The 55,588-nt window shown below is 70.0% G+C and carries 57 protein-coding genes and 2 pseudogenes (1 of these 59 cut by a window edge); 21 read left to right on the top strand and 38 right to left on the bottom strand.

Annotated features, from left to right (window positions below):
* Window positions 1–162: 162 nt before the first annotated feature.
* From ACFV9M_RS34820 to ACFV9M_RS34855, 8 genes are all read left to right on the top strand, one after another.
* The gene (locus ACFV9M_RS34820; RefSeq protein WP_385072197.1) at window positions 163–867 is read left to right on the top strand and encodes an ATP-binding protein; all 705 of its coding nucleotides are present in this window, start codon (window positions 163–165) and stop codon (window positions 865–867) included.
* Window positions 868–984: 117 nt separating this feature from the next.
* Entirely contained in the window at window positions 985–1,551 is a 567-nt protein-coding gene (locus ACFV9M_RS34825; RefSeq protein ID WP_385072199.1) for a WhiB family transcriptional regulator, read from the top strand.
* On the top strand, window positions 1,548–2,615 hold the full coding sequence (locus tag ACFV9M_RS34830; protein WP_385072201.1) for a DUF2637 domain-containing protein: 1,068 nt from the start codon (window positions 1,548–1,550) through the stop codon (window positions 2,613–2,615). Before ACFV9M_RS34825 ends, ACFV9M_RS34830 begins: the two co-directional genes overlap by 4 nt.
* Before the next feature lie 103 nt (window positions 2,616–2,718).
* Complete coding sequence (locus ACFV9M_RS34835) at window positions 2,719–2,943, top strand: hypothetical protein (protein WP_385072204.1); 225 nt, start codon at window positions 2,719–2,721, stop codon at window positions 2,941–2,943.
* A gap of 203 nt (window positions 2,944–3,146) precedes the next feature.
* Complete coding sequence (locus tag ACFV9M_RS34840) at window positions 3,147–3,605, top strand: plasmid mobilization protein (protein WP_330348757.1); 459 nt, start codon at window positions 3,147–3,149, stop codon at window positions 3,603–3,605.
* Window positions 3,605–5,374, top strand: coding sequence for a relaxase/mobilization nuclease domain-containing protein (locus ACFV9M_RS34845; RefSeq protein WP_385072208.1), 1,770 nt, complete (start codon window positions 3,605–3,607; stop codon window positions 5,372–5,374). The genes ACFV9M_RS34840 and ACFV9M_RS34845 overlap by 1 nt, the downstream gene beginning before the upstream one ends.
* A gap of 114 nt (window positions 5,375–5,488) precedes the next feature.
* A complete protein-coding gene (locus tag ACFV9M_RS34850; RefSeq protein WP_385072211.1) occupies window positions 5,489–5,884 on the top strand; it encodes a hypothetical protein in 396 nt (131 codons plus the stop codon).
* Window positions 5,885–5,993: 109 nt separating this feature from the next.
* The gene (locus ACFV9M_RS34855; protein WP_385072214.1) at window positions 5,994–7,235 is read left to right on the top strand and encodes a DUF6236 family protein; all 1,242 of its coding nucleotides are present in this window, start codon (window positions 5,994–5,996) and stop codon (window positions 7,233–7,235) included.
* Window positions 7,236–7,241: 6 nt separating this feature from the next.
* Here ACFV9M_RS34855 and ACFV9M_RS34860 read toward each other — a convergent pair whose 3' ends face one another.
* The 4 genes from ACFV9M_RS34860 to ACFV9M_RS34875 all read right to left on the bottom strand — a co-directional run bounded on the left by ACFV9M_RS34860 (window position 7,242) and on the right by ACFV9M_RS34875 (window position 8,915).
* Window positions 7,242–7,475: a hypothetical protein gene (locus tag ACFV9M_RS34860; protein ID WP_099964086.1), complete on the bottom strand. Its 234-nt coding sequence runs from the start codon at window positions 7,473–7,475 to the stop codon at window positions 7,242–7,244.
* A 368-nt stretch (window positions 7,476–7,843) separates the two neighbouring features.
* On the bottom strand, window positions 7,844–8,173 hold the full coding sequence (locus tag ACFV9M_RS34865) for an esterase (RefSeq protein ID WP_385072217.1): 330 nt from the start codon (window positions 8,171–8,173) through the stop codon (window positions 7,844–7,846).
* 91 nt (window positions 8,174–8,264) lie between these two features.
* Window positions 8,265–8,477 carry a hypothetical protein gene (locus ACFV9M_RS34870; RefSeq protein WP_385072220.1) on the bottom strand — a complete coding sequence of 71 codons (213 nt, stop codon included), beginning with the start codon at window positions 8,475–8,477 and terminating at the stop codon, window positions 8,265–8,267.
* A 96-nt stretch (window positions 8,478–8,573) separates the two neighbouring features.
* On the bottom strand, window positions 8,574–8,915 hold the full coding sequence (locus ACFV9M_RS34875) for a DUF317 domain-containing protein (protein WP_385072222.1): 342 nt from the start codon (window positions 8,913–8,915) through the stop codon (window positions 8,574–8,576).
* 102 nt (window positions 8,916–9,017) lie between these two features.
* On the opposite strand from ACFV9M_RS34875, the gene ACFV9M_RS34880 reads away from it, so the two are divergent.
* Window positions 9,018–9,401, top strand: coding sequence for a hypothetical protein (locus ACFV9M_RS34880; RefSeq protein ID WP_385072225.1), 384 nt, complete (start codon window positions 9,018–9,020; stop codon window positions 9,399–9,401).
* A 4-nt stretch (window positions 9,402–9,405) separates the two neighbouring features.
* Here the strand turns inward: ACFV9M_RS34880 and ACFV9M_RS34885 are convergent, their stop codons facing one another.
* From ACFV9M_RS34885 to ACFV9M_RS34995, 23 genes and pseudogenes are all read right to left on the bottom strand, one after another.
* The gene (locus ACFV9M_RS34885; RefSeq protein ID WP_306503090.1) at window positions 9,406–9,894 is read right to left on the bottom strand and encodes a hypothetical protein; all 489 of its coding nucleotides are present in this window, start codon (window positions 9,892–9,894) and stop codon (window positions 9,406–9,408) included.
* Window positions 9,895–9,965: 71 nt separating this feature from the next.
* Window positions 9,966–10,910 carry a DUF317 domain-containing protein gene (locus ACFV9M_RS34890; RefSeq protein WP_385072228.1) on the bottom strand — a complete coding sequence of 315 codons (945 nt, stop codon included), beginning with the start codon at window positions 10,908–10,910 and terminating at the stop codon, window positions 9,966–9,968.
* A gap of 120 nt (window positions 10,911–11,030) precedes the next feature.
* Window positions 11,031–11,867, bottom strand: a complete 837-nt coding sequence (locus ACFV9M_RS34895) for a winged helix-turn-helix transcriptional regulator (protein ID WP_385072230.1) — start codon at window positions 11,865–11,867, stop codon at window positions 11,031–11,033.
* 49 nt (window positions 11,868–11,916) lie between these two features.
* The gene (locus ACFV9M_RS34900; RefSeq protein ID WP_385072232.1) at window positions 11,917–12,462 is read right to left on the bottom strand and encodes a hypothetical protein; all 546 of its coding nucleotides are present in this window, start codon (window positions 12,460–12,462) and stop codon (window positions 11,917–11,919) included.
* A gap of 21 nt (window positions 12,463–12,483) precedes the next feature.
* Complete coding sequence (locus ACFV9M_RS34905; protein ID WP_385072235.1) at window positions 12,484–12,633, bottom strand: hypothetical protein; 150 nt, start codon at window positions 12,631–12,633, stop codon at window positions 12,484–12,486.
* On the bottom strand, window positions 12,630–13,298 hold the full coding sequence (locus ACFV9M_RS34910) for a hypothetical protein (RefSeq protein ID WP_385072238.1): 669 nt from the start codon (window positions 13,296–13,298) through the stop codon (window positions 12,630–12,632). The genes ACFV9M_RS34905 and ACFV9M_RS34910 overlap by 4 nt, the downstream gene beginning before the upstream one ends.
* Complete coding sequence (locus ACFV9M_RS34915) at window positions 13,295–13,783, bottom strand: hypothetical protein (protein WP_385072241.1); 489 nt, start codon at window positions 13,781–13,783, stop codon at window positions 13,295–13,297. The genes ACFV9M_RS34910 and ACFV9M_RS34915 overlap by 4 nt, the downstream gene beginning before the upstream one ends.
* Window positions 13,780–14,547, bottom strand: a complete 768-nt coding sequence (locus ACFV9M_RS34920; RefSeq protein ID WP_385072244.1) for a glycosyl hydrolase — start codon at window positions 14,545–14,547, stop codon at window positions 13,780–13,782. The genes ACFV9M_RS34915 and ACFV9M_RS34920 overlap by 4 nt, the downstream gene beginning before the upstream one ends.
* Entirely contained in the window at window positions 14,544–15,140 is a 597-nt protein-coding gene (locus ACFV9M_RS34925) for a DUF4913 domain-containing protein (RefSeq protein WP_385072247.1), read from the bottom strand. Before ACFV9M_RS34925 ends, ACFV9M_RS34920 begins: the two co-directional genes overlap by 4 nt.
* Window positions 15,141–15,293: 153 nt before the next feature.
* Window positions 15,294–15,602 carry a hypothetical protein gene (locus ACFV9M_RS34930; protein WP_385072251.1) on the bottom strand — a complete coding sequence of 103 codons (309 nt, stop codon included), beginning with the start codon at window positions 15,600–15,602 and terminating at the stop codon, window positions 15,294–15,296.
* A gap of 303 nt (window positions 15,603–15,905) precedes the next feature.
* A pseudogene (locus ACFV9M_RS34935) lies at window positions 15,906–16,193 on the bottom strand (DNA cytosine methyltransferase); the annotation flags it as partial.
* A gap of 115 nt (window positions 16,194–16,308) precedes the next feature.
* Window positions 16,309–16,491: pseudogene (locus ACFV9M_RS34940) on the bottom strand (DNA methyltransferase); the annotation flags it as partial.
* A 1-nt stretch (window position 16,492) separates the two neighbouring features.
* On the bottom strand, window positions 16,493–17,077 hold the full coding sequence (locus ACFV9M_RS34945) for a hypothetical protein (RefSeq protein ID WP_385072254.1): 585 nt from the start codon (window positions 17,075–17,077) through the stop codon (window positions 16,493–16,495).
* 70 nt (window positions 17,078–17,147) lie between these two features.
* Window positions 17,148–18,317 (bottom strand): DnaB-like helicase N-terminal domain-containing protein, encoded by a 1,170-nt coding sequence (locus tag ACFV9M_RS34950; RefSeq protein ID WP_385072257.1) that lies wholly within the window; start codon window positions 18,315–18,317, stop codon window positions 17,148–17,150.
* On the bottom strand, window positions 18,314–18,559 hold the full coding sequence (locus ACFV9M_RS34955; RefSeq protein ID WP_385072260.1) for a hypothetical protein: 246 nt from the start codon (window positions 18,557–18,559) through the stop codon (window positions 18,314–18,316). Before ACFV9M_RS34955 ends, ACFV9M_RS34950 begins: the two co-directional genes overlap by 4 nt.
* A gap of 259 nt (window positions 18,560–18,818) precedes the next feature.
* Window positions 18,819–19,835 (bottom strand): hypothetical protein, encoded by a 1,017-nt coding sequence (locus ACFV9M_RS34960; protein ID WP_385072262.1) that lies wholly within the window; start codon window positions 19,833–19,835, stop codon window positions 18,819–18,821.
* Window positions 19,832–21,616 carry a type IV secretory system conjugative DNA transfer family protein gene (locus ACFV9M_RS34965; protein ID WP_385072265.1) on the bottom strand — a complete coding sequence of 595 codons (1,785 nt, stop codon included), beginning with the start codon at window positions 21,614–21,616 and terminating at the stop codon, window positions 19,832–19,834. The genes ACFV9M_RS34960 and ACFV9M_RS34965 overlap by 4 nt, the downstream gene beginning before the upstream one ends.
* A 116-nt stretch (window positions 21,617–21,732) precedes the next feature.
* Window positions 21,733–22,410: a hypothetical protein gene (locus tag ACFV9M_RS34970; RefSeq protein ID WP_385072268.1), complete on the bottom strand. Its 678-nt coding sequence runs from the start codon at window positions 22,408–22,410 to the stop codon at window positions 21,733–21,735.
* Window positions 22,411–22,579: 169 nt separating this feature from the next.
* Window positions 22,580–23,857: a hypothetical protein gene (locus ACFV9M_RS34975; RefSeq protein ID WP_385072271.1), complete on the bottom strand. Its 1,278-nt coding sequence runs from the start codon at window positions 23,855–23,857 to the stop codon at window positions 22,580–22,582.
* A 203-nt stretch (window positions 23,858–24,060) separates the two neighbouring features.
* Window positions 24,061–24,558, bottom strand: a complete 498-nt coding sequence (locus ACFV9M_RS34980) for a hypothetical protein (protein WP_385072274.1) — start codon at window positions 24,556–24,558, stop codon at window positions 24,061–24,063.
* Window positions 24,559–24,584: 26 nt separating this feature from the next.
* Entirely contained in the window at window positions 24,585–25,358 is a 774-nt protein-coding gene (locus ACFV9M_RS34985; RefSeq protein WP_385072277.1) for a hypothetical protein, read from the bottom strand.
* Between the two features lie 97 nt (window positions 25,359–25,455).
* The gene (locus ACFV9M_RS34990) at window positions 25,456–26,601 is read right to left on the bottom strand and encodes a hypothetical protein (RefSeq protein ID WP_385072279.1); all 1,146 of its coding nucleotides are present in this window, start codon (window positions 26,599–26,601) and stop codon (window positions 25,456–25,458) included.
* Window positions 26,602–26,745: 144 nt separating this feature from the next.
* A complete protein-coding gene (locus ACFV9M_RS34995; RefSeq protein ID WP_385072281.1) occupies window positions 26,746–27,444 on the bottom strand; it encodes a hypothetical protein in 699 nt (232 codons plus the stop codon).
* A 377-nt stretch (window positions 27,445–27,821) separates the two neighbouring features.
* Between ACFV9M_RS34995 and ACFV9M_RS35000 the strand changes: the two genes are divergently transcribed.
* From ACFV9M_RS35000 to ACFV9M_RS35010, 3 genes are read left to right on the top strand one after another with little or no spacing between them, the layout of a single operon-like run.
* Window positions 27,822–28,670 (top strand): hypothetical protein, encoded by an 849-nt coding sequence (locus ACFV9M_RS35000; protein ID WP_385072284.1) that lies wholly within the window; start codon window positions 27,822–27,824, stop codon window positions 28,668–28,670.
* A gap of 53 nt (window positions 28,671–28,723) precedes the next feature.
* Window positions 28,724–28,960 (top strand): hypothetical protein, encoded by a 237-nt coding sequence (locus ACFV9M_RS35005; protein WP_385102632.1) that lies wholly within the window; start codon window positions 28,724–28,726, stop codon window positions 28,958–28,960.
* Between the two features lie 35 nt (window positions 28,961–28,995).
* A complete protein-coding gene (locus ACFV9M_RS35010; protein WP_133910628.1) occupies window positions 28,996–29,619 on the top strand; it encodes a hypothetical protein in 624 nt (207 codons plus the stop codon).
* Window positions 29,620–30,089: 470 nt separating this feature from the next.
* Here ACFV9M_RS35010 and ACFV9M_RS35015 read toward each other — a convergent pair whose 3' ends face one another.
* The 7 genes from ACFV9M_RS35015 to ACFV9M_RS35045 form a co-directional block, all read right to left on the bottom strand.
* Window positions 30,090–31,661 (bottom strand): ATP-binding protein, encoded by a 1,572-nt coding sequence (locus tag ACFV9M_RS35015; protein ID WP_385072287.1) that lies wholly within the window; start codon window positions 31,659–31,661, stop codon window positions 30,090–30,092.
* A gap of 30 nt (window positions 31,662–31,691) precedes the next feature.
* Window positions 31,692–32,144 (bottom strand): DUF6238 family protein, encoded by a 453-nt coding sequence (locus ACFV9M_RS35020; protein WP_099964064.1) that lies wholly within the window; start codon window positions 32,142–32,144, stop codon window positions 31,692–31,694.
* Between the two features lie 34 nt (window positions 32,145–32,178).
* Entirely contained in the window at window positions 32,179–33,651 is a 1,473-nt protein-coding gene (locus ACFV9M_RS35025) for an SCO6880 family protein (RefSeq protein ID WP_385072290.1), read from the bottom strand.
* Window positions 33,652–33,791: 140 nt separating this feature from the next.
* Complete coding sequence (locus ACFV9M_RS35030) at window positions 33,792–35,183, bottom strand: ATP-binding protein (protein ID WP_385072293.1); 1,392 nt, start codon at window positions 35,181–35,183, stop codon at window positions 33,792–33,794.
* Window positions 35,184–35,210: 27 nt separating this feature from the next.
* Window positions 35,211–35,900 (bottom strand): hypothetical protein, encoded by a 690-nt coding sequence (locus tag ACFV9M_RS35035; protein WP_385072296.1) that lies wholly within the window; start codon window positions 35,898–35,900, stop codon window positions 35,211–35,213.
* Complete coding sequence (locus ACFV9M_RS35040; RefSeq protein WP_046913952.1) at window positions 35,900–36,208, bottom strand: DUF6112 family protein; 309 nt, start codon at window positions 36,206–36,208, stop codon at window positions 35,900–35,902. The genes ACFV9M_RS35035 and ACFV9M_RS35040 overlap by 1 nt, the downstream gene beginning before the upstream one ends.
* A gap of 86 nt (window positions 36,209–36,294) precedes the next feature.
* On the bottom strand, window positions 36,295–37,440 hold the full coding sequence (locus ACFV9M_RS35045) for a C40 family peptidase (protein WP_385072299.1): 1,146 nt from the start codon (window positions 37,438–37,440) through the stop codon (window positions 36,295–36,297).
* A gap of 580 nt (window positions 37,441–38,020) precedes the next feature.
* Here ACFV9M_RS35045 and ACFV9M_RS35050 point away from each other — a divergent pair.
* A complete protein-coding gene (locus tag ACFV9M_RS35050) occupies window positions 38,021–38,767 on the top strand; it encodes a DNA-methyltransferase (RefSeq protein ID WP_385072301.1) in 747 nt (248 codons plus the stop codon).
* 96 nt (window positions 38,768–38,863) lie between these two features.
* On the opposite strand, the gene ACFV9M_RS35055 is transcribed toward ACFV9M_RS35050, so the two are convergent.
* Together ACFV9M_RS35055 and ACFV9M_RS35060 are read right to left on the bottom strand one after the other, a co-directional pair.
* Window positions 38,864–39,787 carry a DUF5655 domain-containing protein gene (locus tag ACFV9M_RS35055; protein ID WP_385072303.1) on the bottom strand — a complete coding sequence of 308 codons (924 nt, stop codon included), beginning with the start codon at window positions 39,785–39,787 and terminating at the stop codon, window positions 38,864–38,866.
* Window positions 39,788–39,863: 76 nt separating this feature from the next.
* The gene (locus ACFV9M_RS35060) at window positions 39,864–42,320 is read right to left on the bottom strand and encodes a WD40 repeat domain-containing protein (RefSeq protein ID WP_385072306.1); all 2,457 of its coding nucleotides are present in this window, start codon (window positions 42,318–42,320) and stop codon (window positions 39,864–39,866) included.
* A gap of 200 nt (window positions 42,321–42,520) precedes the next feature.
* Between ACFV9M_RS35060 and ACFV9M_RS35065 the strand changes: the two genes are divergently transcribed.
* From ACFV9M_RS35065 to ACFV9M_RS35075, 3 genes are all read left to right on the top strand, one after another.
* Window positions 42,521–42,781, top strand: coding sequence for a hypothetical protein (locus tag ACFV9M_RS35065; RefSeq protein WP_385102635.1), 261 nt, complete (start codon window positions 42,521–42,523; stop codon window positions 42,779–42,781).
* 598 nt (window positions 42,782–43,379) lie between these two features.
* Entirely contained in the window at window positions 43,380–44,681 is a 1,302-nt protein-coding gene (locus tag ACFV9M_RS35070; RefSeq protein WP_385072309.1) for a DNA cytosine methyltransferase, read from the top strand.
* A 161-nt stretch (window positions 44,682–44,842) separates the two neighbouring features.
* Window positions 44,843–45,484 carry a very short patch repair endonuclease gene (locus ACFV9M_RS35075; RefSeq protein WP_385072313.1) on the top strand — a complete coding sequence of 214 codons (642 nt, stop codon included), beginning with the start codon at window positions 44,843–44,845 and terminating at the stop codon, window positions 45,482–45,484.
* On the opposite strand, the gene ACFV9M_RS35080 is transcribed toward ACFV9M_RS35075, so the two are convergent.
* On the bottom strand, window positions 45,461–45,649 hold the full coding sequence (locus ACFV9M_RS35080; RefSeq protein WP_383495640.1) for a hypothetical protein: 189 nt from the start codon (window positions 45,647–45,649) through the stop codon (window positions 45,461–45,463). The genes ACFV9M_RS35075 and ACFV9M_RS35080 overlap by 24 nt on opposite strands.
* A 241-nt stretch (window positions 45,650–45,890) precedes the next feature.
* Here ACFV9M_RS35080 and ACFV9M_RS35085 point away from each other — a divergent pair, with 241 nt between their 5' ends.
* From ACFV9M_RS35085 to ACFV9M_RS35095, 3 genes are read left to right on the top strand one after another with little or no spacing between them, the layout of a single operon-like run.
* Entirely contained in the window at window positions 45,891–48,227 is a 2,337-nt protein-coding gene (locus ACFV9M_RS35085; protein WP_385072315.1) for an ATP-binding protein, read from the top strand.
* A gap of 10 nt (window positions 48,228–48,237) precedes the next feature.
* Window positions 48,238–49,896 (top strand): DEAD/DEAH box helicase family protein, encoded by a 1,659-nt coding sequence (locus ACFV9M_RS35090; protein ID WP_385072318.1) that lies wholly within the window; start codon window positions 48,238–48,240, stop codon window positions 49,894–49,896.
* 5 nt (window positions 49,897–49,901) lie between these two features.
* Window positions 49,902–50,564, top strand: coding sequence for a hypothetical protein (locus ACFV9M_RS35095; RefSeq protein WP_385072321.1), 663 nt, complete (start codon window positions 49,902–49,904; stop codon window positions 50,562–50,564).
* 11 nt (window positions 50,565–50,575) lie between these two features.
* On the opposite strand, the gene ACFV9M_RS35100 is transcribed toward ACFV9M_RS35095, so the two are convergent.
* Window positions 50,576–52,777 carry a tetratricopeptide repeat protein gene (locus tag ACFV9M_RS35100; RefSeq protein WP_385072324.1) on the bottom strand — a complete coding sequence of 734 codons (2,202 nt, stop codon included), beginning with the start codon at window positions 52,775–52,777 and terminating at the stop codon, window positions 50,576–50,578.
* Window positions 52,778–53,196: 419 nt separating this feature from the next.
* On the opposite strand from ACFV9M_RS35100, the gene ACFV9M_RS35105 reads away from it, so the two are divergent.
* Together ACFV9M_RS35105 and ACFV9M_RS35110 are read left to right on the top strand one after the other, a co-directional pair.
* Window positions 53,197–53,379, top strand: coding sequence for a hypothetical protein (locus tag ACFV9M_RS35105; protein WP_385072326.1), 183 nt, complete (start codon window positions 53,197–53,199; stop codon window positions 53,377–53,379).
* Window positions 53,380–53,884: 505 nt separating this feature from the next.
* On the top strand, window positions 53,885–55,588 hold the 5' portion of the coding sequence (locus tag ACFV9M_RS35110; RefSeq protein ID WP_385072329.1) for a helicase-related protein. Its footprint extends 1,620 nt past the window's final position; 1,704 of the gene's 3,324 nt are visible here — the first part of the coding sequence; it begins with the start codon at window positions 53,885–53,887; the stop codon falls past the right edge of the window.

Here is a 55,588-nt window from a genome sequence, read left to right on the forward strand (position 1 = left end):
GAGCTACCTCGCCGGACTCCACCTCCGCGCCTCCATGATCTGGATCAAGGACCTCACTCGAACCGCTCAATGATCACGACTCAATACAGGCCCTAACGTGCCCGCTCACCAGGCGTGGACCAACCCGGTCGACGCTGCCGCCGCCTACGCCGAGGAGCTGTGATGCGCACCCGTACCCGCGACCCGCAGACTCTCGGCGGCGCAGGCACCCTGGACCGGATGGCCCGGATCCTGGCCGCCCGCAACATCGACCCGGCAGCCGTCGCCGCCCTGGTCGACGAGCCCGAGTCCTTCTCCCCGCTGGACGCTCTGCTGGCCGCGATGCCCCCGCGCTACCAGGGCGCGGTCGCCGACCATCCGCAGGTCCTGGACTGGGTCCGGGACGTCGCCCAGCAGGCCGTCGCGCCCAGCCTGGGAGCCCGGCGGCAGGTCGCCACCGGCCCGAGTCTGCTGATGGCCGGGGTGGTCGGCGCGGGCAAGACACACCAGGCGTACGGGGCGGTCCGACAGCTGGTGCGGGCCGGGGTGGGCGTGCGGTGGCGCGCGACCACGGCCGCTGACCTGTACGCCGACCTGCGCCCTCGCCCCGGGGTGGACAGCGAGCGGGAGCTGGCGGCCGTCAGCCGGTGCCCGCTGCTGATCATCGACGACCTCGGCGCGGCCAAGGCGTCCGAGTGGGTCGAGGAAGTGACGTACCGGCTGATCAACCGCCGGTACAACCACATGCTCCCGACGCTGATCACCACCAACCTGGCGATCAAGGACCTCCGGGCCTACCTCGGCGACCGCGTCACCTCCCGACTCGCGCAGATGACCACCCGGGTCGAGTTCGAGCCGGTCGACCGCAGACGCCACCGCCCCGCCTGACCCGCCGCCGGCCGTACCGCCGGGCCGCGCCTCCAGCGCGCCGCCCCATGCACCTCCCGACCCAGCGCACCCCTCCGCCGACGCCCCTGCGCGCGGAGAGCGATCGGAGCAACCCGCATGACCACCACGACGATCAGCCCTGCCCGCCACCGGTCGCTCGGTGACCACACCTGGCAGGACCAGGCCGTCTGCCAGAGCACCGAGTACAACCCGGTGGACCCCGACACGTTCTTCCCCGAGCCCGACGAGACCGCCAAGATCGCCGCAGCGAAGTCGCTGTGCGGCCAGTGCCCGGTCCGCCGCACCTGCCTGGACGCCGCCCTGGAAGGCGGCGACACCCACGGCATACGGGGCGGGATGACCGAGGAGGAGCGCGAGCCGCTGCACGAGAACCTCGCCGGCCGCCTCGACTACAGCCGGGTCAACGCCACTGTCGCCGGGCGCGACGTCCACCTCACCAAGGCCGAGCGCCGCGCGGTCGTCCGTGCCGCCTACCGCCACGGCCTCACCGAACAGCGCCTGGCCTGGCTCCTGAAGATCAGCGAGGAGCACGCCCAGAAGCTCTACCGCGAGACCCGCCGAGCCCTGCGCAACCGAGACCTGGAGCAGACCACGCAGAACACTCCACCCCCTGAGACCGACGGCAAGCAGCTGGGCCGCGACGACTTCGGGACGGCGGCGTGACCATCGCGAGCGCGCCGAGCACGGCGCATGTCACCAGGTGGGACCGCGCGGTCGTCATCGCCCTCGGTGGTGCGGGATGCGCCCTGTCGTACGACGCCCTGCAGCAGATGGCCGTCGCCATCCACGTCCGGGGTCTGCTGACCTACCTCTTCCCTCTGGTGATCGACGGGTTCATCGCGTACGGCATCCGTGCTCTGCTGGTCCTGCGCGACGCACCGCTGCGCGCCCGGCTCTACGTCTGGACGCTCTTCGGCACGGCCACCGCCGCCAGCATCTGGGCCAACGCGTTGCACGCGGTCAGGCTGAACGAAGAGAACACATCGGCCACCGGGCTGCGGCTCGGAGACACGGTGGTCGCGGTGCTGTCCACCATCGCCCCGCTGGCCCTGGCCGGAGCGGTGCACCTGTACATCCTCATCGCCCGGGGGGCGGTCAAGGCCAGCGACCGAAGTGACCGCGATGACCTCGCTCAGGCCGGTCACCCCGGTCAGCCCGAGCGTCTCCCGGTCACTCGGACTGACCGGGCCGGCCGCCAGCAGCCGCCGCCCGGTCAGGTCAGCGCCGGACAGCCGGCCACCGCCCTGACCGACCGGCCCCGTCCGTCCCTGGACAAGCAGACCCCGGCTGCCCCGACACTGGCCGGGGACAGCGCCCCGGCGGACAGCGGCAGCCCGATCAGCAGCCAGCGTGACAAGGAGCCCAAGGCTGCTGACCTGGGTGGACAGTCGGACACCACCCCGGCGGTCAGTGACCGACAGACCGTCACCGAGCCGGTCAACGGTCACCCGGACAACCTCCCGTCGGCGACTGACCGGCCGGTCACTCCGCCACCGGTCACTGACGGCACCCCCCGGGCAACCGGTGGCCGGCGGCCTGACCCGGACACCGAGGAGCTGCTGGAGATCGCCCGGTCGGCGGTCAGGGCCGAGGACAAGCTGACCCGCAAGGTGGTCGCCCAGGCGATCCGCGGTCAGCAGATCCCGCTCTCCAGCGACACGCTGACCGCCCTGATGGTCCAGCTGCGTCAGCAGCACGGCCAGTCGGTCACCACCCCCCGGAACTGACCGCACACCCCATGGGGCGGTGACCGAGCCGGACACCTCGGCCGGTCACCCGCCCCGGACAGCCCGTCCCACGACGTCCTCCCGTGAACCGGAGAGCATCGCCATGCGCACGAAACCCGCGACACCCGCCGAGGTGGACACCTGGCTGACTGTCCTGCACCAGCGCGGCCACCTCCACCGCGCCGAATCCGGTCCCGACAACACCTGGACCGTGCAACGGTGCCGACACAGCCGCCTCTGGACCCTGCACCACCCGGTCCTGGCCATGGACTGGATCGAGGACATCGTCCGCGACATCCACCAGCAGGACGCCGAGACTGGCCGGTGACCGCCAACGACCCGGCGGCCACCACGTCCGGACCGCAGCGTGACCCCAACTCGGCTCCAGGCGGAGCAAGTTGTCGCATACGACGGTCCTACGGCCCGTCGTACGCACTTGCCCCCGCCCAGGGGAGCGGGGGAAGTCCGGCTGGTCCCCGAGCGAGGGCGCACGGTGACCAGCCGGACTCCCGGCACCAGGGGGCGCCGGTCGTGGGAGGAGAAGCAGACGACCGCGCCCCGCGCGAGCAGCAGAGCCCGAGCCAACCCGCGTTCCCCGACCGCAAGCCGCGCCGACGCACCCGCAACCCGAGCCAGCGCACCCACAAGACGACCACCCGCCTGTCCGACACCGAGAAGAGCGAGATCACTGCCGCCGCCAAGCAGCGCGCCGTCACCGTCGCCCGTTTCCTCGCCGCCGCCGGCCTCGCCGTCGCCCGCGGTTCGACCACCGTGCACACCAACGAACAGCTCGACGCCGCCATCGACGAACTGGCCGCCCTGCGCACCGCCATCTCCCGTGTCGGCAACAACATCAACCAGATCGCCTTCGTCTACAACGCCGGAGGACAGCCCCTCCCCGGCGAACTCGACCGCGCCCTGACGACCGTGAACCGCGTCCTGACCCGCGTGGACGACGCGGCAGACACCCTGGTGAAGAAGCGCCTCTGATGGTCCCCAAGATCCGACGCGGCTCGCGCACCCATGGCCTGCTCGTCTACCTGTACGGCCCCGGCAAGCGCGACGAGCACACCGACCCCCACCTCGTCGGCAGTTGGGACGGCTTCGCCCCCGACCCCGGTCGCGACACCAGCCCCGACCCCGACCCCAAGGTCACCCTCGCCCGGCTCGCCGCCGCCCTGGACCTGCGGGTCAAGCAGGCTGGCGACAAGGCGCCGACCCAGCACGTCTGGCACTGCTCGGTCCGCACCGACCCCGGCGACCGGACCCTGACCGACGACGAGTGGAACACCGTCGCCCGCCGCCTGGTCCACGCCGTCAACCTCGCCCCCGAAGGCGATCCCGACGGCTGCCGCTGGGTCGCGGTGCGCCACGCCGACGACCACATCCACATCCTCGCCACCATGGTCCGAGGCGACCTGCGCCGCCCGAGGATGAACTACGACTTCAAGAAGGCCCAGGCCGAATGCCGTTGCATCGAACAGGAGATGGGCCTGCGGCGGCTCAAGCCCGGCGACGGCACCGGAGCCAAGACGCCCACCAGCGCCGAGCGCTTCAAAGCCGAGCGGACCGGCCGACCCGAGACACCGCGCGAGACACTACGCGAAGCCGTCCGCCAGGCCGTCGCCGGAGCAGCCAGCGAAGCCGAGTTCTTCACCCGCCTTCGCGAGGCGGGCCTGCGCGTCAAGCTCCGGCACGCCCCCTCCGGCGACGTCCTCGGCTACACGGTCGCGCTGCCCGGAGACCGCAACCGTGATCGCGAGCCGGTCTGGTTCGCGGGCTCGACCCTAGCCCCCGACCTCTCCTATCCCAGGATCCAGCGCCGCCTTGCCGACGGAACCCCCGAGACGGGCCCGCTGCTGGAAGCCGACAGCGTCCGCTTGGACTGGTCGCCGTCCGCACGGGGGCGACGCACCGCGACCGGGATCGCCGAGCGCGCCGCAGTTCTCCTGGACAGCGACGACGACGAAGCCGCAGCCCAACTCGTCGGAGTCGGCGAACTCCTGGACGCCGTCGCCCAGACCTCCCCGGCCGCCACCCGCGCCGAACTCGGCGCCGCCGCCCGCTCCTTCGAACGCGCCACCCGCAGCCACGTCCGAGCCGAACGCGCCGACACCCGGGCGATCCGCTCGGCGGCCCGGGGCATCATCCAGGCCGGCGGCGCGCTCGGACGAGGAGAAGACGGCGGCACCACCGCCATGCTCGTCTCCACCCTCGTCCTCGTGGCGCTAGCCGCAGCACGCTGGCACTCCGCACGCGGTCACGCCCAGCAGGCCGAAGCCTCCCGACAGGCCGCCGAGCACCTTCGCGCCGCCTACCGCCATGCCGCCGCCGCACCCATGCAGGCCCTGCGCGACCAGGGCCGAGCCTTGCCCGAAGCCCAGCGCCGCACCTACGAGACCACCATCCGCGCCGCCCTGCCCGAGAACCGCACCCGACCCCGCACGAGCACGAAGAACGACGCCCTGGCCGCCACCCTGGCCCAGGCCGAGCAGGCAGGCCACGACCCGAAGGCCCTCCTGCAGGAGGCCATCGCCATGCGCGAACTCGACACGGCCGAGGACGTGAACGACGTCCTGGTCTGGCGACTGCGCCGCCTCGCCCAGCTCCCCGCCCACCCGGGCGAAGCCACTCGACGCCCGCAGGCCGGCACCGGTCGCGCCACGCCTCCCGCCAACCCGGCCAGCGTCCGGACCGCGCCCCCGGCCTCGCCGAGGCCCGCCGCACCGGACCCGCACAGCCGCCCGCCGCGTCGCTGACCAGCAGTCCGGCAAGCCCGCCACCATCCTGCCGGACTGCGCGAAACACCTGGACAACCCGCTCCACCGGCTGTTACGGATGAAGAGAAGGCCCTCGACCGGGAGACGACGCTCGTGCTCAGAACGACCGACAACCACGTAGAGACGGCCCCCGTCCTGCCCGCCGCCCCCGCCGGAAGTGATCCCCTGCTGCAACTCCAGTACGAGACGCAGCCGCCCAGCGGACCCGGAACGACGCGATGCCTCAGCCACCCGCCGGTGCTGTCCCTGCGCGGCATCGCCGTGCTGTGCTCGGCCTGCCGGGCCCGGCGCGACTGGCTGCTCATCAACCACGGCCGCAATGTCTGGGTCCGCTGCCGCTGCGGCAACCAGTGGCTCGAGCCCGAGATCAGCCGCGCCGACTTCGACGCCATGATCGCCATCCCGGACGGGACGACGTACCCCAGCGTCGGACAGGGCCTGATCGCACTCGGCTTCGACGGCGCGTTCGCCGGCACCTACCTGGAGTAGGGCAGCGCGGTTCCGCTCCCTGAACCAGCAGCGAACACTGCTTGCGTAGCATGCTGTCGGCCCCCGGACGCATCCGGTGAGGCCGACATGACGCGGTGAAAGGGCAGCAGTGCAGCGGATCGGCCTCTACTACCCGTACGTGCACTTCCGCAAGGAGCAGTGGATCAAGGCCGCCGCCCTCTACTGGCCGGGTCTGGCCCGAGTCGTACCACGCGGATTTCGTGTCAACGACCCGGACCTGGTCAAATCCCTGCGCGACGGGCTGGACAACTTCCTCACCGACGTGGACCCCAGGGAGGCGGCAGCCGCTGTCGCCCCAGCGTTCCTGAAGGCGGTCGAGGACCACGGCACCGAACTGAGGCAGCGCTTTCTGGCAACGGCCGACACCCGACCCTTCCACACGCAACAGGGGAACCGGCCCGCGCTGTTGATGGGACAGCGCATCATCAACGCCGAGCCGACCTCGCCTGACGACCAGCGAACGCTCCCGCGCGACGAACGCCCCCTCGCCGGCCTCTACCCGAACGAGGTAGACCCAGGGCTCGCCGACGCCCTACGCGGTGCCGGTCTCGCCGTGCCGGCCATGCGGTCGCGCATCGCCAGATCCTCGGACGTGACGTGGCTGGCCATGGACCCGGTCCTGGCCTGGATCTACAAGTGCGTGCTCACCGAGGAGCTGGCCCGCCGTACGCGCTACGCGCCGATCACCGACCAGGTCGAGGCCCACAGTGCCACCGACGGCTGGGACAGCGACCGGATCGCTGCCGCCATGTTGGGTGAGCCGCCCCGACCGGCAAGCTCCGACGAGACAACACGACTCGGGCTGATGGCCGTGCAGTGCGTCCTCCCGGACGGCCTGCGCTCGGTGCCGGTGGCGAAGATCATCCAACTGCGGAACGACTACAAGGCAGAATTCAGTGCCTTCAGGCAAGCAGTCGACAAGGCTGCGGCAGACCTGCGGGAGCAGGTGGGCGGCATCGAAGACCGCGCAGCCTTCGAACACCACCTCCGGATGACATTCGCCGAGAGCATCGCCCAGCCACTTGAGGACCTGCGGAAGGCTATGAGCGGCCTCAACCTCAAAACCTTCTACAGCGCGCTGAACTACAAGTTCGAAGTGCCCGCCCTCGCCGCGGCGGCGAGCGGCTGGGCAGGCAACGTGCCGATCGCCGGAGGAAGTCTCGCGATCGCCGCCGCGACCCTGCGCCAGGCCACGGCGGAGGCCCGCGACGCTCAGCTCGCTGGCTCTCCGGTCAGCTACCTGCTCAGGGTGGAACGGAACCTGAAGCCGACCACACTGGTGCGGCGGGTGGCGCGAACGCTTGGCCGAGCTGTCGGCTCCGGAATCTAGCCGCGCTCAACCGCGGTTGCTGTGCTTGGGCAGCTCGCCCCGGAAGTCGCAGCCGGGGCACTCGTCTTCGCCCTGGACATGGCCCTCGTACCAGCCGTGGACGGCTGCGTGGAGGATCGCCTCCTCTACCGAGGCTTCGCCGCTGCGGACCGAGGCGATGGCGTTGCCGACAATCAGCCGGAGCACGGCGCTGTCTGGCGAGGGGAACGGCGGGGACGGCATCGGCGAGTCGGTCGTCATGGCCGCAGACTATGGGTGGGACCGACTGCCGGTCAGCCGGATGCCGTGCCGTCGGGTCGGGCGGTGCCGTGCAGGTCGCTGTGGCCCCCCGGTTGACCGGCTGCCAGTCCCGGAAGATGGCGTGCCTCCGGCGCAGCCGGTCCGGCACGCTGTTGACGTCGGGCTCCGGCAGACTGCACCGGCTCTTGCGGCTGCGGGCTGCCCGGACGCGGATGCCCAGGTGGGCGGCACCTCCGGATACCCCAGGCCGTTGGTCGTTGGCCGTCCTGTCTACTCGCTCGCCGGTGATGAGCGTACGCACCATCCGGACGGGTGTACGGCGGAGGCCGCCCCTGCTGTGGGCGGGGGCGGCCTTCTGCGGGTGGCGGTCAGACCTCGGCGAGGCGGTTGGAGAGGTCCAGGGCGCTGGTGGCGACGGCGAGGGCGGCGCACAGGCCGGTCACCTCGTGGATGGTGGGGCGGACCAGGCGTGGCCAGTCGTCGGGGGCGGCGGGCCAGGAGGCGAGGAGGACCTCGGTGGTGGCCAGGCCTAGGTGGGCGGTGACGTCCCAGCCCGCGCGGGAGGCGGGCTCCCAGTGCAGACGGATACGGCCGAGCGGGAGTTCATGGGTGTCCGCCGGGATCCAGGAGACGTCGAGCGGTCCCTCCGGGAGGGCGGAGACGCGCTGGACCAGTGCGCCGCTCGCTCCCGGCGGCATGGGCCGCACGGCGAGGGCGTGCAGAGGGTGGGCGGTGGAAGGGCGGTGTCGCGGTGAGATCGGGGCCTCCTGGACAGGTTCGTACGGCGGGTCAGGCCCAGGCGAGGGCGTTGCGGACCGATGCCGGGAGGTAGCCCTCTTGGCCGTTTTCGGCGATGAACGCCATGCCGTCGCCCACGACGACGTCGGTGCCGAGGTAGTGGGCGAAGGGCCAGTCGGGGTTGACGGCCAGGCGAATTGGCAGGTCGGGGTCGAGGTCCTGAAGTTGGCGGAGCAGGTGGCCGACGGTCAGGTGCTGGGGCAACGGGGAGCCTCCGGGATCGAGGGTGAATCGGTGTGGTGATAGAGCGTCAGGGGCGTCGAAGCAGAGTTGGTCGCGCATGACCGGCTGCTGGGCGGTTCAGCGGCTTGCGATGAGCGTGGCGAGGAACCCGGCCACGGCCTCGGAGGGGGTGTCGACGCCGAACTCCTGGATCCAGGGCTTGGCGTCGGAGGGGTGGACCCGGACCTGCCAGACGATGCCGCTCTTCCAGGCGGTGGTGTCCTCGGGGAGCCAGCTGACGTAGACGCGGCCGTCCGGGCTGGTGCAGTGCACGTTGGCTTCCGGGGTGTCGACTATCGCCCAGCCGAGCCCGCCGAGCAGTTCGAGTACCGGGCTCGCGCAGTGGTCGCTGGAGAGCCAGGCGCGTTCCTCCACGGCGGGGCGGACGACGGCTGGCAGGAGGGTGCTGGAAGCGTTCACGAGTGGGCGTCCCTTCGTTGACCTGCGGGTTTTCCCGAGGTCCGTACGTTGACATGCGGTGTGCCGAAGTACGTAGTCGTTTCCGGGAAGGTGAGGTCTGCCGTGGGCGAACTGGCCGCCGAGGGGGGAGGAGGCCTGCGGGCCGGGGAATGGATCGGCGCGACCGGTTGTCGTAACCGGGTTGCGGCGCAGGGCCGTACAGAGCAGAAGGGGCAGGCCGTGGCGGGGTCGAGCACACACTGGGACGGTGCCGGGCTGGAGCGCAAGATCCGTGGTGCCGGGCGGCCGTGGACGGTGGGCGACATAGCGATGGTGGCCGACGGGCAGTGGGCCGTGGGCATCCAGGCCCGGAGGCTGCGTGGCGGGGAAGCCGTGGTGGAGCGTCGGATCGCGGACGGGCGGCGCGTCGAGCTGACGTTGGTGGAGCTGGCCCGCGCGATGGACTCCTGGTTCGGCGCGGCCCATCGCGACGAAGACTCCCGCTGACCGGTTACCGTCCGGGCCCGGTCGTGGCCACCGTGGGGCGGACAGCGGCCGACGGGGCGGGCTGGTCCGGTGGTTGGCCCAGGGTACGCGGCGCGTGCGCGGAGCGGGCGACAGCGGCCTGGGCCAGGCTGAGCGACGGTGCCCGGTCCGTGGTCACGGCGGCTTCGCGGGCCTCGATCACGTGGCTGATCGCCTGCAGGGCTATGCGGCTTTCGGCCTGCGCGACGCGCAGGTCCACCGCCGAGCTGGTGATCCGCTCCAGGTCGTGGAAGGCCGGCACATGATCGGGCCGGGTGAGGGCGTGCAGGCGGTCCTGGTGGACGGCGACCGCGTTGTTCGAGACGACGAGGCTCGAACGGATATGCATTGCCGAGCGCAGGAGCGGATCCTCGACGGGGCGGCGAACCGCGAGGGTTTCCAGCGCCTCGATGGGGCGGCCCCAGGCTTTCTCGATCATCGCGTCGGCCTGGTCGAGTGCGGTGGCGTCGGGCATGGCGGAACTCCCGGTATTCGGAGGTGCTGCTTCGGTCAGAGGCGACGTCTCGGAGGGGCTGGGGGCGGGACTCAGCGGCTGTGCCGTGGGGCTGACGGGCTGGCTGGCGGCCTGGCCGCCGCTGCGTGTGCGAGGTTGCCCGACAGATTCTGTGCCGAAGTCGCGGTGCGACTGCGAGCGGCCACCACGCGGAGGTCGGCTGCTGTCTGCGGGGCGCGTGCGGCGCGGTGGACGGCCTGGGCGACAGCGGTGCGGCGCACGTCGAGTGGGGTCGGAGCACGAGAGATCTGAGGATCGGCGGCTTGGCCGACCGGGGCCAGTGTGACCAGGTGCTCCACCTTGCGGTTGATCTGGTGCCGCTGACGAATCGCCGGGGCTGAGTCCGACATGGCGGCTGCGGTCGCCGCGACCAGGTGGGTCGGGGTGCGGGCTGTGAAGACCGCTTCCGCGCGCGTGCTCCAACCCGGAGGACCGGCCCACAGCCTGACGGTTTCGTCGTCCCAGTCAGAGAGGCGGTTGTCGATCAGGACGCCTGCTTGTCCGTCGGGGGCGATGATCTCGACAGTGCCGCGCTCGGCCGCCCCGTCGCGGGTCCAGCCGGCATTGGTCAGCGGCCGCACGGCAGCAGCCCAGTACAACGACGGGCTCGTCAAGAAGCGCGCGTTGCCTTCGGTGGCCTCGGCTTCGGCGTAGTCGCGGGCCAGAGCGCTGGTGAGCCCGGCGACGATCTCGGCCGGGGTGACGTGGTTGAAGGTTGCCGTCCAGCGGGGTGCGGAGACGGCGTCCTCGGCGGCGGTGATCTTCCACAGTTCGAAGTCGTCGCCGAACCAGCCGATCCGTATTCGCTGGTCGGGCGAGGTGACGAGGAGCTGGCAGGGGCCCTCGTCGAGATAGTGGTGCGGCCAGTGACTGACAGGGGCGAAGCCAGCGTCCCCGGTCCCGTTGGAGCCGGCCAGGTACATGGGGCTGACCAGTACCTCTTGATAGGGATGCTGGTCGTAGGGCTGGGTGTTCATGGTCGGGACTCCGAGGTGTAGGAGGGGAACGCGCCCGCGTGTGCAGAGGAACGAACGGCTGGACTGCACGGGGGCGCCGTGGCAACGGCGTGAAGCGGCTGGCTCTCAGTGCCACCCGGATCACCGGCCCCGGGAGGAGGCCGACTGAGCGGCCACGGCCACCGGCACCCGCGGTTGTGGCTGCGGGGCATGGCTGAACAGGGAGCTGGGCGCGGCGGTGCTCCGCCGCAGGGCCGCTGAGGTACGGATGCCGTCCGACCCCGGCGGGATGCCCGTGAGGGTGCGCGTGGCCGCCGCGACCCGGACAGGGGCGGGACGCGGTGCGGCGGCGGGGTTGCTCCAGTGCTCGACGGCTGCGTAGACAGGGCCCAGCGCCCGCCCGGCTGCGGTCAGGACGTACGGATCGCCGTGGCGCGGCCCGGTGCGGGTGACCAGGCCGTCGAGCTGAAGCCGGATCAGGCGCTGCCGGGTGAAGCTGTTGTCCAGTCCTGCCTGTTCGGCGATGCGGACGAGCCGCATGGGCCCGCCCGCGTCGAGGACCTGGATCACGGCGGTCGAGTGGCGAAGGTGCAGCCGGCGCACGGCGTCCTCGACGCGCTCGGCACCGGCCACCTTGCCGAGCGACAGGTGCATGTGGGACCAGTCGGACAGCGCACGGTATACCGGGGACAGTGCGTCGCCGAACCCACTGAGCTGGTACGGGGCACCGCGGCGATCACCGGCTCGGGTCACCAGCCCGTCATCGTGCATCTGGGCCAGCCGCTTGCCGACGAACTGCTCGGTGACGAAGGGGAGGCGGGCGGCGACATCACGCACACGCATGGGGCCGCCATGCTGGGCCAGGGTCTGTGCCGACCAAGTGGTCCACTTCGGCGCTATGAGGGACAGTGCGTCCTCGACGCGTTGGGCGTCGACGAAGCCGATCTGGGAGGTTGCGGGTTGTGCGGGGGCGGACATGGCGGTAACTCCGTTATGACGACGAGGGAATCGGGCTGCGGGGCGCGGGTCAGTGAGGGTCGCGCTCGGCGCGGAGACGCTGGAGCACCGTGCCGAGGCGGCGGTTGCTGACGTGGATGCCGCGGGCGCGTAGGCCTTGGCGTAGGGCTTCGCGGTTGAGCCGGGGCAGACGGGCGGCGACCTGGCGGGCTACGGCTATGAGGTCCTCATCGCCCGGCGCGGGGCCGGTTCGCCGGGCGGTCGAAGGCCGGCGGGCGGCAGGCTGGTCCAGGAGGAGGCGGACGTCCAGCAGGTCCCAGACTGCCTCGGCTTCCGACTGCTCGCGGCGTTCGAGGTCCACGACTTCAGCCGCGTACCGCAGCACGAGGTCGTCGAGGGCGTGTTCGCCGGAGCGGCAGCGCTGCCAGGCCGCGTCGAGATTGCGGCGGGCGGCACGGGCATGGGCGTTCGTCGTGGCCAGGCCGTCGAGCCGCCGCAGCACGATGGGCAGAACGGGATCTCCCGAACCGCCATGCGCGCTGTGGCGCTGGAGGTCCTCCAGCGGGCGGCCGTACCGGTGCTCGACCAGGTGGCGGGTGTAGTTCACGGTGGACATGGGGTCTTCCTCCTGGGGATTTCAGCGGGAGCGGGAGGGCTTGGCGGTCGGGCCGGTGAGGGAACGCGGGTCGCGGGGTGGATGGTCGTCGCTCAGCGCCCAGGGGTCTTCGACGCCGAACTCCTCGGTGACCAGCGCACCGGGCCGCTTCGCCCTGTCGTGGGGGTTCATTCGGCAGCGTCCATCCGGGCGAGCAGGGAGCGCACCAGGGTGGGCAGGCTGTCGGGGCCCTCGCCGATTCGGACGTGATCGGTTGCTTCGCCGAGGACGTACGCGGCGTCTTCGAGCAGGCCGCTGGAGATCTCCATGCAGGCGTCGGTGATCCGGGAGGCGGCGAGCAGGGACCGCGAGAGCACCTCGACGTAGTCGCCGGGGCTGAGGTCGGCAGCCTTGGCGGCTGTGCGGATGGCGGCCAACTCCAGCGCGCTGAACGCGAAGTCGAACTCGTCGTCCTGGTTCGTTGGCGAGGGCGCGGCGAAGGCCGGGTCCGGCGGCTCGGCGGGGATGCCGACGCGCGTGCAGATCTGGTCGACGGAGGCGGTCAGCTCGGCGAGGGACTCGGTGAGCCAGCCGAGCGCGGAAGCGTAGGACGCCAGGGTGAACAGACCGGCGGGGGTGGAAGGCAGCGGCTCCTCGACGACGAACTCTTCGAGCCGGTCGTTCAGTTCGCGGACAACCCGGGGGCCGACGGACAGCGCTCCGAGGACGGGATGCAGGTAGGAGCGACCGGCGGAGGTGGGGTACTCGGTCGTCAGGACCTCCGAGACGCTCCGCGCGGCGTCGGTGAGCAGCCCGGCCAGTTCGGTGCGGTCGAGGGACGCACGGTCGGCGGTCATCGCATGGAGGCCTTTCGGGAGGCGGCCGGGGCGGCGGGGCTGGCTGCCGCCGGTGCGGTGGCCGGGAGGGACGCGGTCGGGTCGATCACGTGGGGAGACCAGGACCGGGCCGCCTGGACTCGGGCCTCGGCCGCCGCGTCGGTGCCCTCCTGCCGGTTGAGGCCGGTCCGGTTGGTGCGGCGCTGGGCCGTGCGGTAGACCGCGTAGTCCTCCCGTGCACCGGCCGCGACGAGGTAGATCTCGCGCTTGTGGGTCGAGGTGGGCGGGGCCGGGCGGAACTGGATGACCATCCGGTAGGAGACGGCCGGGTCGACGTAGACCTTGTGGAAGCCCGCGAGGCGGCCGGTCAGCGGCAGGCAGTCGTCGCTGCCGTGGACCAGGTTCTGCAGTTCCAGCAGCGCCAGGTCGCGGATCTCGTCGGGGAGTTGGCGCAGGTCCGCGATGGCGTCCGGATGGGCGGCGAAGGCGAAGCGGGCGCGGCTCACATCGGCCTCCGAGACTTCGGACGCTGACCCGTTCCTGCCGACCGCGCGCTGCCCGTGTCGAGGTCGGCTTTCGGGATCGCGGAGGCACCCGATGACCGGGTGAGGGCGGCGCGGGCCAGCCGGGCGGCGGCCTCACCGCGGTAGTCCGGAGGCTGCGGCAGCGGACTGCCGCGGTGCTCCAGCCAGTGCCGGGCGGCGGCCTCGTCGGCGAAGGCGCCCTCGCGCATCGTGTATGTGTGGGCGTCGGGGTTTCCCTCTTCGAGGAAGACGCGAATCGGTGCCTGGGCGGCGCTGGAGTCACGGGTCAACGTCCACGTCTCGGACGGGGCGTAGTCCGAGGTCCAGCTGTCGAGGACCTCGTAGCGGGAGCCTGACTCCCGGATCTGCCGCTCGACCCAGAGGGTGAGATCGTCGGCGGGCTTCAGGAAGTCCCCCTTGGCCTGGGTGATCCGCTCGGGCGGGCAGCCGCGCTCGATCAGCCAGTTCTGGGCGAACGGCAGGCTGGCGTGGTTCGCGGTCTCGAAGGTGAACGTGCGCTCGCGCGGGTCCCGCGTGATCTTGATGGCGACGAGCGCCGGATCACCGGGGACGCCCCAGGTCATCGACCTGTCGTGGGCGACGAGGTAGCTGTGTGTCCCCTCCGGGGTGGTGTGGTGCTCGGCCAGCACGGTCAGGTCTCCGGCGCAGATGCTGCTCTCGGCGAGTTCGGAGGCGGCGTCGGCAGGCTCGAAGTCGGCGAGGCGGAAGTCGGGTTCGGCGGTCACGGGGTGGCTCCCGTCAGCTCGGGCGCCGGGGTGGCCAGCACGCGGTGGTTGGGCCGGGTCGGGCTCGTTGTGCATGCGGCGAAGGGGCCGTCGGGGGCACGGAGATGAACCAGGGCCTGGTCGAGGTGGTCGCGGTGCCACGTCGAGGGACCGGAGAGGCCGGCCTCGGCGTCGGTGAGCTGCTGCCACGCGAGCCAGAGCGCGTGCAGCCGGGCAACGGCCTCGGGGTGCTCGTGCCACTGGTCGCACCACGGTCGGGTGGTGCTGATCTCCCGTCCGTAGACGGGCAGGAACAGGTGGTTCACCCAGTCGCTGAGCGCGGCCAGCTCGACGGCGTACGCCTCGCCGCCCAGGGCGAGGATGAACACCGAGGCCGGGGCGGCGGCCTTGTCGGCGTCGGCAGCGCCTGCGGTGGAGGTGGCCGCGGTGGGCTGATGGGTGGGGACGGGCTCGGAGCCGAGGCGGTCCAGGATGACGCCGTGCTGGCGTACCTCCGCCATGGTCTTGGCGAGGGTGCTGGCGAGATCGTCGAGGTCGCCGTCGGGAACGCGGAACGGCTCGGGCTCGGGGGTGGCCTTGCTGGGGTCGGACATGGCGGATCCAAGGGAGTGAGCGAGCAGGGCGGGGGCGAGGTGCGGCGCGCTCTTCTGGAGGTCACGGCGGTGCTCCCTTCGCAGGTAGGCATGGGCAGGAGGATGCGGGGCTTCCGCGATTTGGCGCGGCCGGGGAAACCGGGTAGTGGGGCGCTACGGCGCGGTGCAGCGGGGGCAGCGCGGGAAGGGCGGTGCCAGCAACTGCACGGCGCGGGCGGCCTGTTGGGGGACCACGCCGTTGCCGAGGGCGGTGAGCTGAGCCGGTCGGCCGAGTCCCGGAGTTGCGGTCACCCAGCCAGGAGGCAGGCCCTGCATCCACTCCACGAAGTGGGCGCGCAGGCGTCCGGCGGCGTCGGTGGGCGGCGGCGCGGGGCGGGTGAGGTTCTCCCATCGGGCGATGGCGGAGGCGTACGCTCCCCATCGCCCGTCGGTACCTCCGCTTCCGTGGCCGCCTCCGCCCACAGCGGCAGGACTGCCGCTGACAGGGGCGGGCGCCAGCCCTTGCCCGGACGGCGGCCCGGGGTGCCGGTGTCGCTCGCCCTCGGGGTGGGCAGCAGCGATGCTGCCGCGCTCGGCAGCGTCATGTTCCCGTTGCCGGGCCGCTGGTTCGGCGAGCCCTTGATCCCGTCCGACGCCTTCGGCGTGGGCAGCAGCCACTCGACCTCGTCGGCCAGGTTGGGGCCGTGGCCGCCGCTCTTCCTCTTCGCGGGGTGCTGGGAGCCGCCGTTCTTGCCGATGTTGCTCGTCGGGGTCTTGAGCAGGGTGCTCGGCGGGCCAGGCGGTGAGGAAGGTGCGCTCGCGACGGTGGGGGGCTCCGACGTCGGAGGCACGAAGCACGAGCCACCTCGCGTCGTACCGGAGATCGGCCAGGGAGCCGAGTACGGCACCAAGTGCCCGCACAGGAGGCTGGGTTGGGTCGTCTCCCAGACACCACGGGCAGAATTCCACGTCGCCAGGGGAACCGGCGGGCGAGGTGAGGAGGCCTCGGACATTCTCGATCACCACCAAGCAGGGGCGGAGGGCTTCGACCGCACGGGCGACGTGCAGCCACAGCCCCGAGCGGGTGTGGGGGTTGAGTCCGGAGCGGCGGCCGGCGACGGAGACGTCTTTGACAGGGGAAGCCGGCCGTCAGGACGCACACCCGAGGAACATCGGCCCAGTCGACGGCAGCGATGTCCCGCAGATTGGGCACGCCGGGCCAGTGGCGGGCCAGGATGCGCGCTGCGTCGGGGTTGATCTCGGCGTGCCAGGCCACGGTGCCGCCGAGCGCGGTCTGGACCCCGAGGTCCAGACCGCCGTAACCCGAGCAGAGCGAGCCGATCAACGGCGTTCGCGCGGTGGTGGGTTCCATGTCACCGGCCACGTGCGATTCGGTCCGAGGGGGCAACCGGGGCCGTGGTGACGTTGGGCGGCGGGGGCCCCGGAGAACGCGCCGTGGTCGCGGACCGGCTGCGGGCGGCCTGGAGCCGTGCGGACGGGGGAGAGACCGTTGCCGATGCGGCGTGCAGGGAGTTGGCCCCGTCGTGCAGGGCCGCGTCGGCGGTGGCGAGTGCTTCCTCGATCACCCGTACTGCTGCCTCCCGGGCATCCCTGGCGTCGGGCTGGTCGCGCAGGCTCTCGGTCTGGTTCAGGAAGGCGAGCTGGTGGGCCACCGCTCCCAGGGCGGAAGCCGCTTCGCCCGCGGGCTCGACGGCGGCGGCGAAGCTGGTGATCACGCGAGCGGTGTGGGGCGCATGGTCCTGGTCGGCGGCGCGGAAGAGGACCTCGTCGCCCAGATCGGTGACCAGCTTTCCGAGCTCGGAGATCTGGCGTGCGACGGCGGCGACGTCGGGTGTGCGGTGGGGGTCTCCCGGCATCGGCATCTTGCCGCGCTGGGTGTCGAAGGCGGAGGCCGTGGCGCGCAGAGCCAGGGCGTCGGAGAGCGGGGTGTTGTCCATGGGGCGCTCCAAGGTGGGGACGGTCGGATGGGCTGGGTTGGTTTGTGAGCGGGTGAGAGCGGAGGACGGCTCAGCCGTGGGTGCGCGAGGGCGGTCGTGCGGCTGATGATGTGGAGGCAAGGCTTGGGCGTTCCGAGGGCCGTGCGGCCGGTCGCGCCGTGCTGCGGGCGAGGGCGGCGTGGACCTGCGCGGTCGGGGGTCCCTCTGTCGGTGGCGCGGGCGGCGGCGCCGGAGCGGGGTGGCCGTTCGCGGCTTGCCAGCGGGCACGCACTTCGTCGAGCGGCCCGAGCGCGTGCAGGGCGTGGCTGATGAGCCGTCCAGGGGCCAGGGTCTCGTTCTCGGCCAGGGCGCGGATGGCGCGGGCGGAGGCGGCGGCCGTACGGGCGACGGAGGAACGCACGATCTGCTCGCCGAGCCATTCGGCGCTGCCGGGGCCGACGCCGTCGTAGATGGCGGTGAGCTGTTCGGTGGTCAGCGTGCCGTCGGCCAGCAGACCGCGCCGCTGGGCTTCCCACAGCACGGTGATCCGGTCGATGGGTTCGCCGCGGTGGTGCAGCGCTCCCAGGCAGCGGTAGAGCTGGCCGTAGGCGGGGTCGGCGAAGTCGCCGGGTCGCAGCCAGCCGACGACTTCGTCCATCGCCTTCGGCCGCTCGACCAGGACCGCCAGCAGGATCTGCTCGTCCTCGGCGACCTGTTCCGCTCGTACCGGCTGCGGCGCGACGGGAGCTGTGGGCGGCGGTGTCGCCGGGGCTACCGGGCGCGGTTCGGCCCCCCAGCGGCGCGCGAGGTCTTCGAGCACCCCGGCCAGGACGTCCGCATGGTGCAGCGCTCCTTCCACCTCACCTTGGAGAGCATCGGCGCGGGCTGCCTGGTGAAGGCGGATCGCGTGCGCGGTCACGCTGCGGTGGATCGCTCCCTCCAGCACCATCCGGCCGTACACCGGGGCGTGCTCGGGTCGCGGGCAGGCCGAGATCAGGATGTGGGGATACACGGCAGTCAGCCCTCGGACGTGGTGACTGGCCTCGGCGACGGCGTCCGTCACCCAGGACAGCGGCACGCGTTCTCCGGTCGCCACGGCGGGATGGTTCTCGGTCCGGAGCTTGCGCAAGGCGGCGAACAGCGCCTGGTGGATGGGCCGGTAGAAGTGATCCGGCGCCAGCCAGTCCAGGTGCGCGAGCTGGCCGGGATCGAGCAGCACCGAGCCGAGCACCGCCTGCTCGGCACTCAGCAGCGGGTTCATCGCCGCCGCCCGGGGCGGGGAGCCGGCGGATCGTCCTGCTGCGAGCGGAGGCCGGCGACGGCTTGGTCGGCGGCGGTCATCGCGTCGGCGAAGCGGTCCAGTTCGCTGGTGAACGTCGGATCGGTGGCGAGGACCGATCCGGAACCGGTGACCAGCCACCACTGGCCACCGCGTCGGACGACCGGTGACCGGGCGAGGCGTTCGGAACGCGTCGGAGGAGGGGACGGAGTGCGCGAGGACATGAGGGGACTCCTGAGCAGGTAGGGGGGGAGGGGCAGGCCGTGAGGTCGATGTCGGCCCGGACGGGGGTGCCGGAGCGGCAGGACCAGGCGGGAAGGCGTCCGGATGGCCGTTCTCCGGTTCGGCGTCCGTGAGCGCGTCGGAGATGTCGCCTGACGTCCGGACCACTCGTGTGGGCGGTGCTCCGGTCGATCGGTGCCTGGTCCAGAGGCCGGCGACTGGGGTGCGGATTCGCCTGGCCGAGCAGCGGCGTGCCCTCCGTCAGCGGCGACGGCCGCGGTCGAGAGCCGTCTGCGCGGACGCCGGGAGGGGCGACGTGGTGGGCGGTGGGGTGTGCGGTGTGGGGCGGTGGGGTGTCGTGGTGCGTGTGGTGGCGGCTCGGACTCGTGGGGAGGTGTCGTCGGTGTGCCGGAGGGCGTTGGCGGTGTCGGTGAAGCGGCGCCAGGCGTAGTCGGAGCGGTCCGCGGTCCAGGCCGGCGCCCGGGCGACGAGGGCTTCGGCGAGGGCGGCGACGTCGTTCTCGGGTGCGGTGCCGCGGGCGAGGAGGGGGCCGGCGGGGGACCACAGGTCGATACGCCATTCGTCGCCGAGCCGGACGGCGGTGACGAAGCCGTCGTCGGGCGCCGGCTGGTAGGTCCACACGTGGGCGTGGACAGTCCAGCCGGGTCCGGCGAAGACGGGTGGGGCCGGCTCGGGCAGCGGTTCGGGTGTGCCGACCTCGAACAGGTCGAGCAGCGGTCCGTCGTTGAGAGCCGCGTCCATGAGCCGCAGCGCGTCGTCCGTGGAGACGTCCCGGCGTCCCTTGAGCGCGGCGAGGACGGTGCGCAGGGTGCTGAGGTGTTCCCGGGCGTCGCCGGGGTCGAGCCGGTCCTCGGCGGGCCCGTCCTGGCGTAGCCAGTGCCGCACTGACGCCGCCTGGGACCGCAGCGATTCGACGTCCCTGGCGGAGAGCCGTTCCGGCAGGTGTTCGACGCGGTGGACCAACTGCCAGTAGGGCTTGAGATGTTCGTTGACGACGTGGCGGGCGATGCGGTCGATCTGGGGGCGGAAGCCGGCCACGGCCCCGGCGCGGACCCGATCGTCGTGGTGGCGTAGATCGGTGAGCAGGCGCATGTAGGCGTCGTGGGTGTCGATCCGGTCGCGGACGACGGACTCGTAGGCCCGGTTGAGGAGTTCCAGATCCGACAGTTCCCGCGCCCCGGACTCGGCGTGGTGGGCTGCTTCACGCCGGAGGGCGGCAACGCGTTCGGCGGCGGGGACGTCCCAGACCCCGCTCATGCCGCACGCCCGAAGCCGGAGGTGTTCGCCTTCGCGAGTGCGCGGTCGGTGATGGTGGCCGTGGCGGCGGCGGAGGCAGGCGCGATGGTCTTCGCCGACGGCTCCTTGTACCAGGGCTTGAGGTCGAGCAGCGCGATGCGCAGGCCGGTGGCCAGGAGGAGCGCCTTGCCCTTGGGCAGCGCACGGATCGCGTCGGGGGCGAGAATCCGCTCGGTGCGCATGGACACGGACGTCGACTTGCCGCTGTCGGAGTGGGAGACGGAGACGGTCCGTACCTCGTGCTCCCCGATCGCGCGGCTCAGCTTGTCGGCGAAGTCGATGTCGTCGATGCCGGAGCCGACGATCTTGACCGTGGCGGCGCTCCACAGTGCGTCCATGCCGGCCTCGCCCCAGCACCGCTGGCCCTGCCGGTAGGACTGCAGGATCGTCATCGGGATCACTCCCCGCGAGCCCAGGTGGCTGTACAGGTCGGGGAGATCGGAGATCTTGCACACGTTGGCGGCCTCGTCGAGGACGCACAGGGCAGGCGGGTCGAGCCGCCCGCCGGAGCGCTCCGCGACGACCACGGCCGCGCGCATCACCGCGTCGGCCGCCGCCGCGATGATCGCCGATGCCGAGCCGCCGCCGTCCTTGCTGAGTAGGTACAACGTGTCGCGGGAGGTGGCGAACGCGGAGGGCTTGAACTCGGGAAGGCGCTTGTCGGGTGTGACCCAGGCGGCGATGTCCGGGTCCAGCAGACAGCTCGCGTACTGCCGCGCGGTCTCATAGATGCCGTCCCGCGTTTCCGTGGCCCCGCTGACGGTGCCCTGGAGCTGGGCGGCGACCGCCTCGTGGCCCGCGTCGGTGAGCAGGTCCACCGGCGTGCGGTCAGCGGGGGAGGCGAGCCAGGCCAGGACATCGGTGATCGGGCGCCGATGGCTCGCGGCGGCCAGGAACAACGCGCCCAGCGTGTTGCTCGCGGCGGTGGACCAGAAGTCGGCACCGCTGGACTCGTCGACACTTGCGGCGACGAAGTGCCCGGCCAAACGTTTCGCCCCAGCCAGGTCACGGGCGTCGGCCAGGATGTCCCACCACATCTCGCGCGGGTGGTGGGCGATCTGCTGCGGGTCGAGCGTCCAGATCGTGCCGACCTCGGCACGGGCGTCCACCGTCGCGGTGAAGGCGTCGTTCGCCGCCTTGTTCGAGGTCAGCAGTACCGGGCCGGGAGCGGCGAGGATCGCGGGGATCGCCAGCCCGGACGTCTTGCCGGAGCGCGGGGCCATGATCGCGACGATCACGTCCTCCCAGGAGGCGCGGACCTCGCCCCGGCCCGGGGAGTGCGTGCCGACGAGGATCCCGCGGTCCGCCGGAGAGACCTCCTTCGGCTTGAGGCCGGACAGACTCGGCCGCAGGCTCTTCGCCTTGGCGGCGATCTCCTTGTTCATCAGAGGGGCGAGATCCCGCCTGCGGGCGAGGCCGTTCTTCGCACCGCCGCGCAGCCGCAGCCACACAACCAGGCCGGTGACGGTGAGGCAGACGGAGAGCAGCCCGGGAACGAGCCGCGCGCCGATCAGCAGAGCGGTGGGGCCCAGGTGCGGCCACAGCGCGTCGGGGTGCAAGAGCGCGTTGGTGGCCTCGAACGGCGCCCAGGGGCCGGTGCCGACGAGAGAGTTGGTGAGGTTGCCGGTCAGCCAGGCGAGGGAGCCGAAGGCGATGGCGGCGCCGAGGACGCCGAACAGGAGGTAGAGAAGCGCGTCGGAGCCGGTGGTGGTCGAGGGCGCGCTGGTACGCGGTGCGGGCATGGCGGGTCCAAGGAGGGAGAGCGGACAAGGCGAGGCGGGGCGCGCGGCGCTCTTCTGCTGGTCATCGGGGTAGCTCCTGCTCCGGGAAGGGGGCGGCGGTCGAAGTCAGGCCGAGGTCATCGCGTGCGCGGCGACTGGGGCGGTGAGGCGCTGGTGGGTGGTTCGGAAGTCGCGTCGACGGAGGGCGCGGTCCGCTGGGTGCCGGCGTGCGGGGAGGAGGCGCGGGCGGCTCGGCATCGGTCCGCTTCCGGGTTCTGGATGGCGGGCGGCTCGTTGTCCGCGACCGCGTCGTTGCCGAGGACATCGCTGAGCGGCTCCCTGGTCCGCAGGGCGGGCACCTCGTCGCGGTACTTGGGGTCGCTGAGTTGCACAGGGCACGCGCCGATCATGTCCCCGGCGACTGCCAGCTCCTCCTGGACGTCCCGCAGCATGCGGGTGGCGGCGGCCAGCCGTGTCCACGTCTCGAAGGTCGGGTTGTGGTGCGGGTTCTCGAAGGTCAGACGGGCTCGGGTCCAGTCGGCCGCTGCGGCCACGAGTTCGGTCAGCTGCGGGAGAGCCCCGACCATCGCTTCGTTGACCTCCTCGATGATTCCGGCGACCTCATGGGGCGTTGCCGTCTCGGTAAGCCGGGAGATCATCCCCGGGACGGAGTACGGGTCGGCAGACGGGTGGGACAGGTGTCGGGCCTGCAGGGACGCGTCGGGGCCGGACGCCTTGTGGCCGTAGGCAAGCCGGATGTTGTGCTGCATCGCGGCGCCTACGGCATCGCCGATGCTCGGGTAGAACTCGGGCACTGTTCCTCCTTGGACGCGGTGCGTGGGTCGGTGCCGGGTGGGTTGGACAGACCCCTCGGACCTTGGCCGGTCTGACGGCGGACGCGCTGGCCAGAGCGTCGATGGCTGTCCGCATGAGGTAGGTGCGCGTCAGACTGCCGAAGGGGGGTACGAGGGGAGAGGATCGGGATCAACGGGTCCGAGGGCTGGAGACCTGCGGCGCACCTACGGCGGTATCGCCCTCCGGAGACGGAGTTCCGAGCGCCGAAGACGCCTTGGCCCTGTCCGCCGCGGGCGACGTGGCGAGAGCCGCGCTTCGTGCGTCGGGTGGGGCTGGGGACTGCGTCTGCGCCCCGGCGTGGTCCTGCCGCGAGTCGTTGACACGGTGCAGTTCGCGTCCCGCTCCGACGAGTTCTGATTGCGCCGCGCTGACGAACTCTGCGGCGAAGCCGAACCGGTCGGCGAGCGCGTACGCCTCGTCGTCGAGGTCGGTGATCTGTTCGCCTGCCGTCTCCAGGGCTTCCCGGAGGCGTTCCAGGACGCCGTGCTCGGGATGAAGGAGGTGATCGACCGCCTGGGCAAGGCCGGCACCGTTCTCGGCGGCCCTGATCTGGTTGGTCAGCCGCAGGACTTCGGCTCCGGCGGTGTAGAGCCCGAGAGGGTTGGCCGGGCTGGTCAACCGGCTCGTGTCGAGGTCGGGGTGAAGATCGACGCTGTACCGGGCGGCGCGGAGCATCTCGGCTGCGTGGGAGGCGATGGCGACGCGCTCAGCCTGCGGGGTGGTGGTCGCCAGGCGGTGGCGGCGGCCGTACCAGTCCTCGATCTGCTGGAAACCGGCGTGCTTGAGGAGCGTGGCGGACAGGTCGTCGCTGGCGCCCTTCGCCGAGACGCTGCCGCTGGGCTCTGCGCTGATGGTGATGTAGGGGGCGGGCACGTGGGCCTCCTGGGCGCGGGGCGTCGGGCGCGGGGCCGGGGGCGGGTGGCCGAGTTCGGTGGCGATGCGGTGGCACTCGGTCTGGAGGCGGAAGGCGTCGCGGTAGGTGTTGTGGAGGCTGCCGTCCTCGCGGGCGAGGGTGGCCACGACGTGCACCTGCCGTGCCTGGTTGCGCACGGCGATCCATCGGCAGGCGTCCGGATCCCCCTCCGGGGCGATGCCGGTGGCCGCCACGATCCGGCGGGCCACCTCGGCCCACTGCGAGTCGGTCGGGTCGGGGTGCCGCGGATCGGAGCGGACCGAGCAGACCCACACCGGCCGCTCGGGAGCTCGGACCCCGAGGCGCTCGACGGGTGCGTCGAGGGCGTGGGCCAGGTACGCCGGCGCGTCGGTCTGGGTGAGCATCTTGATCGGGGCACCGTGGCCGTCCCCCGCGATCAGGCGGGGGTTGGTGTGGTTGCCGCGCTCGCCTGGCCCGTACAGGTACTCCAGGAGGTCGGCGGTATGGCTGGCACGCTGCAGGTGGGCGATCACGGCGTCTACCTCGAAGGGGAGTGGTGAACGGGAGCCCGGGTGGTCGGGCCGTCGGGGAGAGAGGATCCGCGGAATCCGCGATTTGGCCCGGCCGGAGATGGGTGGTAGACGCCTGATTCACTGCGGCTCGTCGAGGCCCTGGTCGTAGGCGGAGTCCGCGCAGGCGGAGCGATCGGTGCCCCGCCGAAGCGGGGCACCGGGCGTCAGAAGTGGGGGTTTTCGGTGGGCCGGTCGGCGCCGGTGGCCGCTTCGAGCAGCTCGGTCAGGTCGCCGGGCTCGGAGGAGCGTTGATCAATCCACCAGCCAGCGCGGGTGATCGTGCGAGCCGCCTCCTCGATCTCCTCCCACTCCGCCTCGCTGGTCTCGCCTTCGAGGACCAGAGCGGTGTACGCGGCGGCCAGGACCTGGTGGCGGCAGCGCACGCCCCAGGCGACGGCGCGCTCGCGGCCTTCGAGGGGCGGCATTCGGTACTGTTCCGACCAGGCTTCGGACGCGGCCTGCTCTTCGGCGCGCTTGGCCTTCAGCCAGGCGGCCTTGTCCTGCTCGTCGTCCTCCCTCGCGGCCCGCCAGCAATCGGTGCACTCCTGCTTGGCGAGCCACTCGGCGAATCCGGCGCGACGGTCGGCCGCCCGGTCGGACAGGTCTCGCTCAGCCTGGTGCCCACAGGAATGGGTGATCTGCCAAAGAGTTTTCACGGCCACGGGAACTGCTCCTTACGGGAGTTGGGTCAGCGGTTACGGGAGAACGCGATGCGTGGGTCCACCGGGCGGGCCGCCGGGCCGGAGGCGGCGGGCACGGCCACCGGCGCCTTACCGGGCAGGCCAGCGCGGGCGGGACTGGAGGCGAGTGCGGCGGCGTTCATGGGGAGCTTCTGAGTGGTGAAGCCCTGATCGCGCTGGTGGCGCGCTGCCATCGTGGGCGCGGGTGAGTGGCGCGCGGCAATGTCCTGGGCGAGGAGGGGCTGCACGGCCACCTGGAGGTCGGCCCGTTGCATCGCCAGCGTGGCAGTGGCGACCTTGTCGAGCGCCTCGCTGCGGTGCGTGGTGATAGGCAGCGTGTAGATGTCCAGGCCCAGGTTGTGCCGCCAGCCGTGCTCTTCCAGGATGAGCGGGCCGCCGAGAGCGGAGGAACTGTCGGCGGTGGCGGCGACCACGCCGAGCTGCGGGTGTTCGGCGAACGCGACGTCCGGCTCGACGCGCGGGGGCCGGTCGGGGGCGGGCGCTGGTCCGGAGGTCGGCGAGGGGTCGAACGCGGCGTCCACGTCGACCCGGTAGCCGGCTTTGCGTAGTAGCGCGATGGCCCGGGTGGTGCGGCCCTGACCGTCACGCTGCTGGTTGGCCAGCGCGTACAGGTTGGGGTGGTCGGGGACAGGGTGGAAGTCGAATCCCTTCAACATCCAGGTGCTTGCCGCCAGTTGCTTGGGGTTGGCGGCGACGATGCCGAAGTCGGGGTGGCGGCCGACCGCGATGTCGGGAAGCGGGTCGTACTCGGGGGTGGGCATGGCGGATCCATCCGATGGGCGCAGGGGGTGCGGGGCGGTCGAGGGCGGGGACGGTTCTGCTGGTGCGGGACATGGCGGGCTCCAAGCTGGGCAGCGGTCAGCGACCGGGCGCGGACGAGGGCCGGGCGGGAGGCCGGGAGGGAGGTGCGGCTGAAGCTGACGGCAGCGCGGCTGGGGCCGTGCGCCGTGCGGTCGGCGAGACCGCGAGAGCGGCGGCGACCCGGGACGCCGCCGGTTCCTTCGGGGCGACCTGGTCCGCCCGGGCCTGGAGCCTGCCGGGGTGGTCGGTGTGCCGGTCGGCCAGCACGCCGCGCATGGACCGAATGTCCAACGCGTAGGAGTCGAGCTTCTGGGCTATGTAACGCAGCCGGTTCGCGTAGTGGGGATCGGCGGGTTCGCCCAGGCCCTCCCACCAGTCGGCCGTCGTGTTGAGGGACTCCACGACGCGTTGAAGAACGCCGTCACCGGGAGCGGTCAGCTCGCTCAGCGCGGCGATGACTTCACCCGTGTGCGCTGCCGACTGGATGGACTGGGTCAGTTGGCCGAGCCGGTCGCCGAGGCTGAGCCCCTGATGGCCAGGAGACGGCAGGCTGGGGTCGAGCAGGCCGGGATCGCACGAGACGTCGAAGCCCTCAGCCTGAAGCATGTCGACGGCCCGGGTCACCATCTGCCGCTGCTCGACCACGTCGGTCATGGCGGAGGGCAGCCGGTGGAAGCGCTCGCGGAACAGCACGACGGGGACGAAGCCCGCACGGTGGAGCACCGCGTCGGCGCCGCTCTCGTGGGCAGGTCGCCGCGGTTCCGGTCGGGGCGGCAGGCCGAGCTGGTCCAGGCGAGTGTCGATGGCGTCGAGCAGGCGGGGGATGCTGCCGCCATGTCGGGCGTGGGGACCGTCGGGCTCCGAGTCGTAGATCACTTCATGGAGCGTGGAATCGTCGGGATGCCCGCGAGTCACCAACCAGCTCCCCGGATACCCGGGTGGGTGGTCGGTGGGCGGTTCCTGGGGCGGAGAGATGATCAGGGCGCTGCCGTCGGGAAGTTCGACGTGGACGATGTAGTCGCTGAGGCCGTACTCGACGGTGCAGGACAGTCCGCGTTGCCGAAGCGGCGTAGTCAGGTGGCTGTACGGGTGGTCATGCTCCGACGTGCCAGCGGTGGCTCCCTGGATGAAGGGTTTGCTGGTGCGCGCCGTGATGCGTGTGCCCTCCCGCTGGAGGGTGACCAGGGTCTGATCGGGGCGCATGTGGGCTTCTCCGTGGCCGGCCGTCCCCAGCGGTCGACGGCGGCGGGAAGCCGCAGCCGGGCGGGGACTTGTAGGGGTAGTGGCGTTCGTCGAGGATGCGGCGCTATGGGGGTTTGGCCTCGCCGGAAATCGGTGCTAGAGGCGTCAGCGCGAGCGGCGCGCGGCAGGGGGGTCTGACGCCGCTGCGGCGGGCGGCGAGGTGGGAGAGGTGCCGCGTTGGCCGGAGGCGGATCGGGTCAGGGCTGCCTGGACACGCGCGGTGTGCGCGGACTGGCCATCGCCGATCCGGTCGGTCAGGTGATCGGCAGCCCTGGCCAACGCCGCTCCGCTGTAGCTGAGTTCGTCGGCGTAGTGCCAGCCTTCGGAGTTGCGGATCTCGCGGGCTCGCTCCTCGTAGAGCTCCCGCGACCCGGGCATCGACCCCTCCATGAGCGCGATGACCTGATCCCACTCGCGGCGGATCTCGCCCGCTCGCTCCAGTACGGAGTCGATCCCCCGCAGGCGCAGCAAGTCGGCGCTGATCGGGCCGTCCACGTAGTCGGCTGGTTCCGCGGCGGCCCGGACACCGGCGAGCACTTCGGGGCCGTGGGCCAGGAAGGTCTCGACGTGCTCCCAGGCGGCGGCGTCCCGGGCCACCTTGCCGTCGGCGTAGCCGGTCTCGTCGACGGGCCAGCCGTCCTCGTCGCAGTACGAGTCGGAGACCGCGTCCCACTGGTCCGACGCCTGCCTGATGCCGTCGGCGGCGGAGGCCAGGGCATGGACACGTTCCTGCCATACCGTCTGCTCGCTAGCAGCTTGCGGCTGGCGGTCGGGGTTGGCCGGGGATCCGGGGGAGGTTGGCATGGGTCTTCCTCGTTTCTGTATGGGGGTGCCTCACCGCGAACGCGCGGTGGACGGGGAGACGGGAGCAGGAGAGTCGCTCTGCTGGCCAGGGGAAGTTCCCCACGCCAAGGCCGCTGGCCAGCGGGTATGACGCGTCGGACACCCGCCACCGCGCCTGGACGTGCGCACGACGACGCACTGCGGCCCGGCGAGGACGGCCGCCGCCGTGGCGAGTGGCGGGGGCCGACATGGTCGCCAGCCCGCCCTCAAGCGGGCCGAAACCACACCCCACACGAGCGATGAACTCAGTACAGCACTATTTGTGTACTGAGTTCATTCCGTCTAGTGTGGGAGCCATGCCGCCGGACTTCGCCCGGCCAGACCAATGGAGCGCCCCTGTGACCAGCACAAAGCGGACGCGCTACCACGCCGGAAGCCGCGAGATCGGCCTCGACGTCGAGTATCGCGTCGAGTGCGTCGGCACCGTCGATGAGGCCCGCGAGTGGCTGCGCGCCGACGTCGAGGCCGTCGCCGAGGACGTCGAGGACCCGAGCCCGTTCGACGCGTTCCTCGACCGCCTCGACGGCGCCGAGATCGTCGGCGAGCACCACATCGACGCGTTCACCTTCTTCGTACAGGCCGTCGAGGACTGCGGTTGCCCGTGCGACTGCGCCAAGCGCGGAGAGAAGTGCGACGGCGAACACCGCCGCGAGGCTGCTGCCGAGCCTCAGCTCGCCGACGCCGACGACCAAGGCCGATCCACGTTCCAGTTCGACGGCGCCGAGTACGTCGTGTTCAACACTGCGGACAAGACCGTTGACGGGTACTGGGCCGTTGCCAAGGTCCCCACCGAGGGCTCGCCCCTGCCAAGCCGCGACTATCTGCTCGCGGGCATCTCGACTCGCGACAACGCGTTCGTCCTCGCCGTCGAGAAGCTGCGGCCCACCCGCCTGATCAAGTTCATGCCGCGCCACTTCAACTCGATCACGGAGCCGCGCGAGGAGCGTGGGGCCGAGGAGCGCCCGCCCCTGACCGCCGACGGGTGGGTCTGCACCTGGTCGACCGATGGGTATGCCGTCCTGTTCGAGAACGGGGAGGTGCGCGCCCGTATCTCCCCGGACCGCCCCATCAAGGTGTCCATCGCGAGGGCCGAGGGTGGCGGGTTCGACGACCTCGACGGCGAGTGGCGGTTCGTCGAGACGGCCGCCCTCGACGCCCGCGCGCACAGCCTCGACGCCCGCGCCTGACCGACCGCGCGGGGGCGCCCTGCGCGGGCGGGCCCAACGGCATCCTCGCCGTCGTGCGCGGGTGGCACCTGCGCAAGCGGTGCGTACGGGCCGAGGCGCGCGACCGCTCCGAGGCCGAGGCCGTGGCCGCCGCATGGCGGAGCGAGGTCGTCGAGCCGGCCGGCATGCTGGTGACCGCCTCGCCCGCGCGAAACGCGCCGCGCCGAACAGCGCGCCCTCGACGGCGTGCCGCGCCCGCACGAGCAGTGCGCCTTGTTCGTCGCCTGACCGCCCCGCCCAGCCTCGCCTGAGGCCGGGCCTGACCGCGCCACCAGGAGCAGGAACCATGAGTAACGAGCAGCTCGACGAGACGCCCGCAGGAAGGTTGCGCACACGACTGCTCGCCGTTTTCGATCAGTTCGAGCAGGAGTGTGAGGCCGAGGAGCGCCAGCACGAGGCCGCCGAATCGTCCGGTCTCACACGCCTCGTCGAGGAGTACGCCCGATCGACCACGGCCAAGGCTCGCGCTGCCCTCGCCGAGCGGATCGGGCCGTCGCTTTCCCTCACCGAGGCGGGGCTCATCCGTCGCACCGCGAAGGCCATCGAGCCCGCCCTGCCGGGCATGATCGTTGAAGCCCGCATCGACGGGGGATCCGCCGCTGACATCGCCGCAGAGCTTGGCATGACCGCTTCCTACGTGCACCGGGTCGTACGCTGCAACCCATGGGCAGCGGCGTGGACCCTGTATCGCGCCACCGGCGACGACTCATGGGAAGCGGTCGAATCCGGCACTCTCGACACCACCGAGCCGGCCGACAGCGTCGCCCACCAGATCCTCGGCGACCGCCTCGACGTCGCCCTCGCCCGCGTTGGGGTGCGCGTCTGCGTGTGGCGGACTGGCGAGGAAGACGATCCGGACGCCATTCGGGGCACCCGCGAATACGACGGCGACACCATGTACGACCACTGACGATGGGCCCGACTACCGACACGGTGGGAGCAACCCCCACCCTGGGCAACACCAGCCCTGCCTGGGGCAAGAACAAGCCTCCGACAGCAGGTAGCCGACCGTCGGTGCGCATCGGCGACGGCCTTGCCAACATCATGGGGGGCTACATCACGTTCGCCGACGTCGTTGGACGCTCGCGTAGATATGCGGAGATATGACGGACCGCGTGGGCGCAATACCACTCGGAGGCGGTCTCGAGCATCTGGTGCAGGCGGGCCACCGCGCCGAAGTCCTCCGTGACGGCCTCGCGGAACAGGTCGGTGAACTCCTCGGTCCGGGCCGCGGCGAGGCGGTCGTTCCCGTCAGTTGCCGGTGAGCCGCTGCTCGGACTCGTGGCCGGGCCGGTCGTCGGGTGTTGCTGGAGCGGGGCGGCGTCCTCGACCGCATCGAGCCGGAGACCGGGGGCGAGCCCGGACCGGGAACCCGAGACCTCACTGTCGCGCCTCCCTGATCAGTCCAGGAACTGAGGACCCGTCAGTTGCGGTGAACTCGCGGGGGTCTGCATGCATCCGGGCGTCCGTGTCGAATAGTTCGCGCTCGGCCGGATGCAGGATGTGCTGCGTGATGAAGCTCCGACCTGCGACTTTCCACAGGCCCCGGCCCTTGGTCAGGGCGGACACGGCCTGGGTTTCGATACCGGTCAGGCCGAGCAGCGACGCGGCTGCGGCGAGCTGGTCGGGCTCCTGGCGGTAGATGATGCGGGTGGAACAGTCGGCGAGGAGGCCCTCGGCCAGCACCCGGCCGCGTGAGCCGGCGTCGCCCGCGCTCAGCAGATCGCTGAGGCGGTGGATGACCATCAGGTTGGCGATGCCGAGCCCTCGGCTGAGCTTCCACTGGCTCTGCATGCGCTCTAGGAGGCCGACATGCCTCATCACGCGCCAGGCCTCGTCGTAGATCACCCAGCGTCGGCCGCCGTCCGGGTCGGCGAGCGCGGACTCCATCCAGGCGCTCGCGCAGGTCATCGCGAGGACCAGCGCGGTGTCGTCGCCCGAGCCGCCCAGGCGGGAGAGGTCGATGGACAGCATCGGGGTGGTCGGGTCGAAGGCCACGGTCGAGGGCGCGTCGAACATGCCGCTCAAGTCGCCGTGGACCAGACGGCGCAGGGCATGCGCGAGGTCCTGCGCTGCGGCCCCCATGCGCCCGGCCTGGTCGCCGAGAGCCCGGTCGAGGTGCTCGGGTGAGCCGAGGGTGTGCGCGATCTCGCCGAGCAGGGGCACGGTGCCGCGTGCCTCGGCTTCGGTAACGACCAGGTCCAGCGCGAGATCGAGGGCCGTGTGTTCCATCGGCTGGAGATCGCGCTTCAGTACGGTGCGCGCGAGGCCGGCCAGGAGCAGGAGACGGCGCTTGCGGACCTCGGTCGACCAGTCGTCCTCGCTCACCGAGGCGGGCCGGGCCGGGGCATCCAGGGGGTTCAGCCTGCCCGGGAGCCCCGGCCCCAGCGCGATGCTGTAGCCGCCGAGAGCCCGCGCGACGGCCGTCCACTCGCCCTTGGGGTCGCAGGGCACGTAGACCCGGTAACCGTGTGCGATCGCCCGGGTGGCGATGGACTTGGCCAGCGCGGACTTGCCCATGCCGATGATCCCGGCCAGGACCGCGTTGGGGTTGGTGAAGCCCTCGACCCGGCCGCTGCTGTACAGCGAGAACGGGTCGTAGCAGAACGCGGCCTCCGCGTGGACGTCGCGGCCGATGAAGATGCCCTCCGCGCCCAGTCCGCCCTCGGCGAGGAAGGGATAGGCCCCGGACACCGTGGCGGTGGTCATCCGGTGGGCGGGCAGACGGAGCTTGCCGCCGCGTGCCGAGGCCGGGCCGGGGCGTCCGGACGGCGGATAGGTCGGCCGCAGCTCCGGGTCGAGGGTCTCCTCGTCGCGGCGCTTGGGCGGGGCTCCGGCGAGGCGGGCCTGGCGCCGGGCCTCGGCGAAACCGGCGCGGGCGGCGCGCTGCTGGGCCCGCGACGCCTTGCGGGGGACGAACAAGGGGGAGGCGCTGGCGCGGGTACGGGGCATGAACGATTCTCCAGACGGAAGGCAGGGATGTCAGTGGCGGACGAGGCCGGTGAACGGAGCGTGGAGGTCGGCCGGGGTGGTACGGCGTCGGACCAGGTGCGCGGTGCGCTGGTGGCGCTGGCAGATGGTCAGCTCCGGTGCGCCTTCCGGCAGGCCGGCCTGGCACGCCTCGCGGTCGGGGACCTCGCCGGAGCCGGGCCGGGGGGCCGCGTGGTAGGCGGCGTGGACGTGGTCGGCGGCCTGCCAGACCCGGGTGCGGGCGGCGCTGAGCTGGTCGCCCTCGATCGGCGTGAGCCGGCCCGTTCGGGCGGCGTGGGCGTCGAGCAGGCCGTGCAGTGAGACGAGGTGGGCGTGCAGGGCGTCCAGTTCGGCGCGGGTGGTGACGAGAGGACCGCCTGGCACGTTGAGCGCGCGGTGGAAGTCGAGCGCGGCGGTGGCGAAGGGCACGAAGTCCTGCGCGGTCGGGCTGGCGGTGCGGGACATGGCGGTGCTCTTTCGGAAGGGAGGAGGGCCGGCATCAGACGGCGAGGGCGAGCGGCACGGCGGCGGCGGTGAACGCCTCGGCCTGCTGCCAGGTGAGCGGCCTGAGGTCGAGCTGGGCGCCGACCGCCGCGGTCTCCACGACCGCGCAGGCCGAACGAAGCTCCTCCTCGGAGTCGGCCGAGACGGTCAGCAGGCCTGTCAGGGCGACATCCGCGTGGCCGGCGATGAGCTGACGCTCCCGGGCCTTGATGTCCTGGTACTCGATGGAGTCCGCTTCGGAGTCGACCTGACCACGCCGCGCCCGCTCGGCGGCGTCCGCGATCACACTGGCCTTCCTGCGCTGGACATCGCGCAGTGCGGCGTCCAGCCCCTTCGGCTCGTACGACAGCGACAGGGTCCGCCGCACCCCGGCGGTGAACAGCAGCTGGTGCAGGAAGCCCGCCGACGTCTCGGTGCGGGGCCAGTTCTCCACCCAGTACGTGCAGTGGACGGCGGAGTCGGTCGCGATGTGGTCCGACTTCTCGACGACCACGACCGGGCCGGCAGCGGCTGCGTCGGCCTCGGGGCGCCCGGAGGAGGACCAACGGTCCAGTGCGGAAAGGGCCTTGGGGTCGTACGCCGTTCGTACGACTGCCGCGATCTCGCGGGCGGTGAGCCAGCCGGTGGGGTTGAGCCCGGCGGTGCGCGCGGCTTGGTCGAAGGTCGAGGTCAACTGCGCCAGGACGCTGAAGGACCCGGTCAGACCACCACCGGCCTGGTTGATCAGGCGTCGCGCGGCCTTGGCGTCCAGCGAGATGGCGACGTACGCCTCGTGCGGAGCAGCGGCCGGGCCGGCGCTCTGGATCAGCTCGCTGTAGACCTGGCCGGCCACCGGGGCGTCGGGTCGGCCGTGCTCCTCCCAGTACCGGCGGAGGGCGTCGCCGGAGTCCGGCACGGTGCGCTCGATCACCTGGATCCGGGCGACCTGGCCGGTGCGGGCCAGTGCGGCGAGGGCACGGCCCCAGCCGTTGACGTTGGCGTTCTGGGTGCCCGGGTCGAGCAGCGCGTAGGCGCGGGAGGACACCTTGACGACGGCGGTCAGCGTGCCGGTGTGGGGGTTGTGGACCGCGCCGTACCGACGGTCGGGCGCGGTGACCACGCGCAGGCTGGCGGCGGTACCGGGCAGGTGGAGGAGTCCTTCGCGGACCGGGCGGCGGGAGGGCCAACACAGCCAGATCAGCTGGCCCCGCATCCGGCGGAGCGCGTACCGGGTGACGATCGGCGCCCAGTCGGCCAGGGCCCGGCCTCGGTAGCGAACGAAGACGAGCAGGGCGATGCCGGCCCACAGCGGGATGAGTTCGAGAGCACCGACCACGCCACGGGCGAGGATCACGGCGAGCAGGAGCAGGCCGGTGAGGCTCACGACGATCAGTTGCGGGGCGGTGAGGCCGAGCAGGATGCCGCGCCTGCTGCGGTGCGGGAACTTCACAGTGGCCGTGGTGGCTTCGGCCTGGCGGTTGTCAGACATGGCGGTTCCAGACAGTGGGAGCGGGCGGGAAGGGGCGGAAGGCCAGGCGCGCTCTTCTGGAGGACATGGCAGGACTCCGTTTCGGGTGGTCGAGGGAGGGGCGGGCTGGAAGGACGCAGCCCGCCCCCGGTGGTGGTGGGTCAGGACCCGGACGGCGGCTGGTCGGGGTAGACCCAGTTCGTCGGAGTCGGGGAGCCGGTCGCCGACGGGCCGGTGGAGGGCGGCGGTGGTGCGGCGGGACCGCCGGGCGGAGCGGCACCTACGCGGGTCAAGCTGCCGCCCGGAATCGACGCGCCAGCGGGCTGAGGGGCGGAGGGAGGGCCCTCGGAGCCTCCTGCTTCGCTGTTGGCAGGTCGTGTGATCAGCGCGGGGATGCCGGGGCGCTGGATCAGGGCGCGGCCCTTGTCGCCGGAGGCGTTCGGGTCCTCGCCGTACCGGAAGCGGGTCTGCGGCTTCGGAGGTCCGGCGTCGATGCCCTCCTTGCTCAGGTTTCCGCCGGTGGGGTTGATGCCGGAGGCGACACCGTCGCTGCCCGCGCCGGGGACCTTGCTCGGCCCCTGCGGAGCGGGAGTGCCGGTGCCGGCCTGCATCGCGAGGCTGCCCGCGGTCTTCGCCGCGCCTGCGGCGACCGCCATGCCGGCGACGCCGGTACGGTGCAGGTCGTCGTGTCCGCCGCCGTCACTCGCCCAGTGGACGAACTTGTAGGTCGCGTAGGGGCAGAGCAGGACCAGGACCATCACGACGATGCCGGCCATCGCGTCGGAGAGGGCGGCCATTCCGTCCGTGGCGTCGGACTTGCCCATGGCCGAGACGCCGATCAGGAAGACCACTGTCATCAGCAGTTTTGACACGACCAGGGTGGCGGTGGCCTCGATCCACCCCCGCCGCCAGCGCTTGGCGACCTCCCAGCCACCACCGGATCCGGCGAAGACGGCGAGGGCGACCATGATCAGGACGCCGACCTTGCGGGCGACCATCACGCCCCAGTACATGAACGCGCCGATCGCGCAGCCGAAGGCGACCAGGGATGGGATGGTCCAGCCGAGGGCGTACATCGGCCCCAACTGGTTGACCTTGATGACGCGGCGGATCGCGTCGTCCACCGAGGTGTTGGCCGCTTGGAACAGGCCGTCGGACAGGGCGTCGACCACCGTGATGGCGACGGAGGTGAAGGCTACGGCGCAGAAGGAGAAGAGGACGCCGGTCATTGTGCCGATCGCGGCTTGGGCGAGTGCGCGTTCGTCCCGTCGCCAGGCCGCGAGCATCAACTGGATGCAGAACGTGCCGACGGTCAGGGCGAGACCGATGGGCAACAGCAGCTCGTAGTTGTCCCGGAACCAACCGGCGTTGAGATCGATGGCGGTGGTCTCGTTGACGGCCCTGGCGGCGAGATCGGCCGCGCTGGCGGCCAGCTCGCCCGCTGACTTCGCGATCCAGGCCCCGATGCCGTCGGTGACGGTCCCGGCGGGGTTGGTGGCGAAGTCGACGGCGCCGCAGACCTTGTCCATCAGCGGAAAGTCGCAGACTCCCATGGCGGTACCTCCTTTCTGGGGTGGGGGTCAGGGAGCGACGGCCGACAGGACACCGGCCAGGGTGCAGGGCTGGGAGGGACGGCACTGGACCGCGAGGGTGGTGACGCGGTTCTCGGCGCCGCCGTGCGACGAGCCTTTCCAGGCGATCGACTGTTTGCCGGAGACCGTCACGGCGTAGACGTACGCGGTGGTGATCGCCCCGGGGTCCGCTTGCAGGGCCTGGGTGAACGAGTCGGGGAAGTGCGCCTCGTTCACCTTGGCGGTGGCGAACTGGCCGTTGGCGGCCATCTGCTTCCACAGCGCGCGCGAGGGGACGAGCGCGTCGACCGAGGCGGTGTCGGCGTACTTCTTCTCGCTGGTCAGCCACCCGCGCAGGGCGGCCACCAGCTCGCGCTGGGAGTAGGCGCGGGTGTCGTACGACCACAGCGCTGCGGCTGCCGCCTTGCCGAAGGCGATCGGGTCGTGCGTGGACGGGGGCACGGGGAGGTCGCCGCGGCTGCCGTGCGGTCGTGACGAGGCGGAAGCAGAAGCGGTCGGGGAGGAGGGGGAAGCCGAACTCACCTGCGGTGCGGGAGCTTTGGAGGAGGTCCTGCCGTCGCGGGTGAGGTAGGCGGCCAGGCCGGCGAGGGCGACGAGCACCGCCAGGACAGCGGTGCCGAGCAGCGCCCGGCGGCGCACGCGAGAAGCGCCGCCGGGGTTCGTGGAGCGGGAAGACATCAGCGGACCTGGCTCCCCAGCGTGCTGAAGAACGCCACCACGCCGTTCGCGGCACCCAGCAGGAGGGCCGCGCCGGCGCTGACCAGCACGCCCTTCTTGCCGTTGGCCTCGGCCTGGTGGCCGCCGGAGTGGTGGCCCCAGGCCCACACGCCCGCACTGACGGCGAGCGCGCCGACCACGGCGATGATCCCGAAGAGGTTGATCGAGCCCATCACCTGCTTGAGGACCGACAGACCCGGCAGCCCGCCCTCGTTCGGCTTGATCCCGGGGTCGTAGGCGAGCTGGACGACCTTGTCGACGAGGTACATAGTTGTGAACTCCAGTTCGATTTAGTGCACGCCAAAGCCCGAGGGGGCGAAGCGCCAGTGCAGGAGGGGAGGGGGAGAAGCGCCGGTCAGACGACTCGGCGGGCCGCGAGGATCTGCGGCTTCCAGGACGCGAGGGTCGCGAGGCGGACCACGTCGCCGGTGCGCGGGGCGTGCACGATCAAGCCCTGGCCGACGACCATCCCGACGTGTTCCGGGACTTCGGCAGTCCCCTCGGTGAAGACGAGGTCACCGGGCTGGAGAGCGTCGACCGATACCGGCTTGCCCTCCTTGACCTGCGTGTACGTCGTCCGCGTAAGGGTGACCCCGGCGGCCTTGTACGCCTGCTGCATCAGCGAGGAGCAGTCGCAGCGGCCCATGGGGTCGCTCCCGTGGGAGTCGGTGCAGCTCCCACCCCACTGGTACGGGGTGCCGAGCTGGCCGAGCGCCCAGCGGATCGCCGTCTGGACCTTGGGCGGAGCGTCTGCCGGGATCTTGTATCCGGCCGGCACCGCGCCGGGCGGGATGGTTCCGAAGTCGGTGCCGTCCCCGCCGGCCGTACAGCCGCCCGCGGTACTCGACGCAGCAGTGGCCGTGCTGTCCGAGCCGGACGGCGAAGGGCTCGGCGACGTGCCGTCGGCCTTCGACAGCAGCGGCTCGATCGCCTGCTGCAAGGCGGTGGCCAAGGGCTCCCACTTCGCGTAAGCCTCGGGGAAACCGGACCTCTGCACCGCCTGGGCAGCCTGGGTGACGGACAGGGACTGCCAGCCCGAGACCTTTTCCAACGCCTCGTAGAACTTCGTCGAGGCGTGCACCGGGTCGAGGATCTCGTTCGCGGTGCCCCAGCCCTGCGACGGTCGCTGCTGGAACAAGCCCAGTGAGTCGCGGTCGCCGTAGGTCAGGTTCCGCAGGCCGCTCTCCTGCAGGGCGGTCGCCAGGGCCACGATCTGGCCACGGGCCGGGATGTTCATCGCGACGCCGGTGGCCTGGATGGTCTTGGCGTTGGGGATCTGCTCGGCAGGGTCGTCCAGGCCCGGCACGGAGACCGTGCCCTTGCCTCCGCCGTCCAGGATCGCCTTCACCTGAGCGGCGACGGCTGAGGTATCCACAGCCTGTGTACCGCCAGCCGAGCAGGAGGCCGAGGCACTCCCGGCCCCGACGGCGAGGATCGGAACGGCCAGCAGGAGCGGACCGGAGGCGAAGAGACCGACGACTGCTCCGGTGGTCTTCTTCATCGCCGGCGCCGTTCGCCGGGGCGGACAGCCCGGCCGGGCAACGGTGTTGGGTCAGGGCGTGGGCGTATCAGGGCGTGCTGCATCGCAGCGGCTCCTCGCGGTTCGTAGGAGGCGCGGTGCCGATTTCTCGTGCAAAGCCGTCGACACCGCGCCGATGTGAATCCCGCCTCTCAGGGCGGGCCCGGGTCAGGGGAGTTGGTAGCTCCCGGACGCCGGTCTCAGGTCATGCGCGGCAGCCAGCCGCGCTCGTAATCTCAGGCGGTACACCGGGTCTCCTCACGGCTTCGGGAACGGGTAGTCAACGCGCCTTCCGGCCCGCGTTCTTGGACGCGGAAACACGGATCAGCACAGTTCAGCAGGGGTGGAGCCGGGCTCCGCCTCGGTGACGTGGCGAGACAGTAGACCGGGATTCCGGCCGCACCAAACGACCGCCGAACCCGGGCCCGAACCACGGCACAGGCTCGTTAGGCGCGGCCGGAAATCGCGGCTAACCTCCGGCGCAATCCCGCTCCGAACGGCTGCCGTTGACCGCCGTCCGGGGCGGGCCCAGTCCCGTCGTGCCCTGAAAGAGGCCCCGCACATGAGCTACACGCTGCACCGAGGCGACGCCCTCACCGTGCTGAAGACCCTCCCGGACGAGAGCGTCAACGCCGTCATCACCGACCCCCCGTACAACTCCGGCGGACGCACCAGCTCGGACCGCACCGGCCGCACCGCCCGCGCCAAGTACGTCACGGCCGGATCGGCGCACGACCTGCAGAACTTCCCCGGTGAGAACCGCGACCAGCGGAGCTATCGAAGCTGGCTGACCGCGCTGCTCACCGAGGCATACCGGGCCGCGACCGAGCACTCCGTCGCCATGGTCTTCTCCGACTGGCGCCAGGAGCCCACCACGTCCGACGCCCTGCAGATGGCGGGCTGGACCTGGAGCGGAACGATCCCCTGGATCAAGCCCGCCAGCCGGCCCCGCAAGGGCGGGTTCAAACAGTCGGCCGAGTTCATCATCTGGGGCGTCAAGGGCAGCCTCGAAAAGGACCGGGACCTCTACCTGCCCGGCCACTTCATCGCCTCCCAGCCCCGCAAGGACCGCGTCCACATCACCCAGAAGCCGGTCGAGATCATGCAGCAGCTCGTGCAGATCTGCCCCGAAGGCGGCACCGTCCTCGACCCGTTCACCGGCAGCGGTTCCACAGGCGTCGCCGCCCTCCGCGAGGGTCGGCAGTTCGTGGGGGTCGAGCTGTCCTCGCATTACGCCGACGTCGCTGAAGCGCGGCTCCGAGCGGAGCTGACCCAGGACGACTTCGTCCTGGCAGGACCGGAGGCGTGAGCATCAGAGCGACCGGACCGGGGCCGACGGACCGCAGACGCAAAAGGGCGGCTGGAGCATCGGGAAAACGATGCACCAGCCGACCTTCCTCTTGCGTCAGGCCGCCTCGAACGCCCGCCGGATCAGCGGTCCCGCCTTCTCCAGGTCAGCTGCCGAGGCGATACGCACCTCCAGGTCGCCGGTCCCGAGGTGGCCGATACCGCGCATGTCGCGCGAGAAGCCCTCCTCCAGCTCGACCGTGTCCGGGTCGATCTTGAGGTAGACCAGGATCGCCTCGTGCTTCGGACGGAAGATGACGGAGGCGACGTTCACCATCCGGCGGTAGGCGATGTAGTGCCGAAGCTGAGCCACCTCAACCTCGCCCCAGGCGGTGAGGGCCTCGTCCAGCTCGGCGTACAGGTCCTGCAGGCAAGCGGGAGCCGCGCTCGGAGGCGCCTGGACCGACCCAACGCTGGCGCCGGTCGCCATCTCTTTCTGCCGACTCCGCCGCCGAGCCGGAGCGGGACTGGGAGTCCCAGATGTGGACTCGATCAGCAGCAGGCTCAGCAGCTCGCCGTCGAAGACGCGGTAGCGCACCAGGTCGATCCGCTCTTTCAGCCGGTGCACGGCCACCCGGTCGTGGTGCGAGAAGTTGGCCGCGATGCAGACCATCCGCGGATTCCGCCAGTCGATCGCCTCGGTGGCCTCGGAACCCAGCTTCTCCTTGACCAGCGCCTCGAACTCGTGACGTGCGGAGTCCAGCCACGACAGGTAGGAGACGGCTTGTGAGAGGACACCCCTGTCGGCGCCCTTCTTGTATTCGATCAGCGCAGGCGTGCCGTTCTCGTCCAGGCCGAGCGAGTCGACCCGGCCCCGGTGCCAAGGCCCAGTCGGGTACTCCGACGCCAGGAAACGGATGCCGAGCATGGCCTCCATGTTGGCCTCGATCAACCGCTGCAGCTCGACCTCCACCCCCACGGACGCTCCCGAGACCTCGATTGCCCGGCCGCCGCTCACCCTGAAGACCTTTAGATCGCTCATGAGCCTCCCCGCCCCGCCTTGATCGCCGGGAAGGAACAATGGAGGCCAGGAAGTATTTATTCCGGTCCCTGCCGGATCAGCCCTGATGTCCGGCGAGACCGCTCATCGCCGGAGGCACCCACAACCGAACGGTGCGGTCGACACTGGCGGTGGCGAGCACGGTGCTATCCGGCGAGAAGGCGACCGCTGTCACGGCGTCGTGGTGGCCGGTGAGAGGTTCGCCGACGGGTTGGTGGGTGGTCGGGTCCCACAGGCGAACAGTGTGATCGCTGCTGGCTGTAGCGATCAGACCGCCGTCGGGAGAGAAAGCCAGGGCCGCGACAGCGTCGTTATGGCCGGTCAGGGGTTTTCCGTCGGGTTGGTGGGTGGCCGCGTCCCACAGTTGAATTGAGTGATCGTCGCCAGCGGTGGCGATCAGACTGCCGTCTGGGGAGAACGCGACAGAGCTGACGGAGCCTCTGTGACCATCCAGGAGTTCGCCTCTCGGCTCATGGCTGGTGGCATCCCACAGGGACACTGTGCCGGCATCCGTGGCGGTGGCGATCAGACTGCCATCGGGGGAGAACGCGACCCCAGTAACGAGCCCGTGATGGCCGGTCAGCGGGGCACCGGCGGTTTGTCGGGTGGCAGGCACCCACAGTCGTACGGCAGCACCGTCATTGGCGACGGCGAGCAAGGTCCCGGTGGGCGAGAAGACCACCGACGTGATGGGGCCGAGGTGGTCGGCCAAGGGGCTACCCGACGCCGGTACCCGGGCAGCCGCGTCCCACAGGCGTACCGAGCCACTCTGGTCCGCTGTGGCGATCAGCGTGCCGTCGGGGGAGAAAGCCACCGCCCTCACGGAGTCTCGGTGGTTCGTCAGGGGCCTGCCGACTGGTTGCCGGTTGGCTGGATCCCAGAACCGCACCGTGTCGTCCGCACTCGCCGTAGCGAGTTGGGTTCCGTCAGGGGAGAACACCACGGACCAGACCGCGTCGCGGTGCCCGACCAGAGGCGCCAGAGAGATACCTTCGCCGTTCTTGAGCGCGGTGAGGACACTTCGACTGGCGAGGCCGCGCGCGGTCAAGAGGTCTATGCGGGCGCGCAGTTGGGTATTCTCGGCGATCAGGTTTTCGGGCGAGTCCTCTTCATGCCCTGCACGCTCTGTCGAGACAGGCGCGAGCTCGGCGTACTGGGCTTCCCACAGCCGCACCGTGTGATCGAAGCCGGCGGTGGCGAGCAGGCCGCCGCTGGGGGAGAACGCGACGGCTGTGGTGGAGCCGGTGTGGCCGGTCAGCGGGGCTCCGACGGTCTGGTGGGTGGTCGGGTCCCAAAGACGGACCACGCCGTCGAGGTCGGCGGTGGCGAGCAGGCCGCCGCTGGGGGAGAACGCGACGGCTGTGGCGGAGCCGGTGTGGCCGGTCAGCGGGGCTCCGACGGCCTGGTGGGTGGTCGGGTCCCAAAGACGGACCATGCCCTCGTCGCTAGCGGTAGCGAGCAGATCGCCGCTAGGGGAGAACACCACGGATCTGACGGGGCCGATATGGCCGATCAAAGGCTTGCCGACTGCTTGTTGGGTGGCCGAGTCCCAGAGACGCACCATGCCATCGAAGCTGGCGGTGGCCAGTAAAGCGCCGTTGGGGGAGAACGCCACCGCTGTGACAGAGCGGGTGTGGCCGACCAGCGATTTGCCTACGGCTTCGTAGGTGTACCGATCCCAGAGGCGTACCTCGCGGTCGTAGCTGGCAGTGGCCAGCAAAGTGCCGTCGGGGGAGAACGTGACGGCCGTGACGGCGACCTCTTTCGTAGTCGGGAGTACCCCCGCCGCTTCACGGGTCGCCGCATGCCAGAGCTGTACCGTGCCCATGTCGCTGGCGGCGGCCAGCAGACCTCCGTCCGGGGAGAACGCGACGGACCTTACGGTCGTGGTGTGGCCGGTCAACGGCTGGCCGACCGCTTGGCGGGTGGCTGGATCCCAGAGTGTCACGATCCCGGCCGCACTGCCGGTGGCCATCAGCTCGCCGTCGGGTGAGAACGCCACGGACCATACGAAGCCGGAGTGAGGAAGGACCGGTGGTGAGTGACGAAACCTCAGGGGCTGACGGTTCTCCATCGGCGCGGGCGTGTCCGTCGGCGATGCCGGAGCTTCGCGCACTTGTGCTGAGCGCTGCGGAGCGTCGTCCACGACCGGCGGCTGCACCGACTCGGGCGTGGGCGGCGCGTGGCGGGCCTCGTCACGTAGGTTCGCGAGCCGGGTCCAGTCCGTACGCCAGGGCTCGACCCTTGGATCATTCCGGCCCACAGGGTGCTGGTTGTCGTTCGCGAGACTGAGTAGCGTTCGGACGAGGCCGATCAGGAAGTTGATGCTCGGCAAGCGTTTTCCGCCGAGAACCTCACTGATCGCGGAGGCTGAGAGCGACTGTCCAGAGGGTGCGGCACTGCTGATGTCGCGCAGGGGGTGGTCGCCGCATTCGATTCGCAGTTTCCGGAGCTTGGAGGCGAAGTCCGCTAGTTCTCGTTGATACACGACTGCGGAGACGTCCTCATGCGCCACGTACGTCCCCCCGATGGTCTCTGGGACTCAGCGTACGACGCTGGTTGCCGAACATCACCGAATTCCGCTGAACACCACCATACAGAGTAGGTGTTCGCCCGAGGTGCCAAGCCGTACGGCGATGGCCTGCGACGACCGGGCTCATCCGGGTCTGTTCGTGCTGTGGGGGACGCGGCGGGTGAGGCTGGTGTGCTGGGCGCATGGATGAAATCGATGAGCCCACGTCGCCCGCCACTTCTCCGGCCGTTCCCGCGCCTGTACCGGTACCGGAGGCATCGACCCGTGTACCGGTACCGGAGGCACCGACCCGCGATCGGGTACTTGATCTGGTCGCGCTGCTGATCCTGATCACGTTGGCGACGGGCGTCTTCATGCTGGCCGGCCCCGAGGCGTTCACCGCGGTCACCAGCGTCGGGCTGGGCCTGTTCGCGGCCTGGCGCGGTAGGCCGCCGCGCCCGTGAACCGCTCGGTACGCGGGGAGGGGGCCGGCGGCAGGTGGTCACAGCGGGCGTCGCCGCGGCCCCGATCAGGGCGCTACGCGCGGGCGGCCGCCAGGCTGCCTCGTGTAACCCGTCGATCGGCGTCCGATGCGGGCCGGCGCGTCGGGCGGGTGCATGGCGTCGACTCCATTCCAGAGCCGACCGGCTCTGCGGCTCTCTCCCCCGACGAGGGCGGGAACGTTGGCGGTGGGCTCGGACGAGTCGTCGCGCGAGCCGGTCGACCACGGTCGGCGTGCGACCTCATGTGACCTGGGCCATTCGCGGCGAGGGGTGGGGCTGGAACGGCCAGCAGATGATCTCGGTGACTTGCTTGATCGACAGGTCGTGGAAATGCGCGAGCCGGAAGGGGGGAGGGTTTCCTCACCGACCTGGTCACGCTCCCTACGGACACCGCTTGGTCTCGGACCCGAGGGGTCCGCCCCCTGGTCCACGGGCCCCGCGAGGGTCTTCGATAACCGCTTGGATCACCGGTCGAACCACCTTCGGCCAGTCGTGGGAATGAGGTGAACTTTCTCTAAAACCGTCACACGCATCACAATTTCCGCGGTATGCTTTCGCAATGTCTGAACTGCAAGAAGAGCCAAAGCGGGATCGCACCGGGGTCGAGCTGTTCGCGGGCGCGGGCGGCCTGGCGATGGCGGTCCATGGGGCGGGCTTCCGGCCATTGCTGTTCAACGAGTTCGCCCCGCGGGCGTGTCAGACCTTGGAGGCGAACGGGGCCAAGCTTCGAGGAGACGAGGAGCGCATCCCTGAGCCCGGGGAGCCGTGGCCACTGGTGGCGGGGGATGTCCAGGAGCTGGATATGAGCTATCTGCTCGGTCGTGTGGACGTGCTCGCTGGCGGCCCGCCGTGCCAACCGTTCAGCCTGGGCGGGATCGCCAAGGGGGACGAGGACAAACGCAACATGTTCCCGCAGATGTTCAGGGCGATGCGTCAGATTCGCCCCAAGGCCGTCATCTGCGAGAACGTTGTCGGGCTACTCAGGCCATCGTTCAAGCCCTACCTCGACTACATCTTGCGCGAGTTGGAGATGCCGTTCGAGCTGCGCGATCCGGAGGCTACTTGGCAGGAGCACGACCAAACTCTCGTCGATGCCGCGAGTAAGGCCGCCGGTGACCCTTCGGAGCGCTACAAGGTGGTGATGACACGCGTGAACGCCGCCGATTACGGGGTCCCCCAGATCAGGCACCGCATCATCATCGTCGCCTTTCGGGAGGACCTCGGGGTCGATATCGACCAGTTCAAGGAGGATGTGCTTCCCCAATACTCACAGGATGCGCTGTACCGGTCCATGCTCGACGACTCCTACTGGAAACGTCACGACGTGGACCCGCGTGTGCGCGCCCGGGTCATGGCCAGGATCCCTAAGGACGTTCCACTCGAATCGGATGGATCGAAGCCCTGGCGTACCTTCCGGGACGCTATCGCTGGCATCGATGAGAACGAAGGCAGGCCCCTACCGAAGATCCCCTGGGACAGGCTAGACCGTCGTGAATATCGCGCCGGGGGGTTCACCGATCACATCGGATGGCCCGACGCACGGATCTACAAGGGTCATACGCCCAACGAACTGGACCGTCCAGCCAAGACCGTTAAAGCCGGCGTGCATGGTGTCCCTGGCGGCGAGTCGGTCATGCTGACTGATGAACTGGAAACCCCCGGAGGCACCACCTACCGGCACAGGTATATGACCGTGCGCGAGACCGCCCGCGTCATGACGTTCCCCGACGACTGGAAGCTCGAAGGCCCTCGGGGGGAGAAGATGCGGCAACTGGGCAACGCGGTCCCGGTGAAGCTGGGGGCGGTTTTCGCCGAGGCGGTAGCCAAGGCCCTCGATGCGGCGCCGGGGCCAAGGTCGTGAGCGATATGTCGAAACCACATCAGAACCGGTGGAACGACAAGTTGCCCCCAGATCGTGCCTGGAAGGGGCGGGCGGGACGGACTCGGAAAGCTCTGTCCGCCGAACAGGACAAAGCGGCGGGTGGTCGCCATCGGCGGGTGGTTGATCTAGGCGATGGACGCGTGGCTCACGCCTCCGTCTCGTTGAGGATCCTGCCCAAGACGCGGCGCATCCGCGCGTCACTGCGTTGGGGCGATGGTCGGAAGTCCCCGGAGCGCTACCTGGGTGAGGTCGAGCATGACACCCGTGCGGCCAATCTCGCTGAGGGGTGGCGGCTGGCCTGGGCTAAGGGCCTCTTGAGCGAGGAGACCTTGCCCGAAAACTCTACAGCCTCGACTCCGGCGGTCCGTGCGTCCATGAAAGGCAACCGCGGAAGGGACACGAAGCCCGAGAAGGTCCTCCGGTCACTTCTCTTCAAGGAAGGGCTTCGCTACCGGGTCAACACGCCGCCGATCCAGGGCCTCCGGCGTAGCGCGGACGTGCTGTTCCCGAAGGCCAGAGTCGCGGTCTTCGTTGACGGTTGCTTCTGGCACGTCTGTCCGGAACATCACCGACCAGCGACCAAGAACACGGACTTCTGGAGGGAGAAGTTCGCCGATAACCAGCGGCGGGACGCTGAGACCAACCGGATCCTGGAGGAAGCCGGCTGGACGGTCATCCGGGCTTGGGAACACGAGGCGCCGGATGACGTGGCCCGGCGGGTTATCTCAGCGGTCCGCGGTGGGACCGGCGAAGTGTACTTACAGCTCTTCGCCGAGCAGTAGGTCATCGATGGCGTCGTTCAACCTGCGCAGAACGATACGGCCGTCACCATCGCTGTACGCGAGGACGGGACTCTCCGTATCGAGACCTGCCTCGGCGAGAATCCCCAAGGGAATCTGCACACGGCCGCTCGCATCGATGGTGACTTGCGCGGGTTCCCGGATCATGAGGCGAGTCTCGCACGCGTGGGCTTCAGGCACTCCTCGGGGCGGGGCGGGGCGGCATCACCAGGGGGTTCGAGATCTTTGTCCCGCAGGTGTCGGTGCCGCCCATTAGGGTTGACGGCATGCTGATGGATGCTCCAGGAGCGTGCCTGACCGGGGCCGACGGTGGGCAGCCTGACGCTGGTGGGCGCGCTCTACGTCCCGATTGCCAGGCATGTGTTCACGACGAAGACGGGGGCCGGCTGTGACCGAGAACCAGTACATCAATGTCACCCCACACCCGCGCATCTTGGGTGTGCTCGGCGACATCGAGTTCTCGCACTGGCAGTGCCTGGCTGAGTTGATCGACAACTCCTTCGACGAGTTCCAGGCGGCCGGCGAGACGGTGGACCGGCCCTCGGTCGCGGTGTCGCTCCCTCCGGCGAACTCGAAGCGTGCGACGGCTGAGATCACGGTGCGGGACAACGGCCGGGGCATGAGCCTGGAGGCAGTCACCAACGCCATCAGCGCGGGCTGGACGAGCAATGGTCGACACGGTTCCCTCGGCCTGTTCGGCATGGGTTTCAACATCAGCACGGCGCGACTCGGTCGGCGTACCACTGTGCGCACCAGTCGGGCGGGCGACCCGGACTGGATCGAGGTGACCCTGGACCTGGTGCGGATCGCCAACTCCTCCAAGTACCAGGCGCCATACCGCACGGTGCCCAAGACCAATCGTGAAGAGCATGGCACCACGGTCACGATCAGCGACCTCAAGCAGGAGCAGTACGCCACGCTCTGTCGCCCGCAGACGCAGAACGTGATCCGGGAGAAGCTCGGAGACGTCTACAGCTACCTGCTGTCGGAGAAGGGCTTCCTGCTCACGCTCAACAGCAAGAAGGTCAGGCCACGCCTGCCCTGCGTCTGGGACGAGAAGCGGACCGTCACGCGCCAGGGCGTGGAGATCCACGCTGTCCAGAAGATCAATCACGCGCTGAGCCCCAAGAACGCCTGCATGGCCTGCGGATATTGGAGTTCCGCCGACGCGGAGCGATGCGAGGAATGCGCGCAGGACCGCCTGGAACTGAGGGAGCGCAAGATCTGGGGCTGGATCGGGATCCAGCGGTACGTCCACCGCACCGACTACGGCCTGGACTTCCTTCGCAACGGACGCAAGATCCTCCTCAAGGACAAACGGGTCTTCTACTGGGAAGACGAGGACAGCATCGCTGAGGCGGAGCTTGAGTACCCCATCGACTCCGGAGCCGTGCAGATGGGCCGGATCGTCGGTGAGATCCACTGCGATCACGTCGCTCCGAACTACCAGAAGACCGCCTTCGAGTTCGACACAGCCGAATGGCGTCAAGTCCTGCGCGAGATCCGCGGGACCAGCCCCTTGCGTCCGAAGATCGCGAAGAGCCTTGGGCTGCCGGAGAACCGCAGCCCTCTTGGCCTGCTCTACGCGGGCTTCCGTCGCCAGGACCCGGGGCTCAACTACCTGATCCCGGGCGACGGACGTAACGCCCTCCACGAGACGGCGGCGAAGTGGGCCGGGCTGATGCGGATGGGCGGCTACGAGTACCAGACCGATGAGGTGTGGTATCGCGCGGCCTACCAACACGACAACCCGATAGCCGCAGAACCGGAACCGGGGAAGGATGACATCCTCCCCGGGCTCGGGGCTGGTTTCCTCGACCCGGATGACGACACTGAAGGCGGTGCGGAGCCCGACACGACCACGGCGGGCCAAGAACCGCCCGACGACGATGCCGCACCGGTGGAGACGTTGGACCAACGGCTCCAGCGATACCGAGACCACGCCGACCCCATCGTGGACCTGACGGGCCCGTACTACCTCGAAGACCTGGGCCGCGTGGACCTGACGGCCTGGGCGGTTAGCGGCCAGCATCTGGTCACCAAAGACGGCCGGCCCGCGCCTGTGATCGTCTCGATGGTCCGAGCCCCGCAGTTGGAGGTATTCGTCGACACCGGTCACTCGCTTTTCCGTGAATACGGGACGGACATGCGCGACTTGGCGCTCGTCGAGGTCGCGGAGTTCATGCGAGTACGGGCGAACAACGTGTCGATGCCCCTGAGCGAGATCGTCGCGCAGCTCAAGACCCACACCTCCAGCCCTAGGCTGACGCCGGCGGCGACGGCGGAGGAATCCGAGCGGCTCCTCGAACAGGTGCGTATGGCCATGGTGGCGCCCGTTTCGGCGAACCCAGCGGTGCACTGGCTGCTGCTCACGAAGGACGAACGAGCCGACGCCGAACGCCGGTTCGCGGTCGAGGCCGGTGGAGCGTCCCCTTGGAACGACGCGATCTCCAATGGAGATTTCATCCGCTATGTCCCGGCCAGCGCCGTCATCCGCATCATCCAGGACTCCCCGGAGACCTTCCTCGATGGGTGCGTCTTCAAGCGCGGGTACATCGCTCTAAGCGATCCCGGAGCGCGAGAGCTCGTCGTGGAGCGACTGATTAACCCCCTGGGGGACCTCGCGCTGCTGGAACAGCACCGTCCACGCCTCGACGTCGAGGAGTTGGCCAGGATCAGGATCAGCTGCCGCCTCATCGCGCGCGACCTCGCTGACAACACGTAGGGAGAGCGGAATGCAATTCCTCGACGCCGCCTCCCTGCTGGACTCCGGCCCACTGCAGTTTCCGCGCCGCATCGAACGCCTCCTGTGGCACCTGGGCTTCTCCGATGTGTCCAACATCGACGGTTCCGGCGACGAGGGCGGCGACATTCTCGCCCTCCACAAGAGCGAGACCTGGGTAGTCCAATGCAAGTGGAAGCGACGCGGAGCCGTAGGAGCCGACGCGGTGGACGAGGTCGCTCGCGCCCGGGATCACTATCGCGCCCACAAGGCGGTCGTTGTCACCAACACTCGCTTCAGCCCTGACGCTCGGCAGCGCGTGGCGAACCTGGCACGCCTAGGCCCTGGAATCCTCTTGTGGGGCGGAACAGACCTAACGACCAGCTTCGACCGGGTACCGCCCCGCTTTGGACGAGTGACCCCTCGGCCCTATCAGGCCGAGGCACTCCAGGCGCTGACCGCCGATCTCGATGCCACTGGTCGTGCACTGCTCGTGCTGGCCACGGGCCTGGGCAAAACGGTCGTCGGAGGCGAGGTGATCGCGGCGCACCTGCGACGCGCTCCCCAGGACCAGGTCCTGGTCGTCGCACACGCCAAAGACCTCGTCCAGCAACTAGAGCGGGCGCTCTGGCGACACCTAACCAAAGACGTCCCAACGCGGCTCCTCACGGGCGACACCCGTCCTGATGATCTCTCCGGCCTCACCTGCGCGACGGTCGGCTCGGCGCTGTCCGCCGCGCGATTCGGGTACCGCCCAGGGCTCGTCATGATCGACGAAGCCCACCATGTAGGCGAGGAAGGCCAGTACGACGAGCTGTTGGAACTCCTGAGCTCGGCACGACACTTGGGCGTCACCGCGACTCCATGGCGCGGTGACAAGCACGACATCACCCATCAGCTCGGCGCCCCCAGCTTCAGCCTGGGGATCGAGGAGGGAATGCGGCGCGGCTACCTCGCCCAGGTCGACTACCGCCTGTTCGTCGACGACATCGACTGGGACATCGTCCGCGAGGCCAGCGACCATTCATACGGACTGGCCGAACTCAACGCGAAGCTCTTCCTGCCACAGCGAGACGAGGCCATCCGCGACGAGCTGGCCACCGCATGGGCCGCCACGGCCAATCCCCGGGCCATCGTCTTCTGCCGCACTATCGAACACGCTGAGCGGCTCGCCGACATGTTGCGGCGTACCCCCCTTTGGTCAGGTGCCCTCGCCATCCACGCGGGACTCGCCAAGAGGGAACGGCAGAACCGCCTGCTCGCTTTCCGCGCCGGCGAGGTGCCCATCCTGACAGCGGTCGACATCCTCAACGAGGGCGTCGATGTGCCGGACGTGAATATCCTCTGCTTCGCACGAGTCACGCACTCCCGCCGAATCTTCGTTCAGCAGCTCGGGCGAGGGCTCCGCCTGCGCGAGGGAAAGGAGCGAGTCACGGTGTTGGACTTCGTCAGCGACCTCCGCCGCATCGCCGCCGCACTCAAGCTCAAGCGTGCGCTTGACGGGGATGGTGAGATCGAGACTCTCAGGAAGATCACCCCGTCGAACATCGACTTCAGCGACCAAAAGGTGGCCACGCTCATGGATGAGTGGATCAAGGACGCGGCCAGTCTTGAGACCGCGTACGACGAGCACCGACTCCAGTTCCCCGCCACCCGCGCCCCCCAGGAGTAATCACCGTGGCCTTGCAGCACTTGCCTGCACCCATTCGCGAACGCCTCCTCATTGAGATCTACCAACAGGCCAATGACCTGGACTGGGAGTTCTTGAGCAACACCGAGAAGACGAACCAGTACCGGAGATGGATCGAGGATCCCAAGGTCGGTGGAGTCCTGCTCTCCTACGGGCCGGAGAAGGACGCCAGGGTCTGGATCAAAGATGTCCCCATGAAGGAGTACGCCCGGGCACAGGAGGGTATCGGAAACTATGTCCGCTATGCGGTAAATAGGTTCCAGGGGCCGGAGGAAATCGTCCGTGCGGCATGCGGCAGCGGCTGGGTGATGAAGGCCGATTCGGTTGGGGAGAAGCCGAATCACTGCTACGCCATCGCTGGCGACGGTGACGCCACTCGGTACGTTTGCTGGGGCCGCGCTGGAACCTTTCGTGACCTCGTCTGGGCCGCGCTGAACGAGGCCATCGATTCGGTGGAGCGACCCGCGATCGTCATCACGACCCGCAACGGTGAGACCGTCTCCACAGCCGAGCGCACGCGCCAGCTACAAGTCGCTCAGCGCTGCGGCGCGGACCTGCGGTACCTCCACCGGGAAATGATCCCGAACCCTGACTACCTCGGAGCGGCGGGCGGTGGCCATGGTCAATCGCAACCCACCCTCATCGACTGAAGAGTGCGGCCTCACCAAGGAGGTGTGGGAGTGCCGTCCGCGTTCAGCCCGTAGGGCCACCACCTACTGAAGGTTCGCTGTTGGTCCCCGATGTCAGCTGCGGCGGTGAGCAGGCTCGCGGCTCCTTCAAGGTCGCCCATTGCCTCCTGCAGCAGCGCCAAGGTCGTCAGGGCGCCAGCGTCGCCAGCGTGGACGGCCCTGATTCGGAGCCCTTTGGTTGCCTCTGGGGAGGGGGTGGTGGTGAACACCACGGCTGTGAGGTCGCCGGCATCGGCGGCGCGCTGCATCAAGACTCGGGATTTTGCGGGGTCCCCTTTCCGCATGTGCATCTCCGCCAGGATCGTCAGCACCTCGGTCGCTCCGGCGTCAGCAGCTTCTTGATAGAGGGTCTCTGCCGCCGCACTGTTGCCGGCCTCTTCTTGCATTCTCACCAGTGACAGCAGTGCGCTGGTGGCGCCGGCCTCGATGGCCTGTCGGTGGAGGGCTAGGGCGCCTTCACGGTCCCCAGCCTCCTCGTACAAGTCTGCGAGCATCGTCAGGGACCCGATAGCGCCCTCGTCGATGGCTTGCCGGTACGCGGCCTCGGCTCCCTTGAGATCGCCTCTCGTCCTGCGTGACGCCGCCAAGAAAGCAAGGCCACCCAGGTCATGGGCGGTGGCGGCCTGCTCGTAGAACTGCTCCGCCGCCCCGGACTGTCCTGTCCGTGCTTTCAACAATCCCAATCGCACGAGAGCACTTGTCTGACCGGCGTCGATGGCCTGCTCGTACAGCACTTCGGCGCCTTTGAGGTCACCGACCCAATCTCGGATGTCACCAAGGAGTTGCAATGCGAGGGCCTCGCCGGCGTCCGCGGCACGCTGGTATAGGCGGCTGGCCCATCGCAGTCGGAAGCGCATGCGTGCGGCATCGCCGAGACTGACCAGGTCGCTGGGCTGCTGCAGGTGGGTCGCCGCGGCCCGCCAAAACGTAGTGGGAGGACACAGCGGGCGCCGGGTGCGACGCCCGTGCTGCTGAAGGTAGTCCACCAGTCGCACCATCCCCGGCTGAGCGCCCATGCCAGTGGTACGCGGGACCTCCTGCAAAGGATGTGTGGTGCGCTTGATGAGCGTGCGGGCATAGGCCAGTGCACCGGTGAACCACTCAGTGTCGGCGGCGGCGCGTTCGCGCTCACTGAGATAGCCGGGAGCGGCGTCCCGCAAGAGATCCAGCGACAGCGCGCTGGTGACACCGAGACGGTGTGCGTCCATGGCTGCCTGGATCAGTGCGCTGCCGCAGTGTCCGTCAGGACCGGTGGGCTGCTCGTAGTGACGGATCAGGTCCGGTCCGGCAGCAAGTGTCTGGGTGAGCTCCGCCGTCCCAGATTCAAGAGCGGCGGCGAGGGGAGATCCAGGGGTGGCGGCTTCCCGGGCGGTGTCCAGGTCGTCGGTGAAGGCTGCCGGCACGGCGATCCGGCGGGCCTGGGCGAGGAGCGCACGGGCATGACGGTATGGGTCCGCCTGCCCGGAGAGGGGCGGCGCGGTGAGGGCGCGGTCGTGGTCGGGCCACAGGGTAGCCAGGACAATGAGAGGTCCGGCTGCGTCGAGGCGGCGCAGAAGCGCTGCGGCGGCGACCTCGCCCGCAGGGGCGATCAGGTAATTCTGGGCCTCGTTCAGCCACAGCACGGTACGCGCATCGAGTGCGTCGGCGGACAACACTTCCAGCAGTCCGTCGGTGTCCGTGGGGAATAAGAGGGTGAAATCATCCGGAATCGTGGCTTTCACCGCTTCGTAGGCGGTGCGGGTTTTGCCGGTGCAGGATTCCCCGGTGATCACGATCAGCTGAGGCGCGGCGTCGGCTGCGGCCGCCTTCAAATGGGCCCGCAACCGCGCGTCGTGGGCGCGGGGCACATAGGCGGGGAGGACGAAGTCGTTCGGCATCGTGCCGCCGGCGGTGGCGCGTTCGGTGGCGAGGCCGGAGATGGACGGGTGCACTCCCAGTCGCTTGGCCGTCCAAGAAGCCAGGGGGCGAGGGCGATCGCGCAACGCGGAAAGCCGCGCCGCGCGGTCTTGCCGATCGAGGGCCCCTTCGGCCTTCTGCCGCTCAGCCGCTTGCCGACCTGCCGCGATCCGCCGTTGGTTCTCGGCCGTCCACGAGGCTTCCCAGCGGTCCTCGGCCAATAGTTCAGTCACCGTCTCGTTTGACGCGCCGTCTATCCGCTCGGCCAGCAGGTCCATCCTCGCTGCCTCGGCGCGGATTCCTGCCAGGACGGAGAACAGGGCATCCAGCCCAGTAGGGAAGCGGTCCCCGCGCAGCCAGGCTCCTACCGTGTCACGTGAGCGTGGTGCCTTCGGCCGCCTCGACAGGGAGTTGTTGGAGGGTTGGTCGTTCAGCCGACTTCGCTTGAAAGCGCCCACCCGGCGCAAGTCCTCATAAATATCCGGCTGTTGCGCCAAAGACTGCCCCCGCAGACGTAACCCGTGTCCGGACTGGACAGACCCGGACGCTGATAACCCTAGAGCCGCCACCAGTGAGAACGCAGCCCTTCGTGTCCAATCATGCGGTACCTCGATGCAGGACACAGCCCTGGACAGACACGGTCACCGGTGAACAGGCCCCATCCCGAGGCCACTCTCCCAAGAAGGAAGCCGTCTCCATGTCGACTGTCCAGACCCTGGCCCTGCTCCTTGCGCTCTCTGCCGCTCTGCATGTCGGCAGCGCCGCAGCCTTCACCGCCTGGCGCGGTGGCACGCGCCCTGCCATCGCGATCCTGATCGGCGCCAGCGCCACCGCGACGGCATGCGGACTGTACGTCACTGCGGTCAGTGCCTACCGCTGAGCGGAGGGCTACTTCGGACCTTTGTACGACTCGTCAGCAGGAGACACCAGTTCACATGCGTCCTACGAGAGCGCAGCTGGGGCGCCCACCTGGGAGCAGGGTGTCTGATCGCCCCTTCCGGAGGAGTCGTGACGGTCAGTCAAGGGAACTTGGGGTGAGCGGGGTTACTGCGAAGCGAGGAGCCGAGCGTATTCGAGTGGTGCTACGCTACGAGGTCAGAAGCGCAGTACGCACATAGCTCTCATCTCTCACATCACATCGCAGGTCACGCGAGGGGTTTCCCGGACGTGCCAATCGGCTTCTTGCCTAGATCCTTCGACCCAGGAGCTTCGCCATGTCGGCGTTCCTTCATGGCCGTGCGTCCGTGCCGGCCGATACACCAGCGCAGCGATACGACGCCCTCCTCGGCTGTCTCTCCCGGCGTATCGTCAGCCAAGCCACTGGTACATCCATCCCTACCGGGACTCGGCTCCTTGACCAACCGCAGAAGCGGCTTTGGCTTGGCATGCTCGCGAGCGAGGCGAAGTTGGTCTACGAGACCAACGCTGGCTTCCGCGGCCTTCAGATCACCCCACCCGCACAAGGTTTCTCCTTCCGGGTGCGGACGCTGCCGGACACCCTCACCATCGAGGTCTCTGCGGCAACCTTCTTGGCGCTGCATCCAACCGTCGATGAACAGCGCGCCTCCGCGAGCACCACACTCGACGTGATCGATTCCAACAGCGCTGTCGTAAACGCAGGGACAGCAGGGGCAGCGCGGACGTCTAACGGAATGGCCGGAGGCGGCTCGCTGAGGACCCGCGGGGCGGCGGGAAACGGCGCGGCCTCTAAGTACCCCCTCGCCCAGGTGTGGGCGAAAGCCGCGATGGACCCCGTGCGCATCCCCGTGCGCATCCCTGCGGGCGAGGCCCTGTCAATGCGCGTCGGCGAGGAGGAGATCGTCGCGGCCATGCGTTCGGCCGCGACGCGTCACGGCCACCAGCCCTTCCAACAGCGCTTGGGCGCGCCTGTGAACGGATCCCTGCCTCAGAGCCACGACTTGGTCGATGAGCGGACGTGGGCCGCGTACAGCGCTCGCAATCTACTCCCGGCCAAGGACATCATCCTGCCCGAACATCGGGCGGCGGTTGAGATCGAGGTCACGCGGGTCGATGGTGTCTTCGAGGTCTTCGTCGCGGTGGTAAACACCACCCCCGCGCCACGAGATCAGCTCATCGACGGTCTTCGACCCTACGATGAGGCGTACCTGGACACTCGTCTGTACGAGGTCGTCCTGACGGCGACGCTCGACACGAGCGTCCAACCGTACGAGCTGGAGCAGGTTGCCCAGTCGCACCGCTATGAGCGGACCGTGCCCGCGTTTGGTCACGCGTCCCCCGTCTCGCATCGCGACCATGGCGGACGCACCACGCTTCGAACCGAGTTCGCCGCGACGGAGCCTACTTGGCGAGCGTATCCAAGGGAGACGTCCAAGGATGCCGCTGGCCGAGAGGTCCGCATCGACACTTCCTTCGACTCTCTCGTCGCGGACCCGGTCGGGACCGTCTCCACGCTCGTAGAGCTTTTGGACGTCTGGGTTGAGGAGAACTGGGGCACGTCCGCGCTGGACGCCCTCCACGAGGCGCGTGGCTGGAACGACAAGGCGCGTGCGGAGGCGGAAAAGGACGCGCGGGTCGCTCGTGCGGAGGCGGCCTGGGTGCGTGCCGGGCTGGACATCCTCTGTTCCGACGCGAACGTGCGGGAAGCCTTCGTGGCGGCGAACAAGGTCGTCAAGGCCGCTGCTGACGGCCAATATGACGCCTGGCGCCCGTTTCAGATCGCCTGGATCGTTGGATGCCTGCCCGGCATGGTTGACCCCAAGAGTCACCGCGAGGTGAACATCGTCTGGTTCCAGACTGGTGGAGGCAAGTCCGAGGCATACCTCGGCCTGATGCTCGTCACGCTCTTCTACGGCAGGTACACCGGCGTCACCCGAGGCACTCAAGTGTGGGCCCGCTTCCCCTTGCGCCTACTGGCCCTCCAGCAGACCGAGCGCTTCGCGAAGATGGTCATGAACGCGGAGATCCTGCGGCGAGAGGATCCACGCATCCGCGACACGGGAGCCTTCGGCATCGGATACTTCGTCGGCGGCGGCAACACACCGAACCGGCTGCGTAAGCCCGACGGCAGCAACTACTACAACGGACCGGATCCCACCGATCCCGCGACC

The sequence above is a fragment of the Streptomyces sp. NPDC059895 genome, assembly GCF_042731035.1.
Lineage (GTDB): Bacteria > Actinomycetota > Actinomycetes > Streptomycetales > Streptomycetaceae > Streptomyces.

Excerpts from the sequence above, each read along its gene's own strand:
- ACFV9M_RS34820 (WP_385072197.1), top strand. The coding sequence starts at position 163 with ATGCGCACCCGTACCCGCGACCCGCAGACTCTCGGCGGCGCAGGCACC.
- ACFV9M_RS34825 (WP_385072199.1), top strand. The coding sequence starts at position 985 with ATGACCACCACGACGATCAGCCCTGCCCGCCACCGGTCGCTCGGTGAC.
- ACFV9M_RS34835 (WP_385072204.1), top strand. The coding sequence starts at position 2,719 with ATGCGCACGAAACCCGCGACACCCGCCGAGGTGGACACCTGGCTGACT.
- ACFV9M_RS34845 (WP_385072208.1), top strand. The coding sequence starts at position 3,605 with ATGGTCCCCAAGATCCGACGCGGCTCGCGCACCCATGGCCTGCTCGTC.
- ACFV9M_RS34860 (WP_099964086.1), bottom strand. The coding sequence starts at position 7,475 with ATGACGACCGACTCGCCGATGCCGTCCCCGCCGTTCCCCTCGCCAGAC.
- ACFV9M_RS34865 (WP_385072217.1), bottom strand. The coding sequence starts at position 8,173 with ATGCCGCCGGGAGCGAGCGGCGCACTGGTCCAGCGCGTCTCCGCCCTC.
- ACFV9M_RS34885 (WP_306503090.1), bottom strand. The coding sequence starts at position 9,894 with ATGCCCGACGCCACCGCACTCGACCAGGCCGACGCGATGATCGAGAAA.
- ACFV9M_RS34890 (WP_385072228.1), bottom strand. The coding sequence starts at position 10,910 with ATGAACACCCAGCCCTACGACCAGCATCCCTATCAAGAGGTACTGGTC.
- ACFV9M_RS34895 (WP_385072230.1), bottom strand. The coding sequence starts at position 11,867 with ATGTCCGCCCCCGCACAACCCGCAACCTCCCAGATCGGCTTCGTCGAC.
- ACFV9M_RS34900 (WP_385072232.1), bottom strand. The coding sequence starts at position 12,462 with ATGTCCACCGTGAACTACACCCGCCACCTGGTCGAGCACCGGTACGGC.
- ACFV9M_RS34905 (WP_385072235.1), bottom strand. The coding sequence starts at position 12,633 with ATGAACCCCCACGACAGGGCGAAGCGGCCCGGTGCGCTGGTCACCGAG.
- ACFV9M_RS34910 (WP_385072238.1), bottom strand. The coding sequence starts at position 13,298 with ATGACCGCCGACCGTGCGTCCCTCGACCGCACCGAACTGGCCGGGCTG.
- ACFV9M_RS34925 (WP_385072247.1), bottom strand. The coding sequence starts at position 15,140 with ATGTCCGACCCCAGCAAGGCCACCCCCGAGCCCGAGCCGTTCCGCGTT.
- ACFV9M_RS34945 (WP_385072254.1), bottom strand. The coding sequence starts at position 17,077 with ATGGACAACACCCCGCTCTCCGACGCCCTGGCTCTGCGCGCCACGGCC.
- ACFV9M_RS34950 (WP_385072257.1), bottom strand. The coding sequence starts at position 18,317 with ATGAACCCGCTGCTGAGTGCCGAGCAGGCGGTGCTCGGCTCGGTGCTG.
- ACFV9M_RS34955 (WP_385072260.1), bottom strand. The coding sequence starts at position 18,559 with ATGTCCTCGCGCACTCCGTCCCCTCCTCCGACGCGTTCCGAACGCCTC.
- ACFV9M_RS34960 (WP_385072262.1), bottom strand. The coding sequence starts at position 19,835 with ATGAGCGGGGTCTGGGACGTCCCCGCCGCCGAACGCGTTGCCGCCCTC.
- ACFV9M_RS34965 (WP_385072265.1), bottom strand. The coding sequence starts at position 21,616 with ATGCCCGCACCGCGTACCAGCGCGCCCTCGACCACCACCGGCTCCGAC.
- ACFV9M_RS34985 (WP_385072277.1), bottom strand. The coding sequence starts at position 25,358 with ATGCCCACCCCCGAGTACGACCCGCTTCCCGACATCGCGGTCGGCCGC.
- ACFV9M_RS34990 (WP_385072279.1), bottom strand. The coding sequence starts at position 26,601 with ATGCGCCCCGATCAGACCCTGGTCACCCTCCAGCGGGAGGGCACACGC.
- ACFV9M_RS34995 (WP_385072281.1), bottom strand. The coding sequence starts at position 27,444 with ATGCCAACCTCCCCCGGATCCCCGGCCAACCCCGACCGCCAGCCGCAA.
- ACFV9M_RS35010 (WP_133910628.1), top strand. The coding sequence starts at position 28,996 with ATGAGTAACGAGCAGCTCGACGAGACGCCCGCAGGAAGGTTGCGCACA.
- ACFV9M_RS35015 (WP_385072287.1), bottom strand. The coding sequence starts at position 31,661 with ATGCCCCGTACCCGCGCCAGCGCCTCCCCCTTGTTCGTCCCCCGCAAG.
- ACFV9M_RS35020 (WP_099964064.1), bottom strand. The coding sequence starts at position 32,144 with ATGTCCCGCACCGCCAGCCCGACCGCGCAGGACTTCGTGCCCTTCGCC.
- ACFV9M_RS35025 (WP_385072290.1), bottom strand. The coding sequence starts at position 33,651 with ATGTCTGACAACCGCCAGGCCGAAGCCACCACGGCCACTGTGAAGTTC.
- ACFV9M_RS35030 (WP_385072293.1), bottom strand. The coding sequence starts at position 35,183 with ATGGGAGTCTGCGACTTTCCGCTGATGGACAAGGTCTGCGGCGCCGTC.
- ACFV9M_RS35035 (WP_385072296.1), bottom strand. The coding sequence starts at position 35,900 with ATGTCTTCCCGCTCCACGAACCCCGGCGGCGCTTCTCGCGTGCGCCGC.
- ACFV9M_RS35040 (WP_046913952.1), bottom strand. The coding sequence starts at position 36,208 with ATGTACCTCGTCGACAAGGTCGTCCAGCTCGCCTACGACCCCGGGATC.
- ACFV9M_RS35045 (WP_385072299.1), bottom strand. The coding sequence starts at position 37,440 with ATGAAGAAGACCACCGGAGCAGTCGTCGGTCTCTTCGCCTCCGGTCCG.
- ACFV9M_RS35050 (WP_385072301.1), top strand. The coding sequence starts at position 38,021 with ATGAGCTACACGCTGCACCGAGGCGACGCCCTCACCGTGCTGAAGACC.
- ACFV9M_RS35055 (WP_385072303.1), bottom strand. The coding sequence starts at position 39,787 with ATGAGCGATCTAAAGGTCTTCAGGGTGAGCGGCGGCCGGGCAATCGAG.
- ACFV9M_RS35065 (WP_385102635.1), top strand. The coding sequence starts at position 42,521 with ATGGATGAAATCGATGAGCCCACGTCGCCCGCCACTTCTCCGGCCGTT.
- ACFV9M_RS35070 (WP_385072309.1), top strand. The coding sequence starts at position 43,380 with ATGTCTGAACTGCAAGAAGAGCCAAAGCGGGATCGCACCGGGGTCGAG.
- ACFV9M_RS35080 (WP_383495640.1), bottom strand. The coding sequence starts at position 45,649 with ATGATCCGGGAACCCGCGCAAGTCACCATCGATGCGAGCGGCCGTGTG.
- ACFV9M_RS35090 (WP_385072318.1), top strand. The coding sequence starts at position 48,238 with ATGCAATTCCTCGACGCCGCCTCCCTGCTGGACTCCGGCCCACTGCAG.
- ACFV9M_RS35100 (WP_385072324.1), bottom strand. The coding sequence starts at position 52,777 with ATGGACCTGCTGGCCGAGCGGATAGACGGCGCGTCAAACGAGACGGTG.
- ACFV9M_RS35105 (WP_385072326.1), top strand. The coding sequence starts at position 53,197 with ATGTCGACTGTCCAGACCCTGGCCCTGCTCCTTGCGCTCTCTGCCGCT.